This is a genomic window from Gluconobacter sp. P5E10 (assembly GCF_018812145.1).
In the GTDB taxonomy this organism is placed as follows: domain Bacteria; phylum Pseudomonadota; class Alphaproteobacteria; order Acetobacterales; family Acetobacteraceae; genus Gluconobacter; species Gluconobacter cerinus.
The window spans coordinates 173,014-230,000 of the sequence record NZ_JACRVZ010000002.1; the positions used below are offsets into that span (position 1 = coordinate 173,014).

Annotated in this window: 55 protein-coding genes and 3 tRNA genes (2 of these 58 only partly in view); 20 read left to right on the forward strand and 38 right to left on the reverse strand. The window is 57.2% G+C overall.

Annotated elements, in window-relative coordinates; genetic code table 11:
• Together ettA and KP707_RS04765 are read right to left on the reverse strand one after the other, a co-directional pair.
• Positions 1-900, reverse strand: the 5' portion of a protein-coding gene (gene ettA, locus KP707_RS04760; RefSeq protein ID WP_086633470.1) for an energy-dependent translational throttle protein EttA. It extends 780 nt beyond the left edge of the window; only the first 900 of its 1,680 coding nucleotides appear in the window; it begins with the start codon at positions 898-900; its stop codon lies off the left edge, out of view.
• A gap of 76 nt (positions 901-976) precedes the next feature.
• Positions 977-1,050: transfer RNA gene (locus KP707_RS04765), tRNA-Ile, on the reverse strand.
• Positions 1,051-1,269: 219 nt separating this feature from the next.
• On the opposite strand from KP707_RS04765, the gene KP707_RS04770 reads away from it, so the two are divergent.
• The 4 genes from KP707_RS04770 to KP707_RS04785 all read left to right on the forward strand — a co-directional run bounded on the left by KP707_RS04770 (position 1,270) and on the right by KP707_RS04785 (position 6,372).
• A complete protein-coding gene (locus KP707_RS04770; protein ID WP_211502515.1) occupies positions 1,270-3,408 on the forward strand; it encodes an FUSC family protein in 2,139 nt (712 codons plus the stop codon).
• 115 nt (positions 3,409-3,523) lie between these two features.
• Positions 3,524-3,925 carry a hypothetical protein gene (locus tag KP707_RS04775; RefSeq protein WP_046900991.1) on the forward strand — a complete coding sequence of 134 codons (402 nt, stop codon included), beginning with the start codon at positions 3,524-3,526 and terminating at the stop codon, positions 3,923-3,925.
• Positions 3,926-4,128: 203 nt separating this feature from the next.
• Complete coding sequence (ppa, locus tag KP707_RS04780) at positions 4,129-4,650, forward strand: inorganic diphosphatase (RefSeq protein WP_046900674.1); 522 nt, start codon at positions 4,129-4,131, stop codon at positions 4,648-4,650.
• 189 nt (positions 4,651-4,839) lie between these two features.
• Positions 4,840-6,372 (forward strand): carbohydrate porin, encoded by a 1,533-nt coding sequence (locus KP707_RS04785; protein WP_086633471.1) that lies wholly within the window; start codon positions 4,840-4,842, stop codon positions 6,370-6,372.
• A gap of 47 nt (positions 6,373-6,419) precedes the next feature.
• Here KP707_RS04785 and KP707_RS04790 read toward each other — a convergent pair whose 3' ends face one another.
• The 3 genes from KP707_RS04790 to KP707_RS04800 form a co-directional block, all read right to left on the reverse strand.
• Positions 6,420-7,787, reverse strand: coding sequence for an FAD/NAD(P)-binding protein (locus tag KP707_RS04790; protein ID WP_211502327.1), 1,368 nt, complete (start codon positions 7,785-7,787; stop codon positions 6,420-6,422).
• 151 nt (positions 7,788-7,938) lie between these two features.
• Positions 7,939-8,013 (reverse strand) — tRNA-Gly (locus tag KP707_RS04795).
• 134 nt (positions 8,014-8,147) lie between these two features.
• A tRNA-Gly gene (locus KP707_RS04800) sits at positions 8,148-8,222 on the reverse strand.
• A 217-nt stretch (positions 8,223-8,439) separates the two neighbouring features.
• On the opposite strand from KP707_RS04800, the gene KP707_RS04805 reads away from it, so the two are divergent.
• The 3 genes from KP707_RS04805 to KP707_RS04815 are packed head-to-tail and all read left to right on the forward strand — an operon-like array spanning position 8,440 to position 10,245.
• On the forward strand, positions 8,440-9,384 hold the full coding sequence (locus tag KP707_RS04805) for a co-chaperone YbbN (protein ID WP_211502516.1): 945 nt from the start codon (positions 8,440-8,442) through the stop codon (positions 9,382-9,384).
• Positions 9,385-9,388: 4 nt separating this feature from the next.
• The gene (locus tag KP707_RS04810; RefSeq protein WP_046900671.1) at positions 9,389-10,069 is read left to right on the forward strand and encodes an LON peptidase substrate-binding domain-containing protein; all 681 of its coding nucleotides are present in this window, start codon (positions 9,389-9,391) and stop codon (positions 10,067-10,069) included.
• Positions 10,066-10,245, forward strand: coding sequence for a Trm112 family protein (locus KP707_RS04815; RefSeq protein WP_211502328.1), 180 nt, complete (start codon positions 10,066-10,068; stop codon positions 10,243-10,245). Before KP707_RS04810 ends, KP707_RS04815 begins: the two co-directional genes overlap by 4 nt.
• A 13-nt stretch (positions 10,246-10,258) precedes the next feature.
• Here the strand turns inward: KP707_RS04815 and KP707_RS04820 are convergent, their stop codons facing one another.
• A complete protein-coding gene (locus KP707_RS04820; RefSeq protein ID WP_211502329.1) occupies positions 10,259-11,770 on the reverse strand; it encodes a globin-coupled sensor protein in 1,512 nt (503 codons plus the stop codon).
• A gap of 109 nt (positions 11,771-11,879) precedes the next feature.
• Positions 11,880-12,242 carry a hypothetical protein gene (locus KP707_RS04825; RefSeq protein ID WP_211502330.1) on the reverse strand — a complete coding sequence of 121 codons (363 nt, stop codon included), beginning with the start codon at positions 12,240-12,242 and terminating at the stop codon, positions 11,880-11,882.
• A 103-nt stretch (positions 12,243-12,345) separates the two neighbouring features.
• Here KP707_RS04825 and KP707_RS04830 point away from each other — a divergent pair, with 103 nt between their 5' ends.
• Complete coding sequence (locus KP707_RS04830) at positions 12,346-13,008, forward strand: tyrosine-protein phosphatase (RefSeq protein WP_211502331.1); 663 nt, start codon at positions 12,346-12,348, stop codon at positions 13,006-13,008.
• An 8-nt stretch (positions 13,009-13,016) separates the two neighbouring features.
• Here KP707_RS04830 and KP707_RS04835 read toward each other — a convergent pair whose 3' ends face one another.
• The 5 genes from KP707_RS04835 to KP707_RS04855 all read right to left on the reverse strand — a co-directional run bounded on the left by KP707_RS04835 (position 13,017) and on the right by KP707_RS04855 (position 17,121).
• Positions 13,017-13,535 (reverse strand): helix-turn-helix domain-containing protein, encoded by a 519-nt coding sequence (locus KP707_RS04835; RefSeq protein WP_086633475.1) that lies wholly within the window; start codon positions 13,533-13,535, stop codon positions 13,017-13,019.
• 57 nt (positions 13,536-13,592) lie between these two features.
• Positions 13,593-15,119, reverse strand: a complete 1,527-nt coding sequence (gene lnt / locus KP707_RS04840; protein ID WP_249202794.1) for an apolipoprotein N-acyltransferase — start codon at positions 15,117-15,119, stop codon at positions 13,593-13,595.
• Positions 15,120-15,174: 55 nt separating this feature from the next.
• Complete coding sequence (locus KP707_RS04845) at positions 15,175-16,005, reverse strand: GNAT family N-acetyltransferase (protein ID WP_174694812.1); 831 nt, start codon at positions 16,003-16,005, stop codon at positions 15,175-15,177.
• A gap of 74 nt (positions 16,006-16,079) precedes the next feature.
• A complete protein-coding gene (locus KP707_RS04850) occupies positions 16,080-16,613 on the reverse strand; it encodes a Fur family transcriptional regulator (protein WP_052750032.1) in 534 nt (177 codons plus the stop codon).
• Positions 16,614-16,713: 100 nt separating this feature from the next.
• Positions 16,714-17,121, reverse strand: a complete 408-nt coding sequence (locus KP707_RS04855) for a MucR family transcriptional regulator (RefSeq protein WP_046900664.1) — start codon at positions 17,119-17,121, stop codon at positions 16,714-16,716.
• 87 nt (positions 17,122-17,208) lie between these two features.
• Here KP707_RS04855 and KP707_RS04860 point away from each other — a divergent pair, with 87 nt between their 5' ends.
• The gene (locus tag KP707_RS04860; protein WP_211502332.1) at positions 17,209-17,451 is read left to right on the forward strand and encodes a sulfurtransferase TusA family protein; all 243 of its coding nucleotides are present in this window, start codon (positions 17,209-17,211) and stop codon (positions 17,449-17,451) included.
• Here the strand turns inward: KP707_RS04860 and KP707_RS04865 are convergent.
• From KP707_RS04865 to KP707_RS04890, 6 genes are all read right to left on the reverse strand, one after another.
• Positions 17,435-17,881, reverse strand: a complete 447-nt coding sequence (locus tag KP707_RS04865; RefSeq protein WP_211502333.1) for a GNAT family N-acetyltransferase — start codon at positions 17,879-17,881, stop codon at positions 17,435-17,437. The genes KP707_RS04860 and KP707_RS04865 overlap by 17 nt on opposite strands.
• Positions 17,878-18,504, reverse strand: a complete 627-nt coding sequence (gene tsaB, locus KP707_RS04870; protein WP_338085308.1) for a tRNA (adenosine(37)-N6)-threonylcarbamoyltransferase complex dimerization subunit type 1 TsaB — start codon at positions 18,502-18,504, stop codon at positions 17,878-17,880. The genes KP707_RS04865 and tsaB overlap by 4 nt, the downstream gene beginning before the upstream one ends.
• Positions 18,495-19,133 carry a malonic semialdehyde reductase gene (locus KP707_RS04875; RefSeq protein ID WP_211502335.1) on the reverse strand — a complete coding sequence of 213 codons (639 nt, stop codon included), beginning with the start codon at positions 19,131-19,133 and terminating at the stop codon, positions 18,495-18,497. Before KP707_RS04875 ends, tsaB begins: the two co-directional genes overlap by 10 nt.
• 3 nt (positions 19,134-19,136) lie before the next feature.
• A complete protein-coding gene (locus KP707_RS04880) occupies positions 19,137-19,700 on the reverse strand; it encodes a NifU family protein (RefSeq protein ID WP_211502518.1) in 564 nt (187 codons plus the stop codon).
• Positions 19,701-19,796: 96 nt separating this feature from the next.
• A complete protein-coding gene (locus tag KP707_RS04885) occupies positions 19,797-21,149 on the reverse strand; it encodes an ATP-binding protein (protein WP_046900660.1) in 1,353 nt (450 codons plus the stop codon).
• A 20-nt stretch (positions 21,150-21,169) separates the two neighbouring features.
• A complete protein-coding gene (locus KP707_RS04890) occupies positions 21,170-21,934 on the reverse strand; it encodes a response regulator (protein ID WP_064274614.1) in 765 nt (254 codons plus the stop codon).
• A 161-nt stretch (positions 21,935-22,095) separates the two neighbouring features.
• Here KP707_RS04890 and fbaA point away from each other — a divergent pair, with 161 nt between their 5' ends.
• Positions 22,096-23,169 carry a class II fructose-bisphosphate aldolase gene (fbaA, locus tag KP707_RS04895; protein WP_211500482.1) on the forward strand — a complete coding sequence of 358 codons (1,074 nt, stop codon included), beginning with the start codon at positions 22,096-22,098 and terminating at the stop codon, positions 23,167-23,169.
• Positions 23,170-23,196: 27 nt separating this feature from the next.
• Here the strand turns inward: fbaA and KP707_RS04900 are convergent, their stop codons facing one another.
• On the reverse strand, positions 23,197-24,774 hold the full coding sequence (locus KP707_RS04900) for an efflux transporter outer membrane subunit (protein WP_211495518.1): 1,578 nt from the start codon (positions 24,772-24,774) through the stop codon (positions 23,197-23,199).
• Positions 24,775-24,872: 98 nt separating this feature from the next.
• Between KP707_RS04900 and KP707_RS04905 the strand changes: the two genes are divergently transcribed.
• Positions 24,873-25,541: a TetR/AcrR family transcriptional regulator gene (locus KP707_RS04905; RefSeq protein ID WP_211502336.1), complete on the forward strand. Its 669-nt coding sequence runs from the start codon at positions 24,873-24,875 to the stop codon at positions 25,539-25,541.
• Here KP707_RS04905 and KP707_RS04910 read toward each other — a convergent pair.
• From KP707_RS04910 to KP707_RS04925, 4 genes are all read right to left on the reverse strand, one after another.
• The gene (locus tag KP707_RS04910; RefSeq protein ID WP_099211640.1) at positions 25,535-27,109 is read right to left on the reverse strand and encodes a DHA2 family efflux MFS transporter permease subunit; all 1,575 of its coding nucleotides are present in this window, start codon (positions 27,107-27,109) and stop codon (positions 25,535-25,537) included. The genes KP707_RS04905 and KP707_RS04910 overlap by 7 nt on opposite strands.
• Positions 27,106-28,203: an HlyD family secretion protein gene (locus KP707_RS04915; RefSeq protein ID WP_211502337.1), complete on the reverse strand. Its 1,098-nt coding sequence runs from the start codon at positions 28,201-28,203 to the stop codon at positions 27,106-27,108. Before KP707_RS04915 ends, KP707_RS04910 begins: the two co-directional genes overlap by 4 nt.
• 246 nt (positions 28,204-28,449) lie before the next feature.
• Complete coding sequence (locus KP707_RS04920) at positions 28,450-29,892, reverse strand: UdgX family uracil-DNA binding protein (RefSeq protein WP_211502338.1); 1,443 nt, start codon at positions 29,890-29,892, stop codon at positions 28,450-28,452.
• A complete protein-coding gene (locus KP707_RS04925) occupies positions 29,893-31,125 on the reverse strand; it encodes a putative DNA modification/repair radical SAM protein (protein ID WP_211502339.1) in 1,233 nt (410 codons plus the stop codon).
• 183 nt (positions 31,126-31,308) lie between these two features.
• On the opposite strand from KP707_RS04925, the gene KP707_RS04930 reads away from it, so the two are divergent.
• Entirely contained in the window at positions 31,309-33,237 is a 1,929-nt protein-coding gene (locus KP707_RS04930) for a flagellin (RefSeq protein WP_249202795.1), read from the forward strand.
• 104 nt (positions 33,238-33,341) lie between these two features.
• Positions 33,342-33,758: a flagellar biosynthesis regulator FlaF gene (locus KP707_RS04935; protein ID WP_249202796.1), complete on the forward strand. Its 417-nt coding sequence runs from the start codon at positions 33,342-33,344 to the stop codon at positions 33,756-33,758.
• Positions 33,759-33,838: 80 nt separating this feature from the next.
• Here the strand turns inward: KP707_RS04935 and KP707_RS04940 are convergent, their stop codons facing one another.
• Genes KP707_RS04940 through folD form a run of 3 tightly spaced genes read right to left on the reverse strand, consistent with a single transcriptional unit; the run spans position 33,839 to position 37,489 of the window.
• Complete coding sequence (locus tag KP707_RS04940) at positions 33,839-35,803, reverse strand: M1 family metallopeptidase (RefSeq protein ID WP_211502341.1); 1,965 nt, start codon at positions 35,801-35,803, stop codon at positions 33,839-33,841.
• A gap of 28 nt (positions 35,804-35,831) precedes the next feature.
• The gene (locus KP707_RS04945; RefSeq protein ID WP_211502342.1) at positions 35,832-36,581 is read right to left on the reverse strand and encodes a methylenetetrahydrofolate reductase; all 750 of its coding nucleotides are present in this window, start codon (positions 36,579-36,581) and stop codon (positions 35,832-35,834) included.
• Positions 36,581-37,489, reverse strand: coding sequence for a bifunctional methylenetetrahydrofolate dehydrogenase/methenyltetrahydrofolate cyclohydrolase FolD (gene folD, locus KP707_RS04950; RefSeq protein ID WP_086633491.1), 909 nt, complete (start codon positions 37,487-37,489; stop codon positions 36,581-36,583). Before folD ends, KP707_RS04945 begins: the two co-directional genes overlap by 1 nt.
• Before the next feature lie 83 nt (positions 37,490-37,572).
• Here folD and KP707_RS04955 point away from each other — a divergent pair, with 83 nt between their 5' ends.
• The gene (locus tag KP707_RS04955) at positions 37,573-38,637 is read left to right on the forward strand and encodes a low specificity L-threonine aldolase (RefSeq protein WP_211502343.1); all 1,065 of its coding nucleotides are present in this window, start codon (positions 37,573-37,575) and stop codon (positions 38,635-38,637) included.
• A 70-nt stretch (positions 38,638-38,707) separates the two neighbouring features.
• Here the strand turns inward: KP707_RS04955 and KP707_RS04960 are convergent, their stop codons facing one another.
• A complete protein-coding gene (locus KP707_RS04960; protein WP_211502344.1) occupies positions 38,708-39,736 on the reverse strand; it encodes an MYG1 family protein in 1,029 nt (342 codons plus the stop codon).
• Positions 39,737-39,927: 191 nt separating this feature from the next.
• Between KP707_RS04960 and hflX the strand changes: the two genes are divergently transcribed.
• Positions 39,928-41,280, forward strand: coding sequence for a GTPase HflX (gene hflX, locus KP707_RS04965; protein ID WP_211502345.1), 1,353 nt, complete (start codon positions 39,928-39,930; stop codon positions 41,278-41,280).
• Positions 41,281-41,391: 111 nt separating this feature from the next.
• On the opposite strand, the gene pgm is transcribed toward hflX, so the two are convergent.
• From pgm to KP707_RS04980, 3 genes are all read right to left on the reverse strand, one after another.
• Positions 41,392-43,038 carry a phosphoglucomutase (alpha-D-glucose-1,6-bisphosphate-dependent) gene (pgm, locus tag KP707_RS04970; RefSeq protein WP_211502346.1) on the reverse strand — a complete coding sequence of 549 codons (1,647 nt, stop codon included), beginning with the start codon at positions 43,036-43,038 and terminating at the stop codon, positions 41,392-41,394.
• 189 nt (positions 43,039-43,227) lie between these two features.
• Positions 43,228-44,754 (reverse strand): Do family serine endopeptidase, encoded by a 1,527-nt coding sequence (locus tag KP707_RS04975; RefSeq protein WP_046900645.1) that lies wholly within the window; start codon positions 44,752-44,754, stop codon positions 43,228-43,230.
• Between the two features lie 113 nt (positions 44,755-44,867).
• A complete protein-coding gene (locus KP707_RS04980; protein ID WP_211502347.1) occupies positions 44,868-45,332 on the reverse strand; it encodes a nucleoside deaminase in 465 nt (154 codons plus the stop codon).
• Positions 45,333-45,338: 6 nt separating this feature from the next.
• Between KP707_RS04980 and KP707_RS04985 the strand changes: the two genes are divergently transcribed.
• The 5 genes from KP707_RS04985 to KP707_RS05005 all read left to right on the forward strand — a co-directional run bounded on the left by KP707_RS04985 (position 45,339) and on the right by KP707_RS05005 (position 51,002).
• The gene (locus KP707_RS04985; RefSeq protein WP_211502348.1) at positions 45,339-46,079 is read left to right on the forward strand and encodes a gamma-glutamyl-gamma-aminobutyrate hydrolase family protein; all 741 of its coding nucleotides are present in this window, start codon (positions 45,339-45,341) and stop codon (positions 46,077-46,079) included.
• On the forward strand, positions 46,076-46,861 hold the full coding sequence (locus KP707_RS04990) for a pseudouridine synthase (RefSeq protein WP_046900642.1): 786 nt from the start codon (positions 46,076-46,078) through the stop codon (positions 46,859-46,861). Before KP707_RS04985 ends, KP707_RS04990 begins: the two co-directional genes overlap by 4 nt.
• A 3-nt stretch (positions 46,862-46,864) precedes the next feature.
• The gene (rsmD, locus tag KP707_RS04995; RefSeq protein WP_211502349.1) at positions 46,865-47,464 is read left to right on the forward strand and encodes a 16S rRNA (guanine(966)-N(2))-methyltransferase RsmD; all 600 of its coding nucleotides are present in this window, start codon (positions 46,865-46,867) and stop codon (positions 47,462-47,464) included.
• Positions 47,465-47,581: 117 nt separating this feature from the next.
• Positions 47,582-50,290: a DNA translocase FtsK gene (locus KP707_RS05000; protein ID WP_203549172.1), complete on the forward strand. Its 2,709-nt coding sequence runs from the start codon at positions 47,582-47,584 to the stop codon at positions 50,288-50,290.
• A complete protein-coding gene (locus KP707_RS05005; RefSeq protein ID WP_211502350.1) occupies positions 50,280-51,002 on the forward strand; it encodes an RluA family pseudouridine synthase in 723 nt (240 codons plus the stop codon). The genes KP707_RS05000 and KP707_RS05005 overlap by 11 nt, the downstream gene beginning before the upstream one ends.
• Here the strand turns inward: KP707_RS05005 and KP707_RS05010 are convergent.
• From KP707_RS05010 to ptsP, 8 genes are all read right to left on the reverse strand, one after another.
• Positions 50,993-51,730: a DUF4097 family beta strand repeat-containing protein gene (locus KP707_RS05010; protein ID WP_211502351.1), complete on the reverse strand. Its 738-nt coding sequence runs from the start codon at positions 51,728-51,730 to the stop codon at positions 50,993-50,995. The two genes, KP707_RS05005 and KP707_RS05010, sit on opposite strands and share 10 nt — an antisense overlap.
• Positions 51,731-51,750: 20 nt before the next feature.
• Positions 51,751-52,161, reverse strand: a complete 411-nt coding sequence (locus KP707_RS05015; protein WP_099211614.1) for a hypothetical protein — start codon at positions 52,159-52,161, stop codon at positions 51,751-51,753.
• A 130-nt stretch (positions 52,162-52,291) separates the two neighbouring features.
• Positions 52,292-52,702: a hypothetical protein gene (locus tag KP707_RS05020; protein WP_211500470.1), complete on the reverse strand. Its 411-nt coding sequence runs from the start codon at positions 52,700-52,702 to the stop codon at positions 52,292-52,294.
• Between the two features lie 88 nt (positions 52,703-52,790).
• Entirely contained in the window at positions 52,791-54,215 is a 1,425-nt protein-coding gene (locus tag KP707_RS05025) for a sugar porter family MFS transporter (RefSeq protein WP_249202797.1), read from the reverse strand.
• Between the two features lie 84 nt (positions 54,216-54,299).
• A complete protein-coding gene (locus tag KP707_RS05030) occupies positions 54,300-55,325 on the reverse strand; it encodes an asparaginase (protein ID WP_211502352.1) in 1,026 nt (341 codons plus the stop codon).
• Between the two features lie 18 nt (positions 55,326-55,343).
• A complete protein-coding gene (locus KP707_RS05035; RefSeq protein ID WP_211502353.1) occupies positions 55,344-55,805 on the reverse strand; it encodes a hypothetical protein in 462 nt (153 codons plus the stop codon).
• Positions 55,806-55,811: 6 nt separating this feature from the next.
• Positions 55,812-56,351, reverse strand: coding sequence for a Fur family transcriptional regulator (locus KP707_RS05040; protein ID WP_046900634.1), 540 nt, complete (start codon positions 56,349-56,351; stop codon positions 55,812-55,814).
• Between the two features lie 63 nt (positions 56,352-56,414).
• Positions 56,415-56,987 carry the 3' portion of a phosphoenolpyruvate--protein phosphotransferase gene (gene ptsP, locus KP707_RS05045; protein WP_373687776.1) on the reverse strand. Its footprint extends 1,305 nt past the window's final position, so the window shows 573 of its 1,878 coding nt (coding positions 1,306-1,878); its start codon lies off the right edge, out of view; its stop codon occupies positions 56,415-56,417.

Here is a 56,987-nt window from a genome sequence, read left to right on the forward strand (position 1 = left end):
CTCTTCGTATTTGGTAATACGAGCCTGGCTCTTGGCCTGACGGGCCTTCGGTGAGCTGTTGATCCAGTCCTGCTCGGCAGCAAGAGCGCGCTGGCGGGAGCTTTCTTCCTTCTCTTCCTGGGCCAGACGCTTGCGCTTCTGGGTCAGCCAGGACGAGTAGTTGCCTTCGAACGGATAGCCACGGCCACGCTCGAGCTCCAGAATCCAGTTCGTGACGTTATCGAGGAAGTAACGGTCATGGGTGATGACCATGACGGTGCCCTGATAATCACGCAGCGTCTTTTCGAGCCAGCTGACGCTCTCGGCATCAAGATGGTTGGTTGGCTCATCGAGCAGCAGAATGTCAGGCTTTTCGAGCAGCAGGCGGCACAGCGCAACGCGGCGACGCTCACCACCGGAAAGCTTGTCGACCGGGCTGTCTGCTGGCGGGCAGCGCAGCGCGTCGAGAGCGATCTCCAGCTTGCGATCCAGCTCCCAGCCGTCACCGGCATCGATGATTTCCTGAAGCTCGGCCTGTTCTGAGAGAAGATTGGTCATCTCCTCATCGGACATGGGCTCAGCGAACAGCATGGAAATTTCGTTGAAGCGATCGAGTGCGCGCTTGAGTTCACCAAAACCGAGAGCGACGTTCTCACCAACCGTCAGCTTTTCATCAAGCTGCGGCTCCTGCTCGAGGTAGCCGATCTTGACGCCGTCAGCCGCCCAGGCTTCACCGCCGAATTCCTTGTCGATCCCGGCCATCACCTTGAGCAGCGTGGACTTACCCGCGCCGTTGACGCCGAGAACACCGATCTTCACACCGGGCAGGAAGGAAAGGGTGATGCCCTTAAAGACCTCACGTCCACCCGGATAGGCCTTCGTAAGATCCTTCATGACGTAGACGTACTGGTAGGCGGCCATGATGAGGTCTCCTGTTCGGTGGTGGAGTGCGGAATGAGCGGCGGCAGACAGGCTCGCCAGACAAAATAGAGCACCGTGCGCCCGGAGGGACTCGAACCCCCAACCAAGCCGTTATGAGCGGCCGGCTCTAACCAATTGAGCTACAGGCGCGCGGTAGCTGCACGAAATCGCTCACCTGACGCATTTTTGCAAGGGCTGACATGGTGAAATGTCTTTTTTTGCATTATGTGTCAAAACGCCTCCCGTCCCCGACTGGCCTCAGAAGGCCATTGCCGCCGTTTCGAGAAGGCACCTACCGGTTTTCATTATTCTGGGGGAAGACGTGGCTGGACGCTCATTGAAACACATCACAACGCCGCACATTCGGTGATGCAGGCAAGCGCGACAGCTTTTCTGCAAAAATTCCGCTGGCTATACAGCCCGGACCCGCTCATGGCCGGCTACGCTCTCCGAACTACTCTGACGTCCCTGCTCGCGCTGGGGATTGCCCTGAAGATGGAGCTTGGTAGCCCTCAATGGGCAGCCCTGACCGTATGGATGGTCGCGCAGGGCACACGTGGGCGCAGTCTGGCAAAGGCGAAGTGGCATCTGTTCGGCATGGTGCTGGGCGTGATCTGCGGCGTGATCCTCGTCGCGGTCTGCCCTCAGGCGCCCTTGATGTTCATTCTGCTTCTGGCCGCAGGCATCGGGCTGTTCTGCCTGATTGGCACGTTCATGCCTGGGCCGGCTTCCATGACCAATTACCGTATTCACGGTATGCGGGCGACGGGCTTCACCTACGCCATTGTCTCCCTCGATGGGATCGCTGACCCGCACCACATTTTCGAAATTGCCAGTTCACGCGCCACATACATTGTGCTGGGCATTGTTCTGGAAGCATCGATTTCCGGACTGTTCCAGCTCGGCCTCACGAAACGAACACGCCAACAACTTACCAGCACATTTGAAGACACTTTAAAGCCAGCACTTTCGACCATCGCAGACATCCTTGCGGGCAAGACTGATGCTCTGGAGACCATGCAATCTGTCTTCACCCGGATCACCACTTTGGGGGATCAGGTTGAATTCGCTGAGGTCGAGCTGGGACGACAGGACCATGCGGGCGATCATACGCGCGCCGCGCTGGCCAACATCGCTGTTCTCCTGGCGCGGGCCATGGACCTTGCCACGCTGATGCGTCTTCCCCTCAGTCAGGATGACGCGTTCCTCGAACAGGCCAAAACGATCCAGCACATGTTTCTCGCCTTGCCCGCGAGGCTGGAAAGCACCGAGAACATGGACACAATTTTGAGCGACCTGCGAGACATCAGGCGGGACTGCCGACGCCGGGTCGTAGAAGATTTCGATACTGTTCTTCCCAAAGCAGAAGACCGCGCTGCCATGCTTCGCCATGGCATGTTGCAGCAGTCTCTGGTCGAACTTATTGATGCGTTGAGAATGGCCCTGCGACAGTTCGAAGCCAGCCGTAATCCTCAGCCTCACGATCATTTCCATGAGCCTATCCGCTCCTACCGGGACTGGCGGCAAGCCATCGTTAACAGCCTCCGCTCATCGGTGACTGTCTTCGGGGCAGGCGTAATCTGGATTGCAACAGCGTGGCCCAGCGGCCTGACATTCATCATGTTTGTCGCGATTGCATGCAGCCTGTTCTCGACGCTGGAGCGCCCGGCCCTCGCCACACAGGCCTTTTTGCATGGCGCCTGCTGTGCCGTTTTGGCTGGGGGCGTGCTCGATCTGCTCTTGCTGGGAAAACCCACAACATTCGAAATGCTCGGAATGTGGTCTGGCGTTGCCATGATGCTGGGCGGACTGGCCTTTGCCTATCCGCCACTGACGCTTCCGGCCGTCTCTTACAACCTGTTCCTGCCCATCCTTCTAGGCCCGTCCAATCAGGGCCGAACGGATGAAATCGTTTATTTCAATACGGCCATGCCGCTCGTTCTGGGCCTGCTTTATACATCATGGATGTACCGTGTTTTCCTGCCTTATGACCCAGCGCACCAACGCTGGACCATGCGCGAACACATCCTTCAGGACCTGCATCACATTGCAGAAGGGAAAACGAACGCCACACTTGATACAGTGGTCTCACGCAACGTGGATCGCTTCGTCCGGCTGATGACCAATTCGGGGAATACACCTTCTCCCGTGGTTCATGCCTATCTGGCGGGGATTCTTTCAGCGATGCGCGTCATGCTGAACCTGCTTCGACTTCGCGCTATCAACCATGATGCGTCTCTCAATCCCCGCGCGCATCAGGCTCTTGAGCTGGTGCTGGCACGGATGAGCCATTTCAGTGGGCGTTATCACGGGCATTATGGGCGAACGCTGCGCGCCACGCTCCTTGCCATTCAGAGACTGCGAGACTGTGAGACAACCGAATCGCGCCCTCGTCAGCGCTTTGTACTGATCGCTGCCCTGACGGCTCTGGACGTCATTGCAACGGAACTGAACACCAACAAGATATTCTTTGACACAAAGAGCCCCTATCTCGACCCTCCCGTGTGAGTGCTCACGAAGAAATGTTCTGAAATAGACTTTTCTTTTCACGAAAAGGGGGGAAATGTTCCGTTTCAACCGCGGAGTGCCGCGGGAAGACAGGGTCTTCAGAAAGGATACCGTCATGTTTCGTCGTATCGTGCCCGCTCTCGGCCTAGCTCTTGGCCTCGGCGTGATGTCCACGGCTGCTATGGCCCAGGAACAGTCGCCACCGCCTCCTGCTGCCGTTCAGGGCACGCCTGGCAAAGATTTCACGGGCGTCTCTCCTGCCAATCTTGCAGGCATCATGAACTACTGCGTCGAACTGCAGTATCTCTCTTATGATGAAGGCAACCCGGCTCTCTATGGCCTGAGCGAAAAGTACAAGGCCACCGAACAGACGGTTGGCAATGAAGACTATGCTCTTGGCACCGCTGGCTTCTTCAACAGCAACGGCAAGCGCTATTATCTGGTGGCCTACACCAACGAAGATGACCGTCGTGCAGCCTGCCACAATGCCCTGAAGGCCGCACAGCCGCTTCTCTGACCCTGACTTTCCGAGTTTATCGGCTTCTACGAACGCTCCAGCCCTGTGCTGGGGCGTTTTGCGTTTCTGGCGATCTGGCGAGCGCCCTCAACCCCGCACCTAACGCATTAGCTCCCCATCATGTTTTTGCTTCCGCTCTGGGCAGAAAGGCGCAGGACAGCTAAGGTTCCGCCGTCTTAAAACCAGTTCAGGACGTGAACATCATGGACGTTTCCAAGATCTCGCCCGGCAAAGACGTGCCGAACGACATTAATGTAGTTATCGAGATCCCGCAGGGCTCTCAGGTCAAGTACGAAGTGGACAAGGATAGCGGCGCGATCTTCGTGGACCGTTTCCTGTTCACGCCGATGGCCTATCCGGCAGCTTACGGCTTCATTCCTGGCACCCTCGCTGCTGACGGTGACCCGGCTGATGCCCTCGTTCTGGCTCCGGCAGCCGTCGTCCCTGGCGCCGTGATCCGTGCACGTCCAATCGGCATGCTGAAGATGGAAGATGAGAGCGGCCAGGATGAGAAAATCATCTGCGTCCCGCACGACAAGATCCACCCGCAGTTCACGGACGTGAAGTCCATCGACGACCTGCCAGAGATCACACGCAAGGCGATTGAGCACTTTTTTGAGCGCTACAAGGATCTTGAACCCAACAAATGGGTTAAGGTAACAGGCTGGGCTGGCAAGGAAGAGGCTGGTAAAGTCATCGAGGCAGCACTCGCAGCAGCCAAATAATACGATGTTGTGATCCGTTTTATACGGATTATAGTTTACATCGCTTGGTATAGGCTTTGTTTTTTCCTGAAAAACGGAGCCTATATCATATGAACGTGATTTTTTAGAAATTTATCTCATAATCTCTGTTCTTTATCCCGGAAAAAGTGTTACGAAGATCTCGCAACCTGATACCCGAGGATAAGAGACTTGTCTCGCCTGCATCTCTATGCCGCAGCCTGTGCGGTTTGTTTTACGCCCGCCATCGCCGCCGCTGAAGGCGCGACCAAGGCTCCCGCACCTGTCACGACCGTCGTTCAGTCAAAGGCTGGCGACAAGGTTACGACCGTGCGCGTTCTCGCGCCCATCACGGTTATGGACTGGCCAGACCAGAACTCGGAAAACCCGAGTGTTCGCGTTAACACCCCGCTTACAATCATGTCGTTCGACAAGGAGCAGGTACCCCCGCTCCCCAAGCCTGAGGCCTTGCTGACCAACCCGTTTGGCTGGAACAAGTGGCTTCGTGACCGCGGCATCGCGATCATGATGGACAACACCAACGAATACACGGGCGCCATCACCAAGCCGACACCGGGTTATGGGCTTCGTCAGGGTAGCAGCAACGCAGGCCAGTACAGCCTTGAGAACGATATCGACTGGGAAAAGCTCGCTGGTATCCGCGGCTTCTCAACCCATGCCGTCGTTGTCGGCCGTTACGGTATTCCCGCCAGCCGCATGTTCGGTGACAACCTGAACCCCAGCTCCGAAATCTATGGCGCCGGCGGCAACGTGGTCGTTCACCTTGTCTATGCTTATGGTGAAGAGACGCTTGGAAACGGTCACTTTGACGTCGCTGCCGGACGTATTCCGTTCCTGAACGACTTCTCCGCTAACCCGCTGTACTGCAACTTCCAGAACAATGCCTTCTGCGGTAACCCGAAGGCATCGTCTGACAACACCACCCATTCGTCCTACCCAGATGCCGTGTGGGCGGCCCGTATCCGCGTTCGCCCAACAAAAAGCACATACATCCAGACCGGCGTGTATTTTGCGCAGGCAGGCATCTACAACAACGTTCAGTACCGGACGGGCTTCAAGCTCAACGGCGCAGACATCAATGGCGAAGCTGTGCCAGTGGAAGCTGGCTGGGAGCCGCTGGTGGGCAAGGACCACCTGCCGGGTCACTACAAGGTCGGCTACGCCATCGATAATGCACCGCACAAAGACAACTACTATGATGTCAACGGGAACCCGTATGTCATCTCAGGTCTGGCGCAGCGCACGGTCAATTACTCCTGGGCAGCCTGGTTCCTGGCGGATCAGATGGTCTGGCGCCATCATACGCCCGGAAATCCGGACGCAGGCCTTGTCGTGCTGGGTGGCTTCTACGCCAACAGCCCCCGCACCCAGACACGTGCCCAGCAGTATGAAATCGGGTTTGTGGACAGTGGCTTCTGGAAGGCTCGCCCGCTGGACGGCATTGGTGTGAACTTCACCTACGTTCGTGTTGCAGGCAGCGTGTCCGATACTCAGCGCCTTCAGCTTGCTCGTGGGATGTCACTCATGAACGGATCTTACGGGATCCAGAACTATGGCGAAGTTCTTGAAGCGAACTACCGTATCCACGTAATGCGTGGCGTCACCTTCGCACCGGACTTCCAGTACTACTTCCGTCCCGGCGGCCAGGCTGCACTGCATAACGCGGCAATGCTCGGCTTCAAGAGCCACATCCAGTTCTTCTAACCTTTCCCAGCGGCCAGTCAGATATCGTGACTGGCCGCTTTTGGTCCTCAGCCCTCGTCGGCCAGACTGTTTTGGAGAGACGAGGACTGCACCTGAGCAGCCAGATGATGCGCCAGATCAGCAGCCTGCTGACGGATTTCGGGTATGGCTGTTGTTTCGAAGACAGTCCCCCAGCGCATCGGGCCGATGGCATACAGGCTCGTGCTCCATCTGCCCGAAGCGTCCTGCAAAGCGCCCCTGTCATCACAAACCAGGCCACCCAATGGGGTTTGTGTTGCCGACCCTGTCTCGATTAATCCTGTTAACAAAGCTGAGCCGACTGTCCGATAATCACGACTTGGCCCCGTACAGTTCACCGCGTGATCTACGTCGAGACAACGAAGCCGTTCTGCTCCCTGAATGCTAAGACGCACCCCGCCTGAAACCGCGGAGACCTGCTCCACGCGCCCTTTCAGGGTTTTCAACGTCCCGGCTTCGGTTTCCTGATCGAGCACTGATCGAAGTGCTGGCGCCATTCGATGCCGCACGATGTCCCACCGCCGCTGAAGGTGGCGCGCAAAGCGACGTTTTTCTTCTACTGGCAGTCGGCCCCAGAGCGCGTTCGTATGGGCCCGCAGAGCATTGACCATGCTCCTCCAGGAAATACCTTTACGCAGACACGCCCGGAATAGAGCAAGATAAGCTCTCGCACTCGGAGGCGTGGCGAACCACACATCATCCACCCCCGCCGCAGGCGCCTCTGCATGTGAGGTCGGATACCATCCATGCCGGGAAATAGCGGTAATCTGGCCTCTGTGCCCCTGCTGTCTCAAACGAACCAGAACATCAACGGCTGTCAGCCCGGTTCCAATCAGAGCAACGTCATCATCAAGGCCAATGCGGGTATAAAGATCATTCTGCCATGCGGAAGGAGAGTATCCGGGCACTAAACGCCGCGGGTCTGACAACACGACGGGCGAAAAATTTCCAGTCGCGAGAACGACATAGGACGCGGCAATACAGGCACCGTCAGCGAGTGTAAGATTCCACCCTTGATCCGCCTTGTCGCAGGCAAGAACATGGCCCTGATGGTATTCTGGCGCAGCCTCTGTCCACAGACTTTGCAGATAGCGGCCATAAATTGCTCTGGGCACAAAATCTGAAGCGCTGATATCTGGATCATGATGGTCTCGTACCCACACCAGAAAGTGCGATGGGCCATCCACAACTGCGCTCATCCCGGACGCACAGACATTCAGATAGTGTGTGAGACAGGGAGTGCCATATGCCAGCCCTCGACCCGGCTCTGGCGCATCTCCAACAACAATCAGTCTCGCAGCACAGCCTGCTTTGCGCAGATACCAGGCGAGAAGCGTTCCACTGGCGCCACTTCCGATAATGGCAATGACCGGACAGGATGGATCAGGATTTTCCACGAAGGCGCATCACTCTGTTCGGGGCTGGACAATGCCCTGATCATCGCTGCGTTTTCTGCAACCATGCGCTTTTTATCGTAACAGAACGCCACCTTGGGGCACTGCAGGTTCCAGAAACGAAAAAAGGCGCCTTAAGGCGCCTTTTTCAAACTGGAGCGGGTGATGGGATTCGAACCCACGACCCCAACCTTGGCAAGGTTGTGCTCTACCCCTGAGCTACACCCGCATTCCGTGAGGCGGCTTATGGCGGAAACTTGCAATATCCGCAAGAGGAAAGACGAGTGGAAAAGCATTTTCCTGATCAGGAAATATTTATGAGCCAGAAACGAAAAAAGACGCCCTAAGGCGTCTTTTTCAAACTGGAGCGGGTGATGGGATTCGAACCCACGACCCCAACCTTGGCAAGGTTGTGCTCTACCCCTGAGCTACACCCGCGTTCCGTGGGCGGTGTTATTACTGAACTTTCAGGGACATGCAAGAGAGAAAATGGACCTCCCAGTCAATTTTTCAATCTGTACCGTTTCTTGTGAAGAAAGCGCCATGATCTTCTGGGGAGATGAAAAGCATTCCCACGAAAGCGCCCTTGCACACAGAGCCATCAGGCCCGATCTTCAACGGAACTAGATTTTCCCAGCAGGATGGCTTCCATTCCATGAGCAGCACTTTTGACGAACATCTGATTGGCCAGTCCCCGTCTTCAGGCAAGGCCGCATACATCGTCGAAGCAGATCAGACGACGTTCATGGCGGATGTTGTTGAGGCCAGCCAGCAGATCCCGGTTCTGGTGGATTTCTGGGCCCCTTGGTGCGGCCCCTGTAAACAGCTGACGCCCGTTCTGGAGAAGATCGTCCATGCTGCCAACGGACGCGTTCGTCTGGTCAAGGTCGATGTAGAGGCCAACAAGTCCCTTGCGGCTCAACTGGCTCAGATGGGGCTTCCGCTTCAGTCCATTCCCGTTGTTGTCGCGTTCTGGAAGGGCCAGGTTCTGGATCTTTTCCAGGGTGCACAGCCAGAAAGTGAAATTCGTCATTTTGTCGAATCGCTTTTGAAAGCTTCTGGCGGCACAATGCCCGCAGCAGATATTCTGGCAGCAGCCAAGACAGCGCTAGCAGACAACCAAGCTGCGGAAGCTGTGGGCCTCTACGCGCAGGTTCTCGATGCAGAACCTGAAAACCCTGAAGCATGGGGCGGGATGCTCCGCGCGCTTCTGGCCCTCGATGAACTAGAGGGCGCAGAAGAAGCGTCCAGCCAGATCCCTGCCAAGCTTAATAACCATCCTAAGATCACAGGGGCACGTGCGGCACTCGCCCTCAAAATAGAAGGTGCAGCGGCAGTTTCCGAACTGGATAGTCTCAGACAACAGGCCGCCGCTTCACCGGCTGACTTTGATATCCAGTTCAAACTGGCCGGGGCACTCAATGCTGCGGGAAATCGCGCTGATGCTGCCGATGTTCTGCTGGGTATTATCCGTCAGGACCGTGATTGGAACGAAGGTGCTGCCAAAACCGAGTTGCTTCGTTTCTTCGAAGCGTGGGGCCATACGGACCCTGTAACGCTTGCTGCGCGTCGCAAGCTCTCTTCTCTCCTGTTCTCGTAATCCCATGACGAAAACGCCCGACACCTTTCTGGATCTGAATGATATCCCGCGCAGGGTTCCAGCTCTTGCGGACCTCACTCTTGCGGACATTCCACCGCGGGTCGGGCTTTTCCCACTTTCCGGGGCCATGATCCTGCCTGGCGGGCATCTTCCTCTGACGGTCTTTGAACCCCGCTATGTCGCCTTGCTGGAGGACGCGCTTGCGGGGCGTCGCCTCATCGGGATGATTCAGCCTCAGGAAGAGGACGAATCCGATCCTCTACCGGTCCTGCATAACATCGGGACACTGGGCAGAATTACCAGCTTTACGGAATATTCTGACGGCACGTTCTCCATCACGCTTCTGGGCATCACGCGCTTCAGATTGCTGATGGAAGGCTTGACGCAGCGTGGCTGGAGGGAAGGCACCATCGATGCCTCCCCTTTCTTCTCGGATCTGCTGGAAAGCGACCCCTCCCCGATTAACCGGGCACGCTTGTTAAGCCGTCTGAAAAGCTATCTGACAGCACATCAGCTCCAGACCGACTGGTCTTTGCTTGATGAACTGGATGATGACATGCTGCTCGTCATCCTGCCGATGCTTGTTCCGTTCAGTTCTGAGCAGAAACAGGCCCTTCTTGAAGCAAGCACGCTGGATGACCGCGCCGGGGTCTTGCTGGATCTTCTGGCAAAAGGCATGGAATGACCATGAATACTGAACTTGACCCTCGCCTCCTGTCTCTTCTGGTCTGCCCCCTCACCAAAGGGCCGCTCACCTATGACCGTAACACGCAGGAACTCATCAGCCCGCGCGCAAAGCTGGCATTCCCAATCCGGGACGGCATTCCCATCATGTTACCGGAAGAAGCACGTTCGCTCTGACTGAAGATTTTCTTCAGAGCTGATGCTGTGCTGGAAGATCGTTCTGAACCTTGAAGTTCATGACGATCTTCATCAGCTGAGCAGCATCCCCAACCAACTCCTGACTGGAGTTGCTCATCTGCCTTACGATCGCGGCGTTGGTTTTGGTCACAGCTTCAAGCTGTGTGGTGCTGGTGTTGATATCCATAATCCGCTGCGCCTGAGCTTCTGCACCTGAAGCAATCTGCCCCACTGCTTCTCCCAGGCGATTCACAGATGCACTGATGTTACCGAGTGCAGCCCCTGTCTCATCGACCATCTTCACGCCACGCTCCACGTCTTCCATACTGCTGCTGATCAGTTCCTTGATCTCGCAAGCTGCAGTCTTGGATCTCTGGGAAAGCGCGCGTATTTCCTGAGCAACAACGGCAAAACCTCGCCCGGCATCCCCGGCATGCGCAGCCTCTACGCCTGCGTTTAAAGCCAGAAGATTTGTCTGGAAGGCAATTTCATCGATAACGCCAATAATCTGAACAATCCGCGTGGATGATTCCGAAATTTTGGCCATCGCTTCAACTGTCCGAGCGACAACTTCCGTACTTTGCCCTGTCTCCTGACAGCAGGCTTCAACCGTCTCATCTGCTTGTCGCGCCTCTTCCGCCACTTCCTTTACGGACGTCGTCAGTTGCGTGATGTTACGCGATACTGTCCCCAGTGCATCGACCTGCTCCGCGATACGACACGCGATGTCTTCGGACGAGCTGCTGAGTGTTCGGGCGCGATGCTCCACCACGCCCGACGTAGAGCGTACACCCTGCACAATTCGCCCCAGCCCACTACAGGCACGCTGAAAGGCTCCGCTCATCCGGGCTGCCTGACTGGCGAGCTCCGGATCAATATCCTGTACAAGATCTCCCTCAGCCATGCGGTCCAGCGAATCTGCAAGAGCTTCTGAAAGTGCTGACAGACTTTCAGTGCGCTCCTTCTCGGCGCGCGAACGCTCCTGCCCATCCAAATTCAATGTGTATGTCTGAAGGCCAAGCTCCATATCCAGAAACGCGGCTTTCACCAAAACGCCTACCCGCGCAGCAACATCGTGACTGGTTAGACCTAATGGGCGCTTACCGAACAGCTTGCCAAGAAATCCTTGTTTCTGCTTTGGCCAAGCGTCTTGAATAACGCCAGCGACAATACCTTCGACCAGTAGTCCATAACTGCCGATATACCACTGTGGATCCAGGCCAATCCGGGCGTGAGTATTCCCGATCGCCCGCGTACTCTGGACATAATCGGGGCCAAAATCACCCTCGAGAATACGGCTCCAGTGCATTTCCTGCTGTGTGCGGGCTGAATTCTGATGGGCAGAGCTTGAGAAAAAACGGGCAAGCGCTGGAGTCTCGTCCACACGGCGATAAAACCGGTCAAGCGCGGGAGGCAAAATCCGGCGGACTTGCTGGCCAATTCGCGCTATCAGGGCCTTCTCACTGGCTCCGATCCCCAAAAAGGTAAGGCGCTCTTTCATATCTGCCGCGACCTGCTCGGTCATTTCTGGTCTCCAAGACGTCAACTCGGCCCACTGGTGAGGACGCTTTCGCCCTACCACGCCAATAGTTACGCAATCATGAAGACCGGACCGTCAGACGGCCTCGCTGTCCTTAATTTCCGCTATTCTTCCCGTATGACACTTCGGTATCCGGCACGGCAGGGCGCGGGGTGATGTCGGCTGTATTGCCACCTACACCACTCGTCCCAAAGGTCATTCCTTCCGAGGACGGAGCACTGCTTTCCCGGGGACGGTTTTCCTCGCTCATTCCCCCAGGCGGCATCGGCATGACGGGCGCATCGTCCGCATAAGACATGCCACTGGCATGAGGCCGGCGATGAGTAGCTCTATCCGGAGCGGCTCCCGGCGGGGGCAGCGCGGTCATATCCGCAGCCGGTCCGTCAAACATTGAACCAACACCACATCCCGTCAGGGACAGGCAGGACACCATCAGGGAAAGAGAAAACCACCGCATAAGCTGACATTACCATTTCCTTGCGGTTGACGCATCCCCATCTCAAATGGGACACAGCGCTGCCTGAAGCTGCTTCATGCCCCACAGTCGAGGACGTTTTTTGATGTTTGAAGGCCGGATTACTTCTGCCGCCACACTGCGACGGGCCTGGTGGGACAGTCTCTTTGTGGACCACTCCATCTTCCGCCTCGGCTGGACAAATCTTTCGGAAGTCGTTCCTGGCAAGGTATGGCGCTGCAACCACCCAACACCGTCACGTCTGCGCAGACTGACGAAGAAGCTTCACCTCAAGACGCTCGTAAACCTGCGCGGGCATCGCAAATGCGGGTCGGATGCCCTGTCCCGCGGAACGAGTGAAAAGCTGGGTCTGACGCATCTGGATATGGCATTTGAGAGCCGGGGCGCCCCCCACAAGGATCGCATCCTACGCTTTCATGCCATGTATCAGACTCTTCAGTTTCCAATGCTGATGCACTGCAAGTCAGGCGCTGACCGCGCAGGACTGGCTTCGGGGCTGGTCGTGATGTTCGAGGGGGGAACAGCAACAGATGCGCTCAGGCAGTTGCACTGGCGCTTCGGACATTTCAACCGGTCCCGCACGGGCATCCTGGATGCATTTTTCCTGCGTTACCGCGCTGAAGCCGAAGGACGTCTTTCCTTCATGGACTGGCTTCAGACCGAATACGATGAAGACCGTTTGCGGGCCGATTTCAAAGCGGGCAAGATTTCGTCCTTCCTGAACGATAGCGTCCTGCGCCGCGAATAGGCTCTGGCTTATTCTTCTGCCGGGCCGAGGCTGCGGATAAGGTCCAGCATTCGCTTGCGTACGGAGGGATCTGGAATGCGATAATAGGATCGCACCAGGTCAACCGTTTCACGACGGCTGAACAGCGCCGCCTCATCGGCTGGCAGATCAAACAGCCGAGGCGGTTGAACCGCTTTACGGGGCGGACCGCCGAAAGTGGCCTGCGTTTCCGCAAAGCCCGTCGTGACCGAAGGCTGAATGGGAGCAGGCGCCGTTTTGGGGGCCACATCCTGCATATCATCAAAGAAAAAACCGATCGGCACATCCAGAACACGCGCCAGATCGTAAAGACGGCTCGCCCCTACACGATTAGCGCCGCGTTCATATTTCTGGATCTGCTGGAACGTCAGCCCCAGCGCCTCTCCAAGCTTTTCCTGTGAAAGCCCCATCAGCGTGCGTCGCAGCCGAATGCGGTTTCCGACATGCACATCGACCGGGCCAGCAGCCGAAGCACTTTTTGGCTCGGCCTTAACGTGACCCGTAGACATGATGATCCTCCTCTGAGACCAAGAGAAGGTAAATAAAACAACCCTAGATTGTCAATATTAACCTTTTTGACGCATTACAACCCGCTCTCTCTTGCGGCGAACCGTTGGCCAGAACGAGAGCAAGACGCACAGTATCGACAGAGATAGGGGAATGGCGCGTCCATACCGGGAGAATATCGTTGGTGAGAGGGGTGACGGAATATCACTCACAATGACATCTGCCCGTCCCCAGCCCAGACGAACCGTTTCACGGCCAACAGCATCATAAATCGCTGAAATGCCCGTGTTGTTCGCGAAGACAACCGGAAGACCTTCTTCCACTGCCCGCAGACGGCCCGTGGCAAGATGCTGGCGTGGGCCAGCACTGTTGCCGAACCAGGCATCATTGGAAATTGTGACCAGCCAGTCAGGCCGATCATGCCGCGCAACGACAGAGCCCGAGAAAATGATCTCGTAGCAAACCATTGGGCCAACACGGCCAATATCAGGCAGATCCCATGTCTTGAGCCCTGGGCCGGGAGTCAAAACTCCTGGAAGCACGTTGAAGGGAATAATCCAGGGCTGGTATTCCCCGAATGGCACCAGGCGGCTCTTGTCATAGATGGATGTGATCTTGCCATCCTGATCCACCAGTTCGAGGCTGTTGTACCAGTGGCCATTTTCTTCACGATCTGACCCAATCATTGCCGAAGCACCGCCGGCTGCATGGGCGATCACTTGTCGGGCCAGTTCATCCTCGTCGAGCAGCCCCGGAAAGCCGGATTCTGGCCAGATGACAACCACAGGCCGGTCATCTCCCATCAATCTGGCCTTCTGCGTGCCCTGAGCCGTCAGGCGGAGATAGCGTCGAAAATTTTCGACGCTTTGCCGGCGGTTGATGATTTCATTTTCCGAGACATTCCCCTGAACCAGAACCGCACGCGGATTGCTGATCGGCAGTGGAGTTACGGTGGTAAGCCGCCAATAGCCGCCACCGAGCCACAGCACGCTGCACACGAGCACGCTTAAAACAGCAACACGCCCACGGAAAAGCGCCAGAGATGCCAGGACCAGTGCAAGGGTCAGACCGTCGACACCCAGAATGGACGCGGGCTGGATCAGCGCATTGCCGATCGAACCCGGTAATTCCAGATCACTGCCCAGTGGATTCCAGGGGAAGCCTGAAAAAATCAGGACGCGCGCCATATCAACGACAGTCCAGCTTCCGGCGAACATCAGAATACGGCGCCATCCCGCTGGCACAACACGACAGAGAACCGCCGGAACAGCCATCAGCGGGGCAATAATGAGCGCAACACCCGGAGCCGCGAACGGGATGACCCACCAGAACTGATGGATGCGCGTCAGAATGGCATTGGTCAGCCAATACAGGCCTGCCGTGTGGAATCCCATTCCGAACAGGAAGCCGCAAAGAGCAGCCTGCTTCCAGGATGCCGCATCCTCAGAGGCGCGATAGAGGACCAGCAGCCCGAGAGGGAGCACAAAAAGCGCACAGACAGGCGGAAGAGACAGGGCAGAAAACGCCCCTGCCAGCACCATCAGGCCGGCAAGTCGCCAGCCACGCACAGGGAGCGTCGAAATCATGAAGATGATTATCCGTTAGAAAAAACGACCGGGCCACAGAGGCCCGAGCCGGAAATCAGTCCAGAGCGTCCCGAAGGCGGCGCTCGTAATGGCGATAATATTTGTCCGCCAGAAGTTCACTCTTTACCAGAACGGCTACGTCCGTCGTGTTGAACTGCTCGTCCACGACAGCGCCGTCTCCAACATATCCCCCAAGGCGGAGATATCCTTTGATGAGAGGCGGCAGCTTGTTCAGGCAGGCCCGGTAATCAAGCGTATGCGGGTCCGTACGCAGCATTTCCACATAACGATCTGGGAGCGCCCGAATTCTGAGAGCCGGAGGAGCCAGATGATTATGATGCAGATAGGTCAGTTGATCGGAGAGCGCATCAGGATCTGTGCCCGGAAGGCTTCCGCAACCGAACAGCACGTCGATCCGGTGAAGGAAGATGTAGGATGCAATACCACGCCAGAGGAGCTGCATTGCAGAACGTCCACGATGTTCGCGAGCCACACAGGACCGGCCAACCTCAAGCAAACGCCCCGGAAATTCCGTCAGGGTCGAAATATCGTATTCGGAAGCCGTGTAAAAACGGCCAATCTTCTCGGCAGCATCGGAACGTAGAAGGCGATAGGTTCCGACAACGCCTTCTGCACCAGAAGAAATGCTGTGGTCGATGACGAGTAGATGGTCGGCAACCTCATCAAACTCGTCCACATCCCGCTTTGTACGGAATGCGCGTTCGTCCGGGTGTGCGCCAAGTTCTTCAAAAAATACACGATACCGCAGGGCCTGAGCAGCATCACGCTCAGCTTCGGTAACAGCGATGCGAACACCCAGAGAACCGCCCCGAAGCTCCTGGAAACCACCGTCGCGGTTCAGAGCCAGCGTGGAGAGGGTCTCCATCTGTTTGAGTGTTTCTTCACTACTGATGAGCGAATGGGCTGTCGGTGAGGTTTTTTCCTCGGCCGGATTGGTGCTCATGATCCGCTCTTGTTCCTGTTCTTGGCAACAGTCTGCTTCGGAGTTTCTTTTTCAAGACGATGACCGAAGAGTTCTATGCGGTGTGAGACGAGATCGAATCCGAGACGTTTTGCAATCTGCGTAAGCAGACGGACAGGTTCGTCATCTTCAAATTCGATGACACGACCACTGTCCACATCAATCAGATGATAGTGATGGCCACTGTCGCTTGCCTCATACCGGGCACGTCCGCCACCGAAATCACGGCGTTCGAGAATCCCTTTTTCTTCCAGAAGACGCACGGTCCGATAAACCGTGGCAACGGAAATACGGCTGTCTATGGCGGATGCGCGCCGATAAAGCTCTTCTACGTCCGGATGGTCGCTGGCTTCAGACAGAACATGGGCAATGACCCGACGCTGTCCTGTCATCTTCAAACCATTTTCCACGCAGAGGCGTGCAATGGGAGAATCATCGACAACGACGGAACCTTCTGGCTTCCGACCTTGCGTGCGAGCGCGTCTGTCCGCGATTTTCATATCTACGACCATATCAGCGGCCTAGCCGAAAACCGGACCATTTGTCCAATCAGAGATGCAAATAAAAGAACCGGCTTCCTGCGGATGAAGATCAGGAAGCCGGGAAACATCCTCAGTCTTCGCGACGACGGCCGAGGCCGATCTTGCGTGCCAGGGAGGAACGATGGCTTGCGTAGTTCGGAGCAACCATCGGGTATTCCGGCGGCAGACCCCAACGCTCGCGGTATTCCTGCGGCGTCATGTTGTAGGCTGTCTTGAGGTGACGACGAAGCAGCTTCAGCTTCTTCCCGTCTTCAAGACAGATGATGTAGTCAGGAAATACTGATTTGCGGGGCGGAACTGCTGGCACCGGCTTCTCAGCGGGAACCTCTTCCTGCACATCAACCGTTGCGAGCGAATCATGTACCGCACGAATAAGACCCGGCAGCGCGTCGGCTCCGATGTCATGGCTGGATACGTAGGCGGTAACGATCTGGGCGGTCAGATGGCGCAGATCGAGGTCTGCAGTCTCATGCGGCATAGTGTAATAGTCCTTCATCCGGAAACGACGAATTCTCTATCAGTAGAAGCTCATTACCATCAAGCAAAAACAAGGAAAAACCAGAATATGACAAAATATGAAACATTTCTTCTTGATGTAAGCAGCAAGATTTGTCCGATGACGACTGTATATGTCCGCGCGCGCCTCGACATCATGACTTCTGGTCAAAAAATAAAAGTGATCGTTAAAGGCGATGAACCCAGAAAAAATGTAACCGCATCGGTACTAGCACTTGGGCATAAAATAATAGAAAATTTACCACACCAGGAAGAGACTGATCTTTACTGCCTACTCATTCTGAAGGCGTAGAGACCAGAACCAGAGCATCGCTTCCATCACGATAATAGCGACGTCGATGGCCGGCCTTTATAAAACCGCACCGATCATAAAGTTTTTTTGCTGCATTGTTACTTATTGATACTTCCAGAAATATTTTTCCTTTTGGAAGTATTTGCTCAACCAGAGATTTTCCCAGACCAAGACGCCGGAATGACGGTCGAACAGCCAATGTCAGGACCTCTGTTTCATCCATGACGGTTCTGGTCAGGATAAAGCCCGCAGGCTCATTTGCTTTAAGAACAACCAGAGCTTCTGTGCCGGGAAGACCGAGAAGAGATGTGAAGGAGTCCGCATCCCACACTTCTCCTCCCGCAAACGCGTCTTCATGAAGCGCCGCCAGTAACGGAGCGCTTTCCACGCCCGTGACTTGAAATATTAAATCCGGAAGAGACGGCGTCATTGAGGGAGAGGGCGAAGTCCGGCAGCGGGCGGTTTGGCTTCGGGGGGGTCGACATACAGAGGCATCAATGGCGCCGAAGACTGGGTCTCAGCGGCACGGACAATACCGAGAGCATCCGGAGCGACACAGGCCACAACACGACAAGGCCACGTCTCACGCTCAGACACTGCGTCGCCGGCAATAACCTCAAATGTAGACGCGTCGAGATCGTCAGCAGAAACTGCGAAAACCTCGCCCGCCGGTGGGTCCACAAAATATCGATCGCGTCTGGCAACACTGATGCAGGTTACATCAGGCTGACTGAGCGTAGCCCGAATGGCAGCGCCCAGAGTAACACCAATCGTCGGGCACCCCCATCCTGCGGCCAGACCTGCGGCAAGAGAGAGTGATGCTCTTAAACCGGTGAAAGACCCCGGACCGATTACAGCGACAACCCTGTCAGGCGTACCAGACCAACCACCAGCTTCGAGAACAGTCCGTAGCGCAGGAGCAAAGTGCTCGGAAGCCCCCCTCCCCGCCAAATGCTGTTCAGCAACGATACGACCGTCTTCGACGAGCGCTACAAGATTGGTCGATCCCGTTGCGGCACCTGCGCCGTTAAAAACAACGGTCCTCACAGACACAGACACGCCTCGCCGAAGTCGAGACGTGGCGCACGGGGTTCTGCATGGTCCGGATGAGGCTCGTTTTCAGCAGGGTAACCAAGTCCCACCAGAAAATTCGCCCGCCAGCCCGAGGCTGTCAGCAGCGCGTCTTCCACCATGAACGCATCGAACCCGGACATCGGCATGGCGGCCAGTCCGAGCATCCGTGCCGCCAGAATAAGATAACCGCCTTCCAGCGTACCGTTCCGGAAAGCCGTCTCTTCCGAAAGCCCGACATCCGCCGCAAACCAGTCCCGCAGGCCTTCATCTGCGCCAAGACGCGGCAAAGCCTCGAAAAACAGGGGATCATGGCAGACGACAGCCAGAACCGGTGCCGCCATGGCCCGAGCGACATTTCCCGGTGAAAGGACCGGGCGCAGGCGTTCTTTAGCGTCCTGCGTCGTCAGAAACACAAAGCGTCCCGGAGAGCAGTTGCCCGACGTGGGGCCAAGCTTCACCAGATCGTAAAGGTGACGCAAAACATCTTCCCCGACCGGACGCGGTGAAAACGCACGCGGTGTTCGGGCCTGCGTGAAAAGCACTTCGGCTCCCGGCACGGGACCGGAAGCCAGATCGTCAGTCACGGGAAGAGACGTCTGGCCATCCATGGATCAGTCCTCGACCTGCTCGACGGACTGCACTTCCGGCACATAATGACGGAGCATGTTTTCAACACCATGCTTCAGCGTCGCGCGGGAAGACGGGCAACCGGAACAGGCGCCCTGCATTGTGAGGTACACAATCCCGTCCCGATAACCACGGAAAGCGATGTCACCGCCATCTCCGGCAACAGCGGGACGAACACGTGTGTCCAGCAGATCGCGGATACGCGTCACGACATCTGCATCTTCCGGCGCGACGTCGTATTTCAGCGCTTCGTCATCACCGGCCAGAACAGGCTTTCCGCTTTCGAAAAACATCGTCAGAGCGCTGAGGACCACAGGCTTGAGATCGCCCCAGCTGACGTCCTGCGCCTTGGTGATGGACACGAAGTCACTTCCCAGGAAGACGCGCTTGACATCTGGCAGGGCAAAGAGGGCTTCAGCAAGCTCGGAGCGGCCTTCGGCAGCAGAAGCTTCGCCAAAATCAACCGTGCGCGTGTCATTCGTGACCGGTCGACCCGGAAGGAACTTCAGCGTGGCGGGATTCGGAGTATCTTCGGTTTCAATGAACATCGTCATCATGTCCTCAATGGCCAGTCCGCACCTGACATGTGCCACTTCAGCCGCTGGCGCAAGGGTCTGGACCAACGTAGTCCCACTTCTTGCCCGTCAGCTCTGAGGACGGGCACCAATCGAAGGCTTGCGCGCTGGCGGCAACACAATCGTCGCACACAGACCTCCATAGCCCTTTTCAGCGTCTCCCCGCCCAAGCTTGAGATAGCCCCCTTCCCGGGCAATCTCGCGGGTTACAATAGCCAGGCCGAGACCAATCCCACCTGTCTGCCGAGAGCGAGATCCTTCGAGCCGATAGAATGGCGCCAGAACCCGCTCGTATTCGCTCTCAGGAATGCCGGGGCCGTTGTCCTGAATGGAAATTTCTATGGCGCCGTCTTCCTGAACCCTCAGCGTTGCGAGGGCATTTCCCCCGTAGTTCAGGGCATTTTCAATCAGGTTGGACAGAACGCGTTTGATGGCCAGAGGGCGGACGTGAACCAGGGCACGGTCCGGTCCCTCATAACGAGCGTCCTTGCCGTGATCCGCATGGTCATCAACCAGAGTCGCAAGGGTGGCGACAATATTGATGGTGCGAGGTTTTTCCGGATCATCTGCGCCTGCAAGATAGGCAAGAATACCGTTGACCATCCCTTCCATCTCATCGAGGTCCGACTCGATGGCGGCCTGCGCTTCCCCATCATTGAGAAATCCGCACCGGAGTCTCAAACGCGTCAGAGGCGTGCGGAGATCGTGTGAAACGGCAGCCAGAGCCTGCGTTCGGTCGTTGATCAGGCTCTGGATACGGCGCTGCATGGCATTGATGGCCCGCGCAACCCCGCGAACCTCACGCGGGCCACGCTCTGCAAGCGGAACCCACGTTTCGTTCGAGCCGATCTTGTCCGCCACAGAAGCCAGAGCCCGCAGGGGCATGCTCAGTCCGCGAATCAGCATGGTTGCGGCGATCGCAACCGCACCTGCCGCAATCGCCGCGGAGGCTAGTCCGCGCGTAAAATGGTGGTGCCCCAGAAGACCGGGAACACGGAAATGAATGTATGTGCCATCAGGAAGGCGCTCGGACCCGAGCACATCCGGTGTGCCTGTTCCCAGTGTGTAAAGATCGAGTTGGGCCTGCGCGAGGATGGGATCATCCTTGATCAAGCGTGCCGTGAGATCCCTAAGAACAGTAGGGCGATATCCCGGCAGATGCGGCAGGGCCGTTGAGGGCTGCCAGGCAACACTCAGTTCACTGCCTGACAGCATGACTGCCAGGAAGGAGCGCTGCGTCACAGGCGCAGCAGCGAGAACCCTCAGATCTGTACTGAGGGCCTCTCCAAGCTGCGCAATGCGCACATCATCCACAATGTAGGTTTCAGCCTCACCATAAAAAACGGCGTTGGCCAGAAAGACCAGCGTGACCGCTACGGTCAGGACGACGCAAACGCGACCGACCAGCCCCAGCGGCCACAACAGGATCCGATTCTGAATATTCAGACCCGTTCAACCTCGGCCACGAAAATATATCCCAGCCCACGGACTGTACGAATCAGCTGGTCCGCATCGGAACCAAGCTTGCGACGCAGGCGGCTGACCAGAACATCGATGCTGCGGTCAGACACATCGCCCAAACGGGTCCGTGACAGTTCCAGCAGACGATCACGTGCAATAACGCGCTGCGGGTTATCGAGGAAGCTGGTCAGAAGGTCGTGTTCTGCGCCTGAAATATCGACAGTTGCCCCACTCGGGTCTGTCAGTTCACGACGGCGCAGGTCCAGCATCCAGCCTGCGAATTGCAGTCTTTCACGCCGCACCTTCTCTGGTGCCGCACTTGGGCTGCCACGACGGAGCACTGCCCGAACGCGGGCCAGAAGCTCGCGCTGCCCGAAAGGCTTCGGCACATAGTCGTCCGCACCGGATTCGAGGCCGGTCACACGGTCGCGTTCTTCACCACGGGCAGAAACCATGATGATGGGAACCTGCGAGGGGGGCGTTTCGTCAACATGACTGGCCCCCTGGCCATTGCGCAGGGCACGGCACAGCTCAATGCCATTCGTGCCTGGCAACATGATGTCAAGGATGATGAGATCAACCGGAGCCACTTCAAGAGCGGCCCACATCTCATCTCCACTTGCCACACCACGGGCGCGGAAACCGCCGCCCTGTAATGCGCGCAGAATGAGGGTCCGCATTCCTGCGTCATCTTCGACAACAAGGATACGGGCGGGAAGATCGGGATCGGAAAGATTTGGCACCATACTTTTCCATAATCGCAGCAGGGCAGATACCACAAGCAACAAATCTGGGCTGAAACTGTTCCCTTATCTTTAGCGCTCATGACGGAAAACATTTTCTGGCTTACAATACACGAAACGCAGGAACAGCCTATCTCGGTTCCTGCACTCGACCGGAGTCTCCCATGACAAGCGTTTCTCCCGGCGTCGTAACGGGCGCCGACTACCAAACTCTTCTTCAGGCGTGCAGGGACGGCGGATACGCCCTTCCAGCCATCAATGTCGTTGGCACCAACAGCGTCAACGCCGTTCTGGAAGCGGCCGCAGCCAACGGCTCGGACGTGATCATCCAGGTTTCAAACGGTGGCGCGCGCTTCTTCGCAGGCGAGGGTCTTCCGGATGCCCATCGCGCCCGCGTTCTTGGCGCAGCATCGATGGCTCATCATGTCCATCTGCTGGCCAAAGAGTATGGAATCGCCGTCATCCTTCACACGGATCATGCTGATCGAAAGCTGATTCCCTGGCTGGAAGACCTGATTTCCCTAAGTGAAGCAGAGTTCAAAAATACAGGCCGCCCACTTTTTTCATCCCACATGCTCGACCTCTCGGCCGAAACACTGGATGACAACCTGGCCCTTTCCGAGAAACTTCTGACGCGCCTCGCCCCGCTGGGCATGGGTCTGGAAATCGAGCTTGGCGTTACGGGCGGTGAAGAAGATGGCGTCGGCCATGATCTGGAAGAAGGTGCGGACAATGCGCATCTCTATACCCAGCCGGAAGACGTGCTGAGAGCCTGGGAACTGCTCTCGCCTATTGGCATGGTCTCCATCGCCGCGTCTTTCGGCAACGTTCATGGCGTCTACAAGCCAGGTAACGTCAAACTTCGACCAGAAATCCTGAAAAATTCTCAGGATGCCGTACAGAAAGCTACAGGAAGCGGGCCGAAGCCCCTCCCGCTGGTCTTCCACGGTGGATCAGGGTCAAGCCTGGAAGAAATCCGGGATGCCGTGTCCTACGGGACCTTCAAGATGAACCTGGATACGGACATCCAGTTCGCATTTGCTCATGGCGTCGGCTCCTATGTGAGCACGCACCCGGTCGCTTTCCAGCACCAGATTGATCCCGCCACGGACAAACCCATGAAGTCCTTCTACGACCCCCGCAAATGGCTGCGTGCGGGTGAGAAGTCTATCGCGGAGCGGATGAGCGAGGCCTTTGAAATCCTCGGCTCCAAAGGTCAGTCCATCGCTCGGAGCTGAAACAGCTCCGAGCGATGGCGCCGGGTCTCAGGGACCCGGCGTTGCCGAGGCAAGCTTCGTCTTGGTCACGTCCTGCGCTGCAGGGACAACCTCTTCCCAGCCTCCGCCAAGCGCATTGTAGAGACGCGCCAGATTGGTCGCGACAGTCGCATCACTGTCAGCAAGACTCATTTCAGCGGATTGCAGCTGACCCTGCGCGTTCAGCACGTTCAGGTAGTTCGTCAGGCCACTGCGATACTGGCTCTGGGCCAACTGGAGCGCCTTGCGGTTGTCGTTCACAGCCCGCTCAAGCCCCTGATGACGGAGCTGCTCATCCCGGTAAGCGATCAGCGCATTATCGACATCATGCCACGCCTGAATGACTGTCTGCTGATAGGAAATTGCCGCAGCTTTCTGGGCATATTTCTTCAGCTCAAGCTGGCCGCGCAAACGTCCTCCCTGAAAAATCGGCAAGGAAATGGACGGGCCAACGTTCCACGCACGCGCATTCCAGAATCCAAGATCACGGAATGACAGAGTCTGGAATCCGAAGTCTGCATTGATGGTAATCTTCGGATAGAAATCGGCCGTGGCTTCACCCACTTCTGCCACAGAGGCACGCAGCTTGGCTTCAGCTTCCCGGATATCCGGACGGCGATGCGCCAGTTCAGATGGCAACCCGACAGGAACGACCGGCGGCACCACAGGGATGCCTGCATCTTTGTTCAGTTCGGCATTCAGGCTACCCGGAGGCGCACCCAGCAACAGCGCGAGTGCATTTTCTTCCTGCGCCACACCCTGCTGAAGCTGAGCAGCCTGCGCTTCGGTGTCATGTTGGCGGGCCTGCGCGGAATCGACATCCACTTCCGTGACCAGACCGCTGCGATAGCGGCTCTGGGAAATATCCACGATCTGCTTCAGCGTTCCGAGATTGTCCTGAAGGACCTTCAGGCGCTTCTGGTCCCCGCGGAGCGTCATGTATCCACGCGCCATATCGGCCTGCTGGGCGATCAGGACCGAGCGGCGCTCTTCGTCCGTTGCCTGAAGGTCTGCTTTGGCAGCATCGTACTGGTGGGCCACGCGGCCCCAGAGATCGATTTCGTAGCTAGCATCAATGGATGTCTTCCACTGGTTCAGCAGAGGGATCGTGGCCCCACTGGCTGCACCACTGAGAATGCTACTGCCCTGATCTCCCAAAAGCCCGTTGTCGGACTTGGCAATATTGCCGCCCACACGATTGATGATTTCCTGCATCTGCTTCGTGCTGAACTGACTCCGTGTGTAGGAGCCAGAAGCACTCAATCCAGGAAAGCGCTCGGCCCCTGCCATCATGAGCTGCGCACGGCTCTGTGCCAGATTGGCCGTTGCAAGACGGAAGGACAGGTTCTGCTGAACCAGACGGTCTTCCAGAGAAACCAGCTCCGGATCATTGAAGACTGTCCACCATTTGCTGGCAGCTTCAGCTTCGCTCGTCACACTGTCAGGGGCTCCTGCCATGTGATCGGCATAGTGCGCCGGAGACCAGGGATGAGGCTCATGATATTCCGGTCCGACCCGCAGGCAGCCGGAAAGAGCAACAAGGGCGCAGCCAGACAGCAGCGCGCGGGATAGAAAGGCTGCGCTCACAAAGAAACTCCTGAAACGGAAATGATCTTGCGGTGACCGACCAGTTCGGTCAGCATGTTGGAGATGGTATTTTTTCCGGAAAAGGACCTTGCCCACTCATGACCAGCACGCCGACTGACCGCCCCGAGAGTATGCCTGACGAGGCCAGCGCATCTCTGTGCCAGATGCGCGCCAAGCGCGAGCAGATTCTGCAGGGAGCGGAAAAGGTCTTTCTCGCAAGCGGTTATGAAGGCGCGTCCATGTCGCAGATTGCGCGGGAGGCCGGTGTTTCGAAGGGCACGCTTTACAATCATTTCGATGGTAAGGCGTCGCTCTTCTCCGCGTTCTTCGAAGAACGCAGCAAAACCAAACTGGCGGCTATTGAGGCCATTTCCCGAGAGGATGGGCCGGACGTTCATACGAGTCTGCGCCGCCTGACGGAAACTGCCATCAAAATGATGCTCCACTCGACGTCCATGGACCTGTATCGCATCATCGTCGGCGAAGCGGGAAAATTCCCAAACCTTGCTGACGCCTTCTGGCGCTACGGTTTTGGGCGCACCCTGAACAACCTCTCCGACTGGCTGCGTCGCCGCAGGGATGCGGGCGAGCTCCAGATCGAAGACCCGGATTTCGCTGCCGAACAGCTTATGATCCTGTGTCAGGCGCGTATCGTGCATCGCCGCCGACTCATGCTGCCCGTCGATGACAGCCCGGAAGCCATCAGCCGACTGGCCAACATTACGGCCGATTCCTTCATGAAAATCTACGGCCCGCATCCTCAGTGACCTCCCGCCGGCTTCGTCTTCTTCGTGCTGTTCGGTGACAGCAGGAAGCAGAGCGGGACGACGAACATCGCGATGACGCCAATCCAGCGAAACACCTCGTTGTAGGCCAGCATCGAGATCTGGGACGTGAAATCCATGAACAGACGATGGATCGCAAACGTATGCGCGGCCGCAGGCGTCAGGCCATGCGCTTCACCAACGGTCTGCGCATGATTGATATAGTTCGTGAACTCCTGCCGCCCCGGCGTCATGTTATCGGTCACGTAGTTCTGGTGCCGTTGGCGCGTTTCAATGATGGCTGCCGTGGCCAGGGAAATGGCCATCGAGCCCACATAGTTTCGCGCCATACTGAACAGGGCTGATGCGTCGGAGTTCAGCTCACGTGGCAGCGTTGAATACGCAATCGTGGAAATCGGCACAAAGAGGAATGCGAGCGAAGCAGTCTGGGTGATTCGGTAGAAGACCAGATGCTTGAAATCGATTCCGGCATACAGGTTGGCAGCCTGGAACATCGCCATGCCCATGAAGAAAAAGCCAAATGCGATCAGATACCGCAGCTGGATGACCTTCATCAGACGCCCGACGAACGGAATGAGAATGATGATGGCCACACCACCTGGTGCCAGAAGAAGGCCGGACGTCGTTGCCGTATAACCCAGAACCTGCTGTGCAAACTGCGGAACGATGATGGCGGACGAATAGAGGGTCGCCCCCACCATGGAGATCAGGAACATGCCGGTTGCGAAGTTGCGGTCCTTCAAAACCGTCAGCTTCACCAGCGGGTCCTTGGCATAGCAGAGCCAGACGATGGCACCGAGCACACCGATCACGCCCAGAACAGCCATGGTGATGATGAAGTTCGAGCCGAACCAGTCATCATCTTCACCACGGTCGACCATGACCTCAAGACAGCCCAGCCCCAGCGTAATGAGACTGATGCCGATCACATCCACCTTCTCACGCTTCTTCCGCTCCCATGGCGGATCCTCAACGAAAGCCGTTACGGCCATGACCGTCAGGATACCAAAGGGAACGTTGACGAAGAAAATCCAGCGCCAGGAGAAGTTGTCCGTCAGATAGCCACCCAGCATCGGACCGAGAACCGGTCCAACGATGGTTGCAATCGCGGTCATGCCAAAGGCTGCACCACGTTTTTCGGGCGGGAAGGTATCAAGGATGATGGACTGCTGACTGGGTTGCAGGCCACCACCAAAGAAGCCCTGCATCAGTCGGAAGACCACCAGCATGGGCAGCGATGTCGCCAGACCGCACAGGAAGGACGAGACGGTGAACATCGCAATACAGATGAGGAAGTAGCGCTTGCGGCCGAACAGGCGTGAAAGCCAGCCGGAAATCGTCAGAACGATACCGTTTGCCACCAGATAGGACGTCAGCGCCCAGGTGGCATCGTCATAGGAACTGCCGAGCGATCCCGCGATATGCGGTAGCGCCACGTTGACGATGGTGGTGTCAAGCACCTCCATGAAGGCCGCCAGCGTGACCGTAATGGCCACAACCCACGGATTATGACTGGGTTTCCAGTCCTGATGCCCGGCAGTATCGCTCATTTCACATAGACCGTAGGAACGACGGAAAGACCAAGAGCGAGCGGCAACTGCGGATCAAGACCGCTGTCGATCAGGATCTTCACCGGAATACGCTGCACCGTTTTCACGAAGTTGCCTGTCGCATTTTCTGGCGGGAAGGTGCTGAAGGATTCACCCGAGCCAAGCTGAATGGAATCCACGTGGCCCTGCAGCTTAAGCTGTGGGTAAGCGTCAACTTCGATGTCCACTTTCTGACCCGGACGCATGTGGGTCAGCTGTGTTTCCTTATAGTTGGCCACAACCCAGACTTCTGGCTGGACGATCGTGAACATCTGCTGGCCGGTCTGGACGAAGTTGCCACGCTCGACACTACGCTGGGACACCCAACCATCATGGGGGGCGCGAACCTGCGTCCATTCCATGTTGAGCTCAGCCTGTTCCAGGGATGCCTGGGCAGACTTCAGATTGGCTTCTTCCTGCGAGACGCGGGCATCCGCATTCGCGACATTGGCCTTCACCGGCTCAGCCTGCGTCAACTGACCCTGCGCCTGCATGACACGGGCTTTGGCTTCTTCAAGAGCTGCACGAGCGTAGTCAATGTCCTGCTGGGACGTTGCGGCACGTGAAACACTGCGCTGGCGCTTGTAATCTGCTTCAGCCTTCGTCAGCTGGGCCTGAGCGGCAGAAAGACTGCCCTGAGCCGTTACGAGCTGCCCCGGGAAGTTCTTGTGCGCCACTTCAACCATCAGCTGATAGGCCTGCATGTTGGCCTGTGCCTGCTGGATTGACGCCTGTGCCTTGTGCAGGGATGCCGCGTAGTCGCGGTCATCAATGGTCAGCAGAAGATCACCGCGATGCACATACTGGTTATCGTTCACCAGCAGCTGCGTCACATACCCGTTCACGTGCGGCGCAATGGCGATCTTGCGACCGGCCGTATAGGCGTCGTCCGTCTCGATGTTATTGCGGGTCAGGAAGAGGTATGAACCAATCCCTACCAGCACCAGAACAACCAGACAGATCAAGAGCACCCGTACAAGGGGATTGCGCTTTTTCTGCGGTTTTCCGGACGCTCCGGACTGCTGTTCGGCCTGCGCTTGGTCGCCCTGCGCCATATCGTCTCTCTCGCTTTAAACGGGTCTGTCCGAAGTGACCGGCTGAATGAAATGGCCTCATGAAAAGGCCGATTGACCGATCGGTTCGGTCATCCATGACATATTGTATGGCCGTCTTCAAGCCGGAAAAAACTGATGCGTTTCCTTTCAGGCCGGGAAGATTTTTCCTTGCGCGCGCTCATCCGTGAGACGAAATTTTCTTATCCTGAAAGGGTCTCCACGCAACGCCTGAGCAGAATGTTACCCTTAAAGGGCGGTCTGCATCTTTCTCAGACCTTCAATCAGGCGCTGACGTTCCTGCTCGGCCTGCTCGGTTGGTCCCAGACGCAGAATCCATGATGGATGAGCGAGGCTCAGATGACGGTGTCCGCCTTGCGCGTCCTCACGCATCAGCCCCCGAAAGTCTTTCAATTGAGCCGTAGGCCCCGCAACTGCGCGCAATGCTGTCGCCCCAAGCGTCACGACAAGCTGCGGCCGAACCAAGGCTATTTCCTGCCGCAGCCAGGGCTGACACGCCTGAACATGCTCAGCGCCAGGCGTCTGGTGAATGCGCCGTCTGCCACGCGTGGTGAACCGGAAATGCTTTACAGCATTCGTCATGTAGAGGGCCTGGGGTTCAACGCCCGCCTCCGCCATACACTCCTTTAAAAGAGAGCCTGCAGGACCGACAAAAGGACGCCCAGCCAGATCTTCCTGATCGCCCGGCTGCTCACCGACCAGCATGATTTTTGCCGTCTCAGGCCCCTCCCCAAGGACCGCCTGCGTAGCATGGCAGTGAAGCGAGCAGGCCTGACAAGTGCGAATTTGCTGTTTCAGATCTGCCCAACTGCCTGCTGTTGGCACCGCAGCCGGAACGGCTTTCTGGCGATTCTGCAGAGCCTGATGAAATTTAGGCGCGGGAAGAGCCTCCTGCGCTGCCATTTCAGCCACGCGTTTTTCCGCCTGAGCCACCAGATGGGGAATCAGGTTCGCCTCTGGCAGGTTATGCCAGTAACGCCGCGGCATTTCATTGCGCATCGCTTTCGTCCGGACACGGGCAGGATTGAAAGTCGAGGCGTAATAGGTCTGCCAGAGCTGATCCACGTCATCATCAAGCACCTGCTTTTCACAGGGCTCGAAAGAGCAATGTACCGTCTCGCCATCCCATTGCAGAGAGCCGCGCGGTGTCAGGATCATCCAGTCCATATCTGCGAAACGGCCCGCGAAAAAAGAAGAGACTTTTTCCAGCACATGATGGTCCGGCTCAAACCAGGAAAGAAAACGCCGCCGACCCGTCTCAGACGTTCCCTGCTCCCGGAAGCGCACAAAAGCCGTCATTTTATGGGCCGCCCGGCGAACCTGATGCACCATGCGACGCGCCTGCGCCACATCCTGATCTGTCACCACCGACAACAGGTTCGGATCACTCTGAAGACGCCAGAGCAGCCGGTAAGCTAATGCGAACCGATCGGCGCTGGAGTGGCAGAGAACATCTTTCAAAAGGGGCAGGCTCGATGCTTTGAGGCGAACATCCCGCACGACTTCGCCCTCAAACGTCTGATTTTCAGCCGCGTGAAACAGATCCAGATCGGCCTCAGGATAGCGCCAGAGGATCTGGTCCGGAGGAATGTCACGCTGAAGCGCCATTCTGGCCTTTTCGCGCCAGCCTTCAAACGCGCTGGTATCCGCGAGCCTGACTGTCACCGGCATTTACAGAAGCCGCATCTGCTGTGGAGCCGGCAGAAAAAGAGTGCGCAAATCCTGACGATCCGTCAGACGCGCAGGGCTCCATCCGGATGCCTTGACGAACGGACGCACCTTTTTGATGGAGACGTTCAACCGCGCCAGATCTTCCAAACGGATTGTCGTGTGTTTTCGCGCAGACAGCAGCGCAGAAACGGTCCGAACCCCGAGCCCGGGAACCCGTAGCAGCATTTCTTTGGAGGCCAGATTCAGGTCCACAGGAAACTGCGCGCGGTTATCCAGAGCCCAGGCCAGCTTGGGATCAATTTCCAGATCCAGCATTCCATTGGGCCGTGATGCTGTCAGTTCGCCAAAATCAAAGCCATAGAACCGGAACAGCCAGTCCGCCTGATACAGCCGGTGCTCCCGCTGTAACGGGGGGCTACGCACAGGCAGGATCGCTGAAGCATCCGGAATGGGGCTGAAGGCTGAATAGTAAACGCGACGAAGGCCGTAAGACCCGTAAAGGCCTGAGCTACTGGCCAGAACATCCTGATCCGTCGCGGCATCTGCCCCGATGATCATTTGTGTGCTCTGGCCGCCCGGCGAAAAGCGCCCTGCACGCCTGCCTGTATGTGTCTTCTCTTTGGCTGCATCAATCTTGAGACGCATGTCCCCCATCGCGCGACGGATATTTCCGGCATCCTTCTCCGGTGCATAATCCTTCAGGCCCGTTTCTGTCGGCATTTCGACGTTGATCGATAAGCGATCCGCATAAAGCCCAGCTTCTTCCAGCAATTTGGGAGACGCATCCGGGATCGTCTTGAGATGGATATATCCGCGAAAACCATGCTTGAGCCGCAGGTCCCGCGCGACCTGCACAAGTTGCTCCATCGTATGATCGGACGACCGGATAATCCCCGAAGACAGGAAAAGCCCCTCAATGCAGTTCCGACGGTAGAACTCCAGCGTCAGCCAGATCACTTCATCAGGCGTGAACTTCGCCCGCTCAACATTTGAGGACGAGCGGTTGATGCAATAGGCGCAGTCGTAAACGCAGAAATTGGTCAGCAGGATCTTGAGCAGCGAAATACAACGCCCATCCGGCGTATAGGCATGACAGATCCCGTTCCCGGTCGTGGAGCCCAGACCTCCTGTTTTGGCAGAGTCCCGGCGCGTCGATCCACTGGACGCGCAGGACGCATCATACTTTGCCGCATCGGACAGAATCGCAAGACGTTCAGACAGAGATTTCTTCATGCATTGTTCTTATTTCGTTCCTGTCTATAAAATGCAAGAACTGCTTAAAATTTACCGGTTGTTTGCCTGTTTCCTGTCAAACCCTGTCACCGTTTTTTAAAGATGAAGATTCAGGTTCCCTTAACCATTCGAGGCCTATCGTGAAGGAGCAAAACTGCACCGACGGAGAATGTCTCGATGTCCATGTCAATCAATACAAATACAGCCGCCATGTCGGCTCTTCAGGTCCTGAACCAGACGACGGACCAGCTGAGCAAGACGCAGAACGCCGTGTCCACGGGCAAGAGCGTCAGCTCCGCCTCTGACAGCCCGGCCATTTACGCCATTTCCCAGACAATGAATTCCCAGATTTCGGCTCTGTCCGGTGTCTCGACAGGTCTTCAGTTCGCTGGGCAGGTTCTCAGCACGGCCTCTTCGCAGGCCGGGTCTATCTCGACCGTCCTGAGCAATATTTCCGAGACCGTGACGAACGCTGCCAATAACGGTGAAAATCAGGATACCCTGAACACCCAGCTGAGCAGCTACCTGTCCCAGGTTGATGTGGCGACTTCGAACTCGACCTTCCAGGGTGTGAACCTGCTGTCCGGCTCAACCAGCAGCAGCGTGAAGTACACGCAGATTTCTGCTGCTCAGGACATCAACGGAAACCTCTTCACGCTGAATGGCGCTGATGCCACCTCGACAGGTCTGGGCTTGCAGGGGCTGAGCACGGACATGAAGGGCGCAACCATTGATGCCACGGCCATGAGCATCACGGGCACCGGCGACAGCACCACTGCGACGAGCCTGACACTGAAGAACCTGTCTGCAGCAAGTGCCTCCAGTGCAACTGCTGCCAACCCAGCCATTACGACGTCTTTTGTAATGGATTCTCAGCCGGGTTCCTCAGCAAAGGGGGCATCCTCAGCAGTTGGATCGGCAATTTCCAATGCACTGACGACGGCAGCGACTGTTACGGTCGGGTCAAACGGCGCTCTGAGCATTGATGGCGCTACGTCGAAGAGTCAGTCCGACGGCACAACAGTCTATACGCTCAAAAACGGGGACTCCATTTCTGCCAAAGCTGACGCCAGTGGCAACATGGCCTACAGCGTCACAAAGGCTGCGGACCTCGATGCGAATGGTAACGCAAAAGCCATGACCAATATCGTGGACGTCAACATCAGCGGTGCACGCACGGATTCCGCGACGAACACGAAGGCCGATCAACTTTCCACGCTTGTCACAGCCATTGGAAATGCCGGATTTGGCGCAGAGCTGGAAAACGACGGCACGCTGACAGTCGCTGGCGGCAACCTGGATTCTTCCAGCGTCAACCTGTCCAACGGCAGCGCAGCAACGACGACCCTGTCAGTTCCGTCTTCTGCCGCATATGTTGACGGTCATACAGCGCTCACCGCTACCGACAGCACCGGGAACGTCACCAATTATGTGGCAAGTGCTGGCAGCCCGCTGTCTGACAATGCAGCTTCGGCAATGACCGACAGCATCAACGCAATTCTTGGCGCGACGGATAGCGATCACAAGATCAGCATAGCTGCCGATGGCACCCTGACTGCTGCAACCACTGCAACGGCGGGTTATACTGTCACTGGGTCCGCTGGTTCTTACACCGTTACAAACACAACGACGAACCAGACAACCAAATTCGATGCTGTCACATCAACAGATGGAACAGAAGCCAGCTACACAGCCTCGCTGGCAACGGCCACGGGCCTGACAAACTCAAGCGGCAAGCTGACTGGCGTGGCTCAGGGCACAACACTAACGCTAGGTGATGGTATTGTTGGTGCCAGCATTCAGAAGCCTGTCTCGATCGCCTCTACCACTGGCACGAATGTCGTACAGCTTGCTGTCACTGGCGCCATCAACAAGATGAGCCGCATTTCTTCCAGCATTGGTGTGGCTTCCAATACCGTTACACAGCTTCAGACGTCCAACAGCACGCTGTCGGATGCCCTGACGACGGGCGTGGGCGCTCTGACGGATGCTGATCTTGCAGCGGAAAGCGCCAAACTGACGTCCCTGCAAACGAAGCAGCAGCTGGCCATTCAGTCGCTGTCGATTGCGAATTCGCAGTCTTCCAACATCATGTCGCTCTTCCGCGGTTGATGTCGGCGGGGCGCAGGTGAAAGCCAGCGCCCCTTCCTGGACTGTTCCAAAAGTTTCCCGTTTCCCGGGAGTCTTTTGAAACAGTCCTTTTGTAAAGGAGCATCATGTCCGTGACTTATGGCATGTCACAATACCAGAACCAGTCCGGCACCTATCTTCCGCCACGAGAAGTGGAAGCCATGGCGTTCAGACACGTTAATGGGCTGCTTTCGGCCGCAAAAACACGCTCAGATCGGCAGGCTGCATTGTCTGCCAATCTCAAACTCTGGGGCATTCTGATGCAAGGGGTCCAGCGGACAGACTGCCCTTTGGATGCAATTCTACGCAAAGACCTGACGACCGTTGGAACCTGGTCCATGCGTTACGCCAATGTTGCGCTGAACTCGGATACATCCCTTCAGGCTCTCATTGATATCAATATGGACATGATTGAAGGTCTGTCAGCTTCTGCTGCCCCTTCCCCATATGCGGGACCCGCAGCATCCAACGAAACTCGCGTAGCTATTCAAATGGTCGGGTGACAACTACTTCTCCCACGCCCTTCAGGACATGGGAGTTTTTGCGTTCCTGACACACATTGCATGTCAGGAATGGTGGCGTGTCATTTACGGTTATCGCTGCGGTCAACGTCCGGAATGACATGGTCCGGATCAAGCGTTACGGCCTTCACCGGACCATGGGCTTCAAACGTGACCTTCAAATCGCTGGTCTGCCGCCAAGCTTCCGTCGGGATACGGCGGCCCAGCGTTGTTCCGTCCTGATATTCGACGCGCAGAACAACAGGAAGAGGCAAGGTGCCGTAGTTCAGAACTTGTACAGACACAGGATCTGTTCCTTTCTGCTCCACAGTTCCAACAGCGTAATCAGGCGCGGCGTTAGAGAAATACCATCCGCGCCAGAACCATGAGAGATCCTCACCGGCTTCGCTGCTCATCAAGCGAAAGAAATCCGATGGCGATGGGTGATGAAAAGCCCAGACGGCAATATAGCGACGGAAGGCAGCGTCAAAACGCACAGGCCCGAGAATCTGCTCTCGCAGAAGCTTCAGCCCGTAAGCTCCTTTGAAATAGACAACGCTATGGCGGTAAGTTTCGGAGACCTCGTCGGCCCCCGCCATCAGGTTTGGCGCTTTTGAATCCGTCAGGACAGGAACGATATCCTGTGCAGGATTGCCAGTTTTCGGAGCAAATTCCGGGTCGCGCTTTGGCGCGAATTCCCCGTTGTGGAAATGATCTGACGCATACGCATCGATAAAGGTATTGAACCCTTCATCCATGAACGGATTACGCCGCTCATCAGAACCCACAATCATCGGGAACCAGTCATGGCCCAACTCATGCGTCGTGATCCAGAAAAGCTCCGGATCCCGGTCGCTCATGCCGTCAAACACAATACCCGGATATTCCATTCCGGCCCCGTGCCCGCCCAGATTGACGGCATTTGGCCATGGATATTCGTACCATTGAGACGAGAAATACTCGATGGCATGTTTGACGTATTCCGTTGAGCGGTCCCATCCATGCGGGCCAATGCCTTCGCGGGGATAAACGGACATCGCCAGCCGCGGAACCGGACGATAATTGGCCCAGGGCGCAACCGGCGGCAGGTTAATACGAGCAGCATCCCACAGGAACGCAGGCGATGCCGTAAAGGCCACGTCGCGGCTATTGCGCATAACGTAATGCCAGGACACTTCCCCAGACTGCCTGAGATGGCTTTTGGGGTCTGTCACGTCATCAATGGTCCGGATCATGACGCGATTGTCGCTCTGGGCCGCCTGAGCCAGTCGCGCACGCTCGGTCGTCGTCAGGGTCTGCTCCGGATTCAGGAGTGCCCCGGACCCGACGACCGTGAAGTTCCACGGAACAGTGACGGTGTAATCGAAATTGCCATATTCCAGATAAAACTCCTGCCCGAGATAGGGCAGAGTGTTCCATCCCGCGCGGTCATCATACACACTCAGGCGCGGGTACCATTGAGCAATCTCGTAGATTTCGCCTTCGCGAGACGGGGTGACAGCCGTACGACCTCCCCATTCTCCCGGAATTGTATAGTGCCACTCGATTTTAATGACTGCGACGCCATGAGCATCAAGGGCTCGGGGCAGTCGAAGCTGCATCCGGGTGTCGGTAATGAGCGGCGTGACATCAACTTCATGGCCGCCCTGCACAATGGAAACACGCTCGATTTCCATGCCGGAAGTATGATGACCACCCGATGGGAATTTACCCCAGAACGAGGCCCGTGAGTCTGTGCGATAGAGGTTCTGCTCCAACTGAACCCACAGAACGTCCAGCGTTTCCGGGCTGTTGTTGCTGTATGTGACGGTTTCGGCCCCATGCAGGACATGCGCCTGCGTGTCGATGCGGGATCGAATGACGTAATCCGTTCGGTTCTGCCAGTATTGTGGTCCGGGCAGACCAGAGCCCGAACGATAAACGTTCGGGGCATCAGGCAGTGTCAGCGGAGCAAAAACCGGAGCCGGGTCAGAGAGGGTTTTGGCCGAAAGAGCGGCCGGAACCAGCGCGCCTCCCAGAAGGGGTAAGAGAAAAAGGCATACGCGCATCCGGGCTATGATCTCCGCTCGTTAGTTCCTACCCCGTTATAATATCACCTAGGCCGCCCAGATAAGATGCCAGATCAACTTTCAGAGGCATAAGATAGGCATTGTCGTTCTTTTCGCGCACCAGTGTCAGCATCTGGCGCGCAAGATGGACGTTCCCTTCAAGGGTATCGTCATAGTCTTTGGGGAACACCACACGGTTAACGCGCTCCCAGTATCGGCGGGATCGTTCGCCCAAAACGGGTGAAACGCCCCAGAACACCGTATCGTCCCGCAACCAGTCCATGGAGAGCTGGAGCATGTGCAGATCAAACAACGGTTGAGTAAAGAAACCGCAGGCCCCGGCGTCTTTCTTCCGGGCGATATCTTCTAGCTCTAGCCAGGGAGCCCTGCGGTAAGGGTCAAATACCGCGTAAACATCCAGATGCGGCGCTTCCTTGCGATACCGCGCAATGATTTCCGCAGAAGTATTAGGGTAGGAAACTCGATCACTTCCCGCAGGCAATGGGTCGCCTGCCACCACAAGCACAGATTTCAATTCTGGACGATCTGCACCCGGAAGGGGCGCGTCGGGAGCAATATCGATTGCCCGAATATGCGGAATCACATCCATGTCTGACCGACGGTTAACCTGTGCAGCAGCATCGTCACTGCGCAGATCAAACCGGATCAGGTCCGGAATATTCAGAAGACCGACCTGCGGAAGCACTTTCTGTACCACCGCCACATCATCAAACAGCGCGTCTTCCGAGCGGGGAACCAGTTCAACAGAAACACGCATCAGAGGGCTTCACCCTTGCTTTGCCCCTGTGTAACGCGCGCAGCCTGAAGCGTATTGTGTAGGAGGCAGGCAATCGTCATTGGGCCAACGCCACCCGGAACAGGCGTAATATGGCCTGCAATGGGGAGCGCTTCCTCAAAAGCAACATCTCCCACAAGTCGTGTCCGGCCTTCAGGCGTCGGGACGCGCGTAATACCAACGTCAATGACGGTAGCGCCCGGTTTGATCCAGTCTCCGCGAACAAGACCGTGCTTGCCAGTTGCCACAACCAGAATGTCTGCCTCACGTGCCAGTGCTCGTGTGTCCCGCGTATGGATATGCGCGACCGAGACCGTGCAGTTCTGCTTCAACAGAAGCTGCGCCATGGGCTTTCCAACCAGACTGGACGCCCCGATCACCACAGCATGCTTGCCCGTCATGTCCTTATGAACAGACTGTAGCAGCATAAGACATCCCAGCGGCGTGCAGGGGACGAGCCCGTCAATGCCCAGAGACAGGCGCCCGGCATTCACTTCACCCAACCCGTCGACATCCTTATGCGGCGCGATCGCATTCGTCACGACAACCGGATCAATCTGGGGCGGCAACGGAAGCTGGACGAGAATACCGTGAATCTGCGGGTTCGCGTTCAGCTGTGCAAGGAGCTCCAGAAGCTCTTCCTGCTTCGTGCTTTGCGGCAGCATGTGCATGAAGGAGCGCATGCCAGCACGGTGTGTCTGAATGGCTTTGTTTTTCACATAGACTTCAGATGCGGGATCGTTGCCGACCAGAACGACTGCCAGACCCGGCACGGCGTTGCCCTGCTCGATAAAGCTGGAAACTTCCCGGCCGATACGGTCTGTCAGAGACCGGGCAATACCTTTGCCATCTATGAGTTTGCCGGCCAGTTCAGGGGGAAACGTGCTCATGGGCTCTCCGGATGGCAACAGGCTGCAGTTTCAGTTACGATTCAGACTACAGCCCGCGTCGTGCGCAGGAAAAGGATGGTTTTATGTCCGAGGAAATACGCAAGAACTTCGCCAGTGACAATGTTACCCCCATCTGCCCTGAAGTCATGGCAGCCTTGCTGGCCGCCAATGAGGGCAGTGTTGGATCTTATGGAACGGATGATCTTACCCAATCCCTGAACAAACGGTTTGGGGACATCTTCGAGACGGAAGTGGCTGTTTTCCCGATCGCGACTGGAACTGCCGCCAACAGTATCGCGCTTTCCGCACTGGTCTCACCTTACGGAGCCGTGCTGTGCGACCAGAGCGCCCATATCAATACGGATGAAGGTGGCGCCCCGGAATTCTACATGCATGGTGCCAAGCTCGTCTGCATTCCATCCGCAGAAGGAAAGCTGGACCCGGCGACAATGCCTGCCGTTCTCAGGAATAATGAGGAAAGCGGCATTCTCAGCCCTGTCATTCAAGCCCTGTCACTCACACAGGCGAACGAATGGGGACTTGTCTATAGTCTGGAGGAGCTGGCCGCACTGACGCGCATCGCACACGACCATGGCCTGAGTGTGCATCTTGATGGCGCGCGCCTGGGGAATGCCGTGGCCCATCTTGGCTGCTCTCCGGCAGACGTGACGTGGAAAGCAGGTGTGGATGTTCTGAGCTTCGGAGGCACCAAGGCTGGCGCAATGGCGGCGGAAGCCGTGGTCTTTTTCCTCAATGAGCGGACACGCCCACTGGTTAAAGAGTTTCTGCGTCGCATCAAACGCAGTGGCAATCTGTGGTCCAAGCATCGTTTCCTGAGTGCGCAGCTTCACGCATTGCTGGAAAACGATGTGTGGCTCCAGAACGCCGCGCATGCGAACCAGATGGCCCAGCGCCTCGTCGATGGGCTTCGTCGCCATCCGGCGGCCCAGATGCCTTATGAACGGCAGAGCAACGAGGTTTTCGTCATTCTGCCAGATCTGGTTCTGAAAGATCTGGAAGCCGTTGGCTACACATTCTACCGCTGGCCTACACCGGAAGACGTCTCTGGCACACTGATCCGTCTGGTCACGAGTTACTACACCCGGCCAGAAGATGTAGACGCGCTGCTTGCAGAAATTGCAGCCTGAACCAGCATTTACAAACAAGACGTTGATCCGGGAGGTGTTTTCCGGATCAACGTTCTTCTAGTGACGACGATCAGCCAGCTTTGGATTTCAGGGCCGCATCAATTTCCAACGCCAGGCGCGCCATGGTGATGGCCCCGTCCCGGCTTCCCGCACCACAGATAAAACGAGCCGGATGTGCAAAAACTGCATCCGGAACGCCCGAAACGGCCGCTAGCGCAGTTTTTTCCAGCCCACCCCAGGCTTCCGGCAGTGACACACGCTGCCCGAAATCGCCGCGCACAGGGGGAATGGCTTTCACGTTCCACTGCTCCGGGCCTGCTGGAGAGACAACATACACAACCGGAAGATCCCGCTCGAAAATGACCTTTTCCGTGGGCATTCCTGTTTCCATGACAAGGATGCGCTTGTCTTCCGCGGCCTCGTAAGCTTCCACAACGCGGTTAGCGGCCTTGAGGCTGGCCCGTACACGGTCAACCATATTGACCAGATGGGATGCGACGGCCGTTGCCGCATTCGCAAACCCTAAAGCTTCACGCTTTTTGGCTTCCTGCGCTCCGTAAAGCTCCGCAGTATCCCATGCGGGGCTGCACGCAGAAACAATATCCGCAAGAGACAGCTTGCCCATCTTGGCCACGCCATTGTCATCCTGATCAACAGGAATGATCAGGGACTTGTCGAGCGACTGCCAGATGGCGGCAACCATGTCCTCGGTCACCGGTGTCGTGACGATATTGCGGATGGCAGCGTGGCCGTAGTCCTTCCACAACAGACCCGCAGCGCTATACGGCGTCCCGTCATCACGCAGGGGCTTGTCCTTCATGTGATGGTCATACCGCCCGATGGACGGATCAAAGACACCGCCGACATCAAAAACGATATCGGCTTCTGCAATACGCTCCGGTGACCGGGTGCGCACAAACTGCAGGCGGTCGTCTGAGTCCTCACCGAGCACACGCCCCCGCAGGCTGCCTTCCGGCGAAAGAGCGTAGTGAAGAATGGCGTAACCCAGCGTCTCGTCGGCATGAAAATTGCCCGAATGGGTCAATGCCTTGACGGTTCTGGCTTCTTTTTCGAGACCAATTGGGGTGTGTTGTGACATCTGTACGGACCTGCTGACGGCAAAAGGGTGGTTTCTGATTGTGCCTTCTCATGCCGCACCCCCCAGCCCCAGACAACAAACTTCGTCAGAAACGTGCAGAAAATCCGTCTCGTTCTGCCTCATCGAAACAGTGAATCACGCCGTGCATGCATTTCAATGGCGTTGCCATAATCCGTGCTATGTAAGGCCGAATGGAAACAAAGCTCCCCATTCCGCTCGCCGTTCTCGTCGGCATCCAGACCCCTGACGTTGATGACGTCGCCCACGAAGCCAGCCTGGAAGAACTGGGGAGACTGGTTAAAACCCTTGGCTATGACGTCATCGGGTCCGTCTCGCAAAAGCGCGAAGGTACGGGCGCTGCGTCGCTCCTTGGTGCCGGCAAGCTGGAAGAGCTCGCAGACATTACCGGCGGCCGCGGGATCATCACACCGATGGTCAAGACCCCGATGACAAAAGCTCGCAAACGCTTTGAGGGCACCGTTGAAGCATCAGAGCCCGATGAAGAAGACTCAGATGGCCCCCGCAAGCCAGAATTCGTCATTGTTGACCACGAACTGACACCTAGTCAGATCCGCAATCTCGAACGCGCTACCGGCGCGCAGGTGCTGGATCGTACGGGTGTCATTGTCGAAATTTTCCATCGTCACGCCAATACCCGCGAAGCAAAGCTTCAGGTGGAGATGGCGCGGCTGAAATACGTTGCACCACGCCTGCGGGAATCTTCGAATGGCGGCGGCAGACAGCAAGGACCTGGGGCGGGTGAAACCAATCTATCGCTTGATCGCCGCAAGATCCGGGACCGCCTTGCCGAGCTGAAAACCCAGCTTGAAGCAGTGCAACGCGATAGCGATAACCGGCGTTCCGCACGGCGGGATCAGCTCCGCGTCGCGCTGGTGGGTTACACCAACGCTGGCAAGTCCTCCCTGATGCGCGCACTCACCGGTAGCGAAGTTCTGGTGCAGGACAAGCTCTTCGCTACCCTTGATACGACAGTCCGGACGCTTCAGCCCGAGACACGTCCGCGTATTCTCGTGTCCGACACGGTGGGCTTCATCAAACAACTCCCCCATGATCTGGTCGCCTCGTTCCGCTCTACGCTGTCTGAAGCGCTGGAAGCGTCCCTGCTGCTGTTTGTCGTAGATGCCTCGGACCCAACCTACGAAGCGCAGCTTGAGGTTAGCCGCAGTGTTCTGCATGAAATCGGGGCAGATGTTGTGCCGTCCCGGCTTGTTCTGAACAAAATGGATAAAGTGGATGACGCCCGGCGCGCTGAACTGCTGGAAAAACATCCCGACGCCATTCCCTTGTCTGCCCATCGACCAGATGACGTCAGCGCTTTACGGGAAAGCTTGATCGCCTTCTTCGAGACGAAAATGGTCGATGATGTTCTGGTACTGCCCTACTCGAAACAAGGACTGATCGGCGAGATTTACGAGAGCGCCCGCGTCCTGTCCGAAGATCACGACGAGACAGGTCGCATCCTAAAAATCCGCGGCCTGCCGGGTGCCATTGCACGGTTGCACCGAAGCCTCTCAGGAAAATAAAGGCCCGTGCTGCCTTTCTGACCGCGCGGGAAAGACGTTCCACAAAAAAGGCCACCATCTTGTTAAAGATGGTGGCCCAATGTTGTTACTGCGCTTGTGAGGGCAACACCTTCAAGACGCAAAGACTTTGGAAATTGCAGCCTGTGCCTCGTCCTGAATGGCCTTCAGGTGCTCTGGGCTTTTGAAGCTCTCGGCATAGATTTTGTAAACATCTTCCGTGCCGGACGGACGGGCTGCGAACCAACCGTTTTCCGTCACAACCTTTAGGCCACCGATCCCCGCGCCATTACCCGGTGCTTTCGTCAGCTTGGCAATGATCTTGTCACCAGCCAGTTCTTCAAGCGGGAACTGCTCAGGCGCCAGCTTGCTGAGCTTGGCCTTCTGTTCCGGGTTCGCCGCCGCGTCGATCCGCGCATAATACGGCGTTCCGAGGCGAGCGATGATCTCATGGTAATGCTGGCTCGGGTTCTTGCCTGTCTTGGCTGTGATTTCCGCAGCAAGAAGGCCGAGAATGAGACCGTCTTTGTCGGTCGTCCAGACTGAGCCATCACGACGCAGGAAGGTTGCGCCTGCACTCTCCTCGCCGCCAAAGCCCAGCGAGCCATCCATCAGACCCGGCACGAACCATTTCAGGCCCACTGGCACTTCAACCAGCTTGCGACCCATATCCGCGACAACGCGATCAATCAGACCACTGCTCACCAGCGTCTTGCCGACGCCAAGATCAGGCTTCCACTCGGGGCGGTTCTGGAACAGGTACGAAACCGCCACAGCCAGATAGTGGTTCGGATTCATGAGGCCATCCGGCATGGCCACGATGCCGTGACGGTCTGCATCCGTGTCATTGGCGAACGCGACGTCAAAGTCCTGACCCATCTTGATGAGACGCGCCATGGCATAGGGCGAAGAACAGTCCATACGGATCTGCCCGTCCCAGTCTGCCGTCATGAACGCAAACTGCGGGTCCACGACATCGCTGACGATCGTGGCGTTCAGGCCGTACTTCTCAACAATCGGCTTCCAGTAACCAACCGCAGCGCCACCAAGCGGATCAATACCAATCTTCACGCCCGCATCACGGATGGCCGCCATGTCGATGACGTTTTCCAGATCGGCCACATACGGCGTTACGTAATCATAGCGCTTGATGGACGGTGCGTTCTTGGCTTCGTCGTAAGGCAGGCGCTTTACGTCCTTCAGGCCATTCGCCAGCAGGTCATTCGCCATGTCCTGAATGGCTTTCGTCACGGCCGTATCTGCCGGACCACCGTTCGTCGGATTGTACTTGAAGCCACCATCCGTCGGCGGGTTATGTGACGGCGTGACAACCACACCATCGGCCAGACCCGTCGTGCGGCCCTTGTTATAGGTCAGAATGGCGTGGGAAATGACGGGCGTCGGCGTGTAGCCATCGTTCTGGTCGATGCGGACATCAATGCCGTGGGCCGCGAAAACCTCAATGGCCGAGCGCTGTGCCGGTGCCGACAGGGCGTGCGAGTCAATGCCAATGAAGAGCGGTCCATCAATCCCCTCCGCCTTACGATACCGACAGATTGCTTCACAGATGGCGAGGATATGGCCTTCGTTGAAGCTGGTATGGAAAGACGAACCACGGTGCCCGGAAGTCCCGAACGAAACACGCTGGGTCGGGATGGAGACGTCCGGCTTGCGATCATAATAAGCGGCAACCAGGGCCGATATATCCGTCAACTGCGACTGATCGAGCGTTTTTCCGGCGAGGGGGCTGATATTGGCCATTAATCCAAAATCCTTAACAGATCCGCGTTTTAAGCGACCGTAACGCACGAACGCCAATTGCGGCTCAGAAAAACTTATCTCGGGCCTTCTGTCCAGTTACAGAACTCTGACGCCTTCCCTTGTGGCGACCATAAAAAAGCGGGGAGACATCTGTCCCCCCGCTTTGTTTCGCAAAACCGGATACGAGAATTACTGGAGATCGTCGCCGGAGCTGCCATCATCCGAACCATCAGGCGAGACAGCAACAAAGAGCTGCTGCCCGTCACGCAGGATGCGTAGCAGCGGGGGCTGCTTGCGGGACAGAGCATCACGCACCTGTGCCACCACAGCCTTGGGAGACGGCGTGACGTGATTTCCCACGGCCACAATAATGTCGCCCGGACGGATGCCAGACTGATCAGCCGGGGAACCCTGAACAACGTCAGCAACGACGGCGCCCTGCACGCTGTCATCCAGGCCCAGCTCCTGTCGCGCGCGCGGCGTCAGGGATGCCAGAGACACACCAAGCTTGCCAGCACCGGCGGACTGGCTGCTATCTGCACCACCACTGCCATGATCCTGATTGGCGAGGTTGCCCACCGTGAACTTCACATCCATCGGCTTGCCATCACGCAGCAGGTTCACCGTAGCATCTGTTCCTGGTGCAATGGAGACAACCTTTACAGCCAGATCATGGCCGTTCTTCACCGGGTGGCCATTCAGCGTCAGGATGACGTCGCCGCTCTTGATACCAGCCTTCTCAGCCGGGCTACCCTTGGAGACGGACGCCACCAGCGTACCATGCGGCGGAGCACCGGGCTCCGGGGACTTCAGGTTGAGCGCCTGAGCCATCGTCGGAGAAATATCCTGCCCCTCGATGCCGAAATAGCCTCGCGTCACATGACCCGTCTTTTCAAGCTGATCGACGACAGATCGCACCGTGTTGGACGGAATGGCAAAGCCGATACCGATTGAGCCACCACCATTTGGCGAAATGATCATGGAGTTGATGCCCACGACCTTGCCATCCTGCGTGAACAACGGGCCACCGGAGTTGCCGTGGTTGATCGGCGCATCAACCTGAATGAAATCGTTATACGCACCAGAATGCAGATCACGACCCAGAGCCGAGACAATACCTGCCGTCACGGTTCCGCCAAGACCGTAGGGATTGCCGACGGCAACCACCCATTCGCCCGGCTGGACATCATCAGAATCACCGAGGTCAATGAACGGCAGTTTGCCTGTTGGCTTCACACGCAGAAGAGCCACGTCCGTCTTCGGATCACGACCAATGATTTTGGCCTGCAATGTGGTCCCGTCATCCAGTGTGACCGTCACCTTCGTGGCGCCATTCACAACGTGGTTGTTGGTCACGACATAACCATCAGCCGAGATGATGAAGCCTGATCCGCGAGCTTCCACCGTGCGGTTCTGCTGCTGTTGCTGCGGCATCATCTGGAACGGGAAGGGAAACGGGAAAGGCGAGCCCTGCATTCCGCCGCCGCCATCACCGCCTGGGCCGTTCTCTTCCTGCTCGGCAACATCGGCCTTGATGTGTGCCGTGATGGAAACAACGGCAGGCTTCACCTGCTTCACAAGAGTGACGAAGTTGGGCAGCGCCTGAACATTGGTTTGCGGCTTGATGGCTCCGTTATCCGCCATGGCAGCGGGAGCGGCGACCAGAAAGGTCGTGGCAGCGAGGGCAGCAAGGGAAGCGCGGAAGCGTGTGGTCATGTCAGTCCCGATTGTTACAGAAGAACGGTTCGGTCGTTATAAGTCCGCACTATGCACTGCGTTCCCATTCACCAAGCTGACCGGGAGGTGAAACATCCGTAAGTCTTTGTTTGTCACCCTTTCCGCAGCCGCTGGAAGAATGTCCTGAGCTGAAGAGCAGCTTCCCGTTCGCGTAGTCCGCCGATCACTTCCGGCCTGTGCAGGCAGGTCGACCGTTCAAACACACGCGGACCGTGTTCCACCCCGCCACCTTTGGGATCATAAGCACCGAACACGACACGCTCGCACCTGAAATGCACGATGGCGCCCGCGCACATCGGGCAGGGTTCCAACGTTACAACGAGCGTACATCCTGTCAGGCGCGGCGAGCCAAGCTTCACTGCTGCGGCACGCATGGCCAAGAGTTCAGCATGGGCCGAGGCGTCATACAGTTCCTCTACGCGATTACGCGCCACTGACACGACATCTCCCGCCGCATCCAGCACGACTGCCCCCACGGGAACTTCACCCTGTCGGGCCGCTTCGTCTGCGGCATCAAGAGCCAACTGCATGGCGCGGCTTGTATCGGCCTGAATCATGATGCGATGATGGGGTGTATGACCACCGCCCGTCCATCCCCTTCCCGGAACACTGCTCCGCTCATTGGTCTTACACTCGATCATGAGCCTGGCGGTCCGGGGCAATTTTCTCGCTATCCTTATCATGCCTTGCGGGAAAATTATCTCACGGCCCTCAGTGACGCTGGCGGCTTACCAGTCTGCCTGGGGTATGTGGGGAACGCGGAAGCGATGGTAGAGCGCCTGGACGCCCTCGTTATCACTGGCGGCGCGTTTGATGTTGATCCTGCGCTGTATGGGGAAGAGCCTCATCCTCTGACCACCCCCCGTCCCATGAGAACGTCCGCTGAGCTTGCCCTTCTGCGTGCTGCACTCAAGCAGGACATTCCTGTTCTGGGAATCTGCGGCGGCATGCAACTTATGGCCGTGAATGCGGGGGGGACGCTGATCCAGCATCTTCCTCCCGAACTGGAACACGAGCAGCCCAACCCGCGCCATGAACCCGGACATACGGTTTCCCTTGTGGCTAGCACCCGCTTGGCCCGCATTGTTGACACCGAGATCATGCACGTCAATTCGTCTCACCATCAGGCTGTGCGAACGGCAGGAAGGGCAAAAATCTCGGCTGTTACGGCGGACGGTGTGATCGAGGCAATCGAACTGGACGACGCAAAATTCGCCATTGGTGTACAGTGGCATCCTGAATTCACCCTCGACCCCGGCGACCGTCGCCTGTATGCGGCGCTGGTGGAGGCAGCAGCACGATGACCGAAGAACTTAACCCGACCCCTGAAACATCCGACGGCCCAAGAGGCGAACGCATCGCGAAGTTCCTTGCGCGCGCTGGCGTTGCCAGCCGTCGTGACGTGGAACGCATGATCGAAGACGGCCGGATCAAGATGGACGGCCAACCCGTCACGCATCCCGCAACATTCGTTCAGCCGGGTGATATCGTGCTGGTTGACGGTAAGCCCGTGGATAATCCCGAGCGTACCCGTCTGTGGCGTTATCACAAGCCTGACGGCCTTCTGACCACGCATCGTGACCCGCAGGAACGCCGGACAGTTTTTGACTCCCTGCCCGAAGGAATGCCGCGTGTTATCAGCGTCGGCCGACTGGATATCAATTCCGAGGGTCTGCTGCTGCTGACAAACGATGGCGAACTGGCACGTCGTCTGGAGCTGCCCGGCAATGCCTGGGTCCGCCGTTACCGTGTGCGCGTCTTTGGCATGGTGGACGAGAGACGTCTGGCTTCTCTGGTGGATGGTTTTGAATTTGAAGGCATCCGTTACGGCTCGATCGAAGCCGAACTGGATTCCGTCAAGGGTGACAACTCCTGGCTGACCGTCTCTTTGCGTGAAGGCAAAAACCGTGAAATCCGTCAGGTCATGCGCGGCCTGAACCTGCATGTGAGCCGTCTGATCCGTCTGTCGTATGGTCCGTTTCAGCTCGGCTCCCTGAAGGCGCGTGAGCTTGAGGAAGTCAACGGTAAGACGCTGCGTGAGCAGATCCCCGATCTACCGGCTCCGACCCGCAAGCGGACCCGCTGATTCATGCGGATTGTTGGCGGAGAGAACAAGGGCCGTGCACTTATGGCCCCACGGGGAGAAGGGACGCGCCCCACATCTGATCGAACGCGGCAGGCCATCTTTGACATGCTGGCTCATGCCCCGTGGTACGGGCATGATGAGCTTGAAGAGGCCATTGTTCTGGACGGTTATGCCGGGACAGGGGCGATGGGCCTGGAAGCCCTGTCCCGCGGTGCTCAGCGCGCATCTTTCATCGAGCGGGACCGCAATGCCCTGAACGCGCTGCGCGCCAATCTCGATATCTGCCGCGCTCGGGACATCTCCCGTGTGCTGAGTTGCAGCGTGACGCATCCACCGCGTGCGACAGAGCCGCATACGCTGATTTTCCTGGATCCACCTTACGGGAAAACACTAGTCGAATCGGGTCTGCGCGCTCTGGCTCGAGGGGGCTGGATTGCTAAAGGTGCACTGATCGTTGCAGAGACGGGAGCGACTGAAGATTTTGCCCCGTTTGTGCCACCTTCTGAACACTTTTCCCCCACACTTCCTGCCGAGCCACTCGTGATCCGGAAATTCGGCGCGGCAAAGGTGACCATCTGGCGACATTCATCCACTGTTCCTTAATTTTCCTACTGTATTCAGTGGCCTGTCAGGTATAATTCAGTCTTGATCTGAAAGCCGTAATCCAGAAAACCGACGGGGTGACGAGACTTGGCCGTGTTCAGCCGTTCGACCAGCACAGTGCGCAACATCGTTCGTGAAGCACACGACCGTCACATGACACCAAAGCTCCGGAGTGCGCTGAATGCCCGCCTCATGGAGCTTCTGGGACTGGGCTTTCTGATTGCGGCTGTTGCCATCGGCATCGCGCTGTGGAGCTTCAACCCGCACGATCCGTCGTTCAATACGTCCACGGGAACAGAACCCACGAACCTTCTGGGCCGGACCGGCGCCACTATTTCGGATGGTCTGGTGCAGTGGCTGGGCCTAGGAAGTGGTCTGCCGATTGTCGTGCTGCTAGCCTGGGCCTGGCGTATGGTCCGCCATCACGGCATGAGTGCCCCCATCGTCCGGATTATCGCTGCACTCCTGCTTCTTCCGGCTGGCGCCACGTTCATTGGCACGCTCCAACTGCTTATTCCGGGGCTTGAAGTAGCCTGGCCGACAGCGGCCGGTCTGGGCGGCGAAATGGGCGTGTCCTGTGCTCATCGTCTGCTTGACGCCGCACATGCTGAAGCCGGTTCAGCAGGCAGTGCACTGGCAGTGTTTCTTGTTCTGCTCCTGATGGGCATTCTGATGCCACTTGCCATGGGGCTTCAGTGGCGCGAATGGCGCGCCATGGGGCAGGGTGCCGCATTGCTGGCCCGCCAGCCCGTGGCTCTCGCCCGACGCATGAACGGCCCGCAGACATCCGATCGTCCTGCTCCCGACCCGCGTCAGTACGAATTCCAGCGCGGCAATACAGGAAGCAGCCCTGCACCAGATGCAGCGCCCCTGTCTTTTCTGCGTCGTAGCTTCGGCAAAAGCGACCCAAGCACGCGCCCGTCTCCCTTCGTGCCACAAAACACGGGGTGGATGCAGCCTCCCATGGAAACGGCGGAAGACCCTTACGAGCATCCGGCAGTCATGCGGAAAGAAGCTGCCAGTGCCGCGGCCCCAGATCCGCAGGTGCCGGAAGAGGAAGAAGCGCCATCCAACCCTTATGCTGAACGACTGGCGCAGATTGCTCGCCAGCGGAATGTTCAAACGATCCAGCGTTCGCATGTTGAAGACGATGCGGATGAAGATGGGCCGCAGAGCAGCATCGAGCCGCCTGCACCAGAGCCGGAACAGCGCCGCAGCCTCTTCGGAATGCGTCGTCCTGAGCGCCCGGCTCAGCCACAACCTGCCGCCCGCCCGATGCCACCGCGCACCCCCGCAGCAACAGGCTGGGAACTTCCCCCGCTGTCTCTGCTGAACCCACCGCCTGCACACGCCTCCACAGGTCCCTCGCAGGAAACGCTTCAGTCCAATGCAAGACTGCTGGAAAGTGTTCTGGCGGATTACGGCGTTCAGGGCACGATTGGCGACATTCACGCAGGCCCGGTTGTCACGCTTTATGAGCTTGAACCGGCTCCGGGTATCCGATCGTCACGTGTGATCGGTCTGGCGGATGACGTGGCGCGGTCCCTCTCCGTCCTCAGTGTGCGCATCGCGACGGTGCCGGGCCGGAATGTCATTGGTATCGAGGTTCCGAACGCCAAGCGCGAGATGGTGTTCTTCTCCGAACTGCTTATGACGCCAGAATGGACTAATGGCGTAGGCCGCCTCCAGATTGCGCTTGGCAAGGATATTGCTGGCGTTCCGGTCTATACGGATCTGGCAAAAATGCCGCATCTTCTGGTGGCGGGTACGACTGGATCGGGTAAGTCCGTCGGTATCAACTCCATGATCCTGTCACTGCTCTATCGGCTTAGCCCGGAAGAGTGCCGTCTGATCATGATTGATCCAAAGATCTTGGAACTGTCGATTTACGACGGAATCCCGCATCTTCTGACCCCCGTGGTGACGGAACCAGCCAAGGCTGTCAGTGCTCTCAAGTGGACCGTACAGGAGATGGACCGTCGCTATCGTCTGATGGCGCAGCTTCAGGTCCGTAATATCAACGGCTACAACGAACGCGTCAGTCAGCTTCGGGCATCCGGTGAGATGGTCACCCGCCGCGTTCAGACCGGCTTTGACCCTGAAACAGGCAAGCCCGTCTTTGACGAACAGCAGGTTCCGCTGGAAAACCTGCCGTATATCGTCGTGGTGATCGACGAAATGGCTGACCTGATGATGGTCGCTGGCAAGGAAATCGAGACGGCAGTGCAGCGTCTCGCGCAGAAGGCGCGCGCTGCTGGTATTCACGTCATCATGGCAACGCAGCGTCCGTCTGTTGACGTGATTACCGGCACCATCAAGGCCAACTTCCCAACCCGTATTTCCTTCCAGGTCATCAGCAAGTTCGACAGTCGTACCATTCTGCAGGAACAGGGTGCCGAGCAGCTTCTTGGTCAGGGTGACATGCTGTTCATGCAGGGCGGTGGCCGCATTACACGTGTCCATGGCCCGTTTGTGGCTGATGATGAAGTTGAAGAAGTCGTGGCAGATCTGCGCTCCAAGGGCGATCCGATCTACAACGATGACGTTGTCTCCGGGGAAGATGAAGAAGGTGGCTCTTCCGGTGGCGGCATGAGCAGCGGCGGAAGCGGTGGAGATGGTGAAGGCAGCCTGTTCGAACAGGCCGTAGACATTGTCATGACGGAAGGTCGCGCCTCGACCAGCTTTATCCAGCGCCATCTCTCGATCGGGTATAACCGCGCGGCGAAGCTGATTGACCAGATGGAAAAGGAAGGCATCATCGGGCCAGCCAACCATGTGGGCAAACGTGAAATTCTAGCCCGTCGTCCGGCATCCCATGAGGACTGACAGACGCAGGAGCCGCGGTGAAACTCCCCCCTCCCCTGCCCCGCGTGGTCTTTTTTATCTGGGACAGGATCTTCCTGTTCTACTGGAAACACCGCGCTTCCTGATCCTGAACAAACCCGCCGGGCTGGCTGTTCACCCCGGTCCATCCACTCAGGATTCCGTGGAGACGCGCCTCGTGACCCATCCACGCGGAGGGCCTTGGCTGGCCCACCGCCTTGATGCGGATACATCCGGCTGCCTGCTGATTGCACGCCGCAAAACAGCTTTGATCGAAGCACAGAATGCTTTTCAGGCGCGCCAGGTCCGCAAACTGTACTGGACCGTTGTTGAAGGCGTCCCAGCTCAGCAGGAAGGTGAAATTTCCGCTCCCCTGCTCCGACATTCGATGCCCTCAGGCTGGCGTATGATTGTGGACCCAAAAGGCGATGCTGCCATCACGCGGTGGCGCGTTCTGGGCCAGGCAGGCAGCCGGAGCTGGCTGGAGCTAGAACTTCTGACAGGACGTACCCATCAGGCCCGCATCCATTGTGCGCATCTCGGGACGCCGATTGTGGGTGACCGGGTTTACGGCTCAGAAAATGCAGGAGGCCTGCATCTTCTGGCTCGTAGCCTTCACGTACCGCTCGCTGACGAAACCCTCGACGCTGTTGCGCCGCCCGCCCCAGCTATGGCTGAGGCGCTGCGCCATTTAGGATGGGACGGTCAGTCCTGAACGATACGGATGGTTCCGGAGACATCCCGGAGCGTGACATGGTCTTTCCCGTCACCAACCTTTCCACTTGCTGTAATCTTCCGGGATTCACTTGAGACAAGGCTCGGCTTCTCCCACGGACCAACATTCACAGCCAGACCCAGTGACTGCTCAAGGGGAAAGTCTTTCTGCGAGCGTCCCTGACGAAGCTGGATGTCGAAGGTTCCACCAAAACCCTTCGGCAAGTGAAGCGTGATATCGCCGGACGCAGATTCCAAAAGCACAGTGCGTGCATTGGGTGCTGAGGTCAGGGTGATGTCCTGATCGCCGCTGGAGCTTTTGGCCGTGACGTCCCCGGCTGCTTTCTCAAGATGCGCGTCACCGTTCACAGTCATCAGCATTGCTGCCCCGGCTGCCCCGGCAACAGTGACATCGCCGCTAACAGACTTGATCTGAAGCGCACCCTGAATCTGACCAATCTGGGTATCACCACTGACCGTTGAGACGGATACAGGGCCATTAGATGATGAAACGTCCGTATCGCCACTGACACTTCGGATGGACAGTGGTCCGGAAGAGGTTTTGACTTCTACATCCCCACTGATGGTGGAAATGATCCCCCCTTCCGGCAGAGTTGCGTAGGATAGATCTTCGCTGGATGTGCTCTGACTGAGCGGAGCAGCGAGCGCGCTGGAAGTCAGGCAGGTTGCAGCAAGCAGCACAGGGAAAACGGTACGGAAAACAGGCATTGTATTCGCTCTCTTTGGCATCAGAAGGAGTTGGATGATGCAACCGGGCGGTTCATCAATGCTGCATACATTCCACGCACGACGGCCCAGGCGGTGAGAATACCCCATGTCAGGGTCAGCCCCCACGGCACGACCATGAAGACCAGACCAAGGCCACCCGTGATGGCGCCAAGCCCTGCGACCATCAGGTGAATCAGGCCAATCACTGTCAGCGCAAATGCACCGTACCAGAACAGTCTGATCTGCCAGTCCAGCTGGGCACGTTTCAGGCCAGTTGCGGAGCGGCGCGCTACATGGGCGAGTGTTACGCCCACGAATGCCGTAATTCCTGTAAAGAAGCCGGCGAGATACAGCGCATAAATCAGCAGGACGTAGTCACGGCCCGTATCCTGTCGGGCGGCTCCATAACCGGACATCGTCGTGGTGTACATGAATGAACTCCTCTGGAGGATGATCCTCAACAGAAGAGCTTATGCAGAAACTGTGCCAGTTCCTGATTTTCCTATCAGCCTGCCTTGCCACTCACTGCAAGACAGACTGAGAATGGCGTAATTCGCCAGTTTATTCGCCAAGCGCCCGAAAGCGATCAGGCAGTGGCCCCTGGCCCTGCGTCAGGGACCGCACGCCATAAAACAGCGACACGAGCAGAGCGATGTTCCACAGAGCAAAAATACCAATCGGAATCAGGAAGAGGAGCTGTCCTGGCCCGGAACTTCCAGGAGGTTCAGTGATGAAACAGGCGCCGAAAAGAGCAGCACACCCGATAATGAAGGCAACGTCATACCAGAACAGGCGAATGAGCCAGCTCAGATGCGTTCGGACCACACCGTGGCTGGAGCCTTTCAGGACGTAAGCGAGGATCACTCCCGCCAATAGGGAAATGCCCGTGAAAAACCGGGCGATATAGAGCCCATAAACAAGGAGAACGCCTCCACGACCCGGACCTTCGGACGAGAGAGAAAAATTGGTCATGACAGCCTCCTTCAGCTGGTCCCCTTTATAGCAGAAACGTCCGACCAAAGGCCGAACGTTTCTATCGGGCAGAATATGTTTTGGGAGATTAGCGGCCGAGCTTGCGCAGCTTTGTGCCCTGCATCAGACGCTTCTCGATAACGGCCAGAGACATGCCCTTTGTTTCTGGCACGAACAGGATTGTCAGCAGCAAAAACAGTGCATTCAGGCCTGCGAAGAGCCAGAATGTTCCGCCCGTTCCAATGGCTTTCATAAGCGACAGGAAGCTCACACCCACCAGAAGATTGGTCATCCAGTTTGTGAATGTTGACATCGCAATACCGAAATCGCGACCGCCAAGAGGCTGAATTTCCGCACAGAGAACCCACATCAGCGGGCCAGCAGACATCGCAAATCCGGCACAGAAGATCATCAGCAGGAACACGGCTGCGATCTGGGAAGACTGCGTGGCCATGCCGCCCTGAAGCAGCATGGCAAGCACGCCCATTCCAATCGCCATGACTGTGAAGCCAGCATACAGGATTGGCTTACGGCCCCATCGGTCCACAAGACCAACCGCCACGAACGTTGCCAGCATGTTGACCAGCCCGATAATGGCCGTGCACCACATCTGGGAATGCGCATCGAAATGAGCCGCCGCCAGGATATTCGGGGCGTAATACATAACGATATTGATGCCTGCGAGCTGCTGCATCGCCTGCAACATGATGCCCAGAGCGACAGAACGACGGAAATTGCTGTTGGTGCGGAACAGCTTGAAGCCTTCCTGCTTGGTTTCAAGCTGCTCACGAATGGCGCGAATTTCCTTGGCAGCCTCCAGCGGGTCATTCCGTAGATCCACGAGGATTTCACGGGCTTCCTTGTGACGTCCCTGCATAATCAGCCAGCGCGGGCTGTATGGCAGAAACAGAACGCCAATCAGAAACAGGACCGCAGGAATACCTGCGACACCAAACATCCAGCGCCAGTTTTCACTGTAGGAAAAATAGGTGTCTGACAGGAAGGCAACAAAAATACCCACCGTCACCATCAGCTGGTAGGTCGAGACCATGGCGCCACGAGACTCTTCGCTGGCGATTTCCGACAGGTATAACGGCGCCGTAAAGGCTGAAATACCCACCGCAATCCCCATGATGACGCGGAAGACAATGATGGATGGAAGGGACCATCCCATCGCACAGCCCAGCGTTCCAACCACGAACACTGCTGCACCAAGAATAAGGGATCGCTTGCGGCCAAGATGATGGGAGAGCCAGCCTGCACCCAAGGCACCAGCAGCGGCACCTGCCATCATGGAACTGACGACCCATTCCAGCGCCAGCGTAGACGCATGGAATTCCTGACCAATCAGATCCAGAGCACCCGCAACAACACCGATATCCAGACCGGACATTAACCCTGCGAGGGCGGCAATCACTCCAATGGCGATGATCTTGAACCGTGTTGGATCAAAAACAGATGTTCCACTGTTATCTGGCTGGATGGTCTCTTCGGTCCTGACCTGATCCGTCATGCTTGGCGGGTATCCTTCGCAAAAAAATGACACCCACCAGTTCTGGTGGATGCCTGAATTGTTATCTTTATAGCACGATCTCGCTTAGATCGTGAGGGCAGCCCTGATTTCACCCACCGTAACGCCCTGCCAGTTACGCAGTGTCTGCGTTTTGGTGTCAGCGAAAATCGCATGATCTTTTGCCGTTCGGCACAGCGATTCACCACCAAAATGATGCAGCAGGGCCGACATGGCTACTTCTGCAGCCCTGTTGGCACCGTCATCCGTCTTGATGGCGAAACCCAGTCCCTGTTCCGGCAATGCTGCGATCATGACACCTTCAGCGCCCATTTTGATGAACGCACGAGTTTCGAAATTGTTCATGACCGTTGTGTCGTATCGTCCGGTTCCGGCCACCATGAACGGATGAGCTGCCACAGCCTCCCTAAGCCGCTGTGTCGCTTTGGCTCTTTCAGCAGAAAGACCAACACCACTCCCGAACCGGGCAAAACCATGGGCAAGAGCCTTCAGAGGCACCGCATATGTTGGCATCGAACAGCCATCCGTTCCGCGGTTAGCATCTGTATGAGGCGTCTGAGTCATGGAGGCCAGAACCTCTGTCACACGGCGCTGGATCTCATGAGCGGGATCAATATAGCCCCCAGGATCCACCCCCTGGTCACAAGCAAGACAGATGAGACCGGCGTGCTTGCCGGAACAGTTGTTGTGAAGCGGGCATGCGGACTGATGCGCGGCGGCCAAGGCACGGGCCGCAGGCTCATACGTTGGCCAATGAGTTCCACATTCCAGGGCCGCAACATCCCGCCCCACAGCCGCCAGCATGGAGGCAGCAACCCTGGCGTGCGCCTCTTCGCCATTATGAGAGGCACAGGCGAGCGCAAGGGCTTCGTCGGAAAGGCCCAGCCGATCAGCCGCTCCACTTTCGACGAGTTCAATTGCCAGCAGGGACTTGACGGTCGAGCGCGGAAAGACAGCTGCATCCACATCCCCGCAGGACCAGACGACAGAGCCATCGGCATCCACAACCACAGCCCGGCCCAGATGCCGTGACTCAACCTGTTTTCCGCGCGTGACTTCCGCGAGCAATCCGGAGCCCGTGTGTGCTGTCATGTCTTTTAACCTCTGTTGTCAGCGACCTGATGGATCTTTTGCGACCAGCACATAGCACGGCCCGTGCCCCTCGTGAGCCACCTCTAGCCAGGACTGGATCAACCGGCGTCGCACACGCAGAATCCCGATGTCCTGCTCGGGCGGGATATCGGCTAGAGCCAGTACGGCCAGAGATCCCTCAAGAAAAATCAACCGGTCTGCGAGAGGTAATCCGCCGTCGATAACAGCTTGTCCCTCTGCGCGGCCCATCAGGGCGTACAGAAAGGTCTCACCAGCCGGGGGACGGAACGTCTCAGCATCAAGCATGACGGCGCCTACATCTTCAGCAGTCAGATGTGTCACTGGAGGCTGCCAGTCCAAAAGATCAGGCTGAGAGATATGCGGCGTTTTTCTTGCCCGGCGGACTTGGGGCGAAGGTGATGAGCGCTCCGGCAGAGTGTCAAACGGCAGGGCGGGCGGTGGAGAACGTCTCACGCCCATGATGGGTCAGTTCCCGCTTCGAGCGCCGGTTTTCTGGCAGGCTGCGCAAACACCCTCAATTTCTACAGTCGCGGCCTCAGCCCGAAATCCAACATCCTTGGCCGCCAGCATAAGGGCCGGCACAATCGTTTCCTGTTCAAGCTCCCACGCCCGGCCACAGGATTTGCAGATCAGGAACTGAGCACGATGAACGCCCCATTCTCCATGATCGCACCCATGGTGGCAGTCTGTCGCATGGGAGCAGGCAACGAAAGCACTCAGCCTTTCAAGCCGATGGATCAGCCCCTGTTCCAGAAGGAAATCCAGTGCACGATAGACCGTCGGAGGGGCAGCATTGGGGTGCGCTGGCCGCAAACGCGCCAGCAAATCGTAAGCACCGGACGGCTTATCGGAAGACAGGATCAGCCCCAGAACCTGACGTCGCGTCTCCGTCAGGCGTTGGCCACGGTGACGGCACCAGTCCCCAGCCCGCTCAAGACGGGAGGTGATGGATGGGGAAAAGGACAGGTCCTCGGCAGAGGAGGTCTCAAAAGACGAATCCGGCATGGTCTCTCCTATATGGCATCATGCCGACTGTTTTTCGATAGAGAGCCTTGAAGCGGACCAGAATCAGAGTGCGAAATCACGGATCAGCGACTGAATGGAAGCCAGATCAGTCTCCATCATCACATGGCGTCTGAGGTGATCACAGTCTTCCATCTTCAACGTTCTGATCAGGCGTTTAACGCGTGGAAGAGAAACAGAATTCATCGAAAACGACCGTAGGCCAAGCCCGATCAGCAGCGCGACAACCCGCGGGTCCGATGCCATTTCTCCACATACCGAGATAGGACGATGAGCCCGCAGGGCGGACTCTGCTGTCAGGGCAATCAGCTGAAGTACGGCAGGGTGCAGCGGACTGTAGCGGTCGGCCACCATGGAATCCGCTCGATCCACAGCCAGCGTGTACATCGTCAGATCGTTGGTCCCGAGGGCCATAAAGTCTGCATGCTGGGCCATGGTATTGGCCGTCAGAGCTGCCGCAGGCGTTTCAACCATGATGCCCAGGGGCGGCAGCGGGTCCGGAAGAACGATCTGACGGCGCTTGAGGCGGCGAGCGACCTTGTCATAAATTTCCCGCGCCTCAATCACCTCATCCGCCGATGTTACCATCGGCAGCAAAATGCGCACCGGGCCAATGGC

Excerpts from the sequence above, each read along its gene's own strand:
- KP707_RS04770 (WP_211502515.1), top strand. The coding sequence starts at position 1,270 with ATGCAGGCAAGCGCGACAGCTTTTCTGCAAAAATTCCGCTGGCTATAC.
- KP707_RS04775 (WP_046900991.1), top strand. The coding sequence starts at position 3,524 with ATGTTTCGTCGTATCGTGCCCGCTCTCGGCCTAGCTCTTGGCCTCGGC.
- ppa (WP_046900674.1), top strand. The coding sequence starts at position 4,129 with ATGGACGTTTCCAAGATCTCGCCCGGCAAAGACGTGCCGAACGACATT.
- KP707_RS04805 (WP_211502516.1), top strand. The coding sequence starts at position 8,440 with ATGAGCAGCACTTTTGACGAACATCTGATTGGCCAGTCCCCGTCTTCA.
- KP707_RS04810 (WP_046900671.1), top strand. The coding sequence starts at position 9,389 with ATGACGAAAACGCCCGACACCTTTCTGGATCTGAATGATATCCCGCGC.
- KP707_RS04815 (WP_211502328.1), top strand. The coding sequence starts at position 10,066 with ATGACCATGAATACTGAACTTGACCCTCGCCTCCTGTCTCTTCTGGTC.
- KP707_RS04820 (WP_211502329.1), bottom strand. The coding sequence starts at position 11,770 with ATGACCGAGCAGGTCGCGGCAGATATGAAAGAGCGCCTTACCTTTTTG.
- KP707_RS04825 (WP_211502330.1), bottom strand. The coding sequence starts at position 12,242 with ATGCGGTGGTTTTCTCTTTCCCTGATGGTGTCCTGCCTGTCCCTGACG.
- KP707_RS04830 (WP_211502331.1), top strand. The coding sequence starts at position 12,346 with ATGTTTGAAGGCCGGATTACTTCTGCCGCCACACTGCGACGGGCCTGG.
- KP707_RS04835 (WP_086633475.1), bottom strand. The coding sequence starts at position 13,535 with ATGTCTACGGGTCACGTTAAGGCCGAGCCAAAAAGTGCTTCGGCTGCT.
- lnt (WP_249202794.1), bottom strand. The coding sequence starts at position 15,119 with ATGATTTCGACGCTCCCTGTGCGTGGCTGGCGACTTGCCGGCCTGATG.
- KP707_RS04845 (WP_174694812.1), bottom strand. The coding sequence starts at position 16,005 with ATGGAGACCCTCTCCACGCTGGCTCTGAACCGCGACGGTGGTTTCCAG.
- KP707_RS04850 (WP_052750032.1), bottom strand. The coding sequence starts at position 16,613 with ATGGTCGTAGATATGAAAATCGCGGACAGACGCGCTCGCACGCAAGGT.
- KP707_RS04855 (WP_046900664.1), bottom strand. The coding sequence starts at position 17,121 with ATGCCGCATGAGACTGCAGACCTCGATCTGCGCCATCTGACCGCCCAG.
- KP707_RS04860 (WP_211502332.1), top strand. The coding sequence starts at position 17,209 with ATGACAAAATATGAAACATTTCTTCTTGATGTAAGCAGCAAGATTTGT.
- KP707_RS04865 (WP_211502333.1), bottom strand. The coding sequence starts at position 17,881 with ATGACGCCGTCTCTTCCGGATTTAATATTTCAAGTCACGGGCGTGGAA.
- KP707_RS04875 (WP_211502335.1), bottom strand. The coding sequence starts at position 19,133 with ATGGATGGCCAGACGTCTCTTCCCGTGACTGACGATCTGGCTTCCGGT.
- KP707_RS04880 (WP_211502518.1), bottom strand. The coding sequence starts at position 19,700 with ATGTTCATTGAAACCGAAGATACTCCGAATCCCGCCACGCTGAAGTTC.
- KP707_RS04890 (WP_064274614.1), bottom strand. The coding sequence starts at position 21,934 with ATGGTGCCAAATCTTTCCGATCCCGATCTTCCCGCCCGTATCCTTGTT.
- fbaA (WP_211500482.1), top strand. The coding sequence starts at position 22,096 with ATGACAAGCGTTTCTCCCGGCGTCGTAACGGGCGCCGACTACCAAACT.
- KP707_RS04905 (WP_211502336.1), top strand. The coding sequence starts at position 24,873 with ATGACCAGCACGCCGACTGACCGCCCCGAGAGTATGCCTGACGAGGCC.
- KP707_RS04910 (WP_099211640.1), bottom strand. The coding sequence starts at position 27,109 with ATGAGCGATACTGCCGGGCATCAGGACTGGAAACCCAGTCATAATCCG.
- KP707_RS04915 (WP_211502337.1), bottom strand. The coding sequence starts at position 28,203 with ATGGCGCAGGGCGACCAAGCGCAGGCCGAACAGCAGTCCGGAGCGTCC.
- KP707_RS04920 (WP_211502338.1), bottom strand. The coding sequence starts at position 29,892 with ATGCCGGTGACAGTCAGGCTCGCGGATACCAGCGCGTTTGAAGGCTGG.
- KP707_RS04925 (WP_211502339.1), bottom strand. The coding sequence starts at position 31,125 with ATGAAGAAATCTCTGTCTGAACGTCTTGCGATTCTGTCCGATGCGGCA.
- KP707_RS04930 (WP_249202795.1), top strand. The coding sequence starts at position 31,309 with ATGTCAATCAATACAAATACAGCCGCCATGTCGGCTCTTCAGGTCCTG.
- KP707_RS04935 (WP_249202796.1), top strand. The coding sequence starts at position 33,342 with ATGTCCGTGACTTATGGCATGTCACAATACCAGAACCAGTCCGGCACC.
- KP707_RS04940 (WP_211502341.1), bottom strand. The coding sequence starts at position 35,803 with ATGCGCGTATGCCTTTTTCTCTTACCCCTTCTGGGAGGCGCGCTGGTT.
- KP707_RS04945 (WP_211502342.1), bottom strand. The coding sequence starts at position 36,581 with ATGCGTGTTTCTGTTGAACTGGTTCCCCGCTCGGAAGACGCGCTGTTT.
- folD (WP_086633491.1), bottom strand. The coding sequence starts at position 37,489 with ATGAGCACGTTTCCCCCTGAACTGGCCGGCAAACTCATAGATGGCAAA.
- KP707_RS04955 (WP_211502343.1), top strand. The coding sequence starts at position 37,573 with ATGTCCGAGGAAATACGCAAGAACTTCGCCAGTGACAATGTTACCCCC.
- KP707_RS04960 (WP_211502344.1), bottom strand. The coding sequence starts at position 39,736 with ATGTCACAACACACCCCAATTGGTCTCGAAAAAGAAGCCAGAACCGTC.
- hflX (WP_211502345.1), top strand. The coding sequence starts at position 39,928 with ATGGAAACAAAGCTCCCCATTCCGCTCGCCGTTCTCGTCGGCATCCAG.
- pgm (WP_211502346.1), bottom strand. The coding sequence starts at position 43,038 with ATGGCCAATATCAGCCCCCTCGCCGGAAAAACGCTCGATCAGTCGCAG.
- KP707_RS04975 (WP_046900645.1), bottom strand. The coding sequence starts at position 44,754 with ATGACCACACGCTTCCGCGCTTCCCTTGCTGCCCTCGCTGCCACGACC.
- KP707_RS04980 (WP_211502347.1), bottom strand. The coding sequence starts at position 45,332 with ATGATTCAGGCCGATACAAGCCGCGCCATGCAGTTGGCTCTTGATGCC.
- KP707_RS04985 (WP_211502348.1), top strand. The coding sequence starts at position 45,339 with ATGATGGGGTGTATGACCACCGCCCGTCCATCCCCTTCCCGGAACACT.
- KP707_RS04990 (WP_046900642.1), top strand. The coding sequence starts at position 46,076 with ATGACCGAAGAACTTAACCCGACCCCTGAAACATCCGACGGCCCAAGA.
- rsmD (WP_211502349.1), top strand. The coding sequence starts at position 46,865 with ATGCGGATTGTTGGCGGAGAGAACAAGGGCCGTGCACTTATGGCCCCA.
- KP707_RS05005 (WP_211502350.1), top strand. The coding sequence starts at position 50,280 with ATGAGGACTGACAGACGCAGGAGCCGCGGTGAAACTCCCCCCTCCCCT.
- KP707_RS05010 (WP_211502351.1), bottom strand. The coding sequence starts at position 51,730 with ATGCCTGTTTTCCGTACCGTTTTCCCTGTGCTGCTTGCTGCAACCTGC.
- KP707_RS05015 (WP_099211614.1), bottom strand. The coding sequence starts at position 52,161 with ATGTACACCACGACGATGTCCGGTTATGGAGCCGCCCGACAGGATACG.
- KP707_RS05020 (WP_211500470.1), bottom strand. The coding sequence starts at position 52,702 with ATGACCAATTTTTCTCTCTCGTCCGAAGGTCCGGGTCGTGGAGGCGTT.
- KP707_RS05025 (WP_249202797.1), bottom strand. The coding sequence starts at position 54,215 with ATGACGGATCAGGTCAGGACCGAAGAGACCATCCAGCCAGATAACAGT.
- KP707_RS05030 (WP_211502352.1), bottom strand. The coding sequence starts at position 55,325 with ATGACAGCACACACGGGCTCCGGATTGCTCGCGGAAGTCACGCGCGGA.
- KP707_RS05035 (WP_211502353.1), bottom strand. The coding sequence starts at position 55,805 with ATGGGCGTGAGACGTTCTCCACCGCCCGCCCTGCCGTTTGACACTCTG.
- KP707_RS05040 (WP_046900634.1), bottom strand. The coding sequence starts at position 56,351 with ATGCCGGATTCGTCTTTTGAGACCTCCTCTGCCGAGGACCTGTCCTTT.